This is a genomic window from Streptomyces sp. NPDC054883, assembly GCF_053610645.1.
This window is the reverse complement of the sequence record NZ_JBSGYT010000026.1, coordinates 55,403-99,474: the sequence shown is the minus strand read 5'-3', so window position 1 is coordinate 99,474 and position 44,072 is coordinate 55,403. Positions and strand designations below refer to the sequence as shown.

The 44,072-nt window shown below is 71.8% G+C and carries 49 protein-coding genes; 29 read left to right on the top strand and 20 right to left on the bottom strand.

Features of this window, described 5'->3' with window-relative positions; genetic code table 11:
• Nucleotides 1-660: 660 nt before the first annotated feature.
• A complete protein-coding gene (locus ACWGH1_RS20450; RefSeq protein WP_453355504.1) occupies nucleotides 661-1,320 on the top strand; it encodes a hypothetical protein in 660 nt (219 codons plus the stop codon).
• On the opposite strand, the gene ACWGH1_RS20445 is transcribed toward ACWGH1_RS20450, so the two are convergent.
• Complete coding sequence (locus ACWGH1_RS20445) at nucleotides 1,294-2,070, bottom strand: hypothetical protein (protein ID WP_453355505.1); 777 nt, start codon at nucleotides 2,068-2,070, stop codon at nucleotides 1,294-1,296. The genes ACWGH1_RS20450 and ACWGH1_RS20445 overlap by 27 nt on opposite strands.
• 377 nt (nucleotides 2,071-2,447) lie before the next feature.
• Here ACWGH1_RS20445 and ACWGH1_RS20440 point away from each other — a divergent pair, with 377 nt between their 5' ends.
• On the top strand, nucleotides 2,448-3,125 hold the full coding sequence (locus tag ACWGH1_RS20440) for a helix-turn-helix transcriptional regulator (RefSeq protein WP_453355506.1): 678 nt from the start codon (nucleotides 2,448-2,450) through the stop codon (nucleotides 3,123-3,125).
• 32 nt (nucleotides 3,126-3,157) lie between these two features.
• On the top strand, nucleotides 3,158-3,712 hold the full coding sequence (locus ACWGH1_RS20435) for a DUF3291 domain-containing protein (RefSeq protein ID WP_453355507.1): 555 nt from the start codon (nucleotides 3,158-3,160) through the stop codon (nucleotides 3,710-3,712).
• 41 nt (nucleotides 3,713-3,753) lie between these two features.
• Here ACWGH1_RS20435 and ACWGH1_RS20430 read toward each other — a convergent pair whose 3' ends face one another.
• The 4 genes from ACWGH1_RS20430 to ACWGH1_RS20415 form a co-directional block, all read right to left on the bottom strand.
• Nucleotides 3,754-4,287 carry a GNAT family N-acetyltransferase gene (locus ACWGH1_RS20430; protein ID WP_453408879.1) on the bottom strand — a complete coding sequence of 178 codons (534 nt, stop codon included), beginning with the start codon at nucleotides 4,285-4,287 and terminating at the stop codon, nucleotides 3,754-3,756.
• 63 nt (nucleotides 4,288-4,350) lie between these two features.
• Nucleotides 4,351-4,725: a DUF3618 domain-containing protein gene (locus ACWGH1_RS20425; RefSeq protein WP_453355509.1), complete on the bottom strand. Its 375-nt coding sequence runs from the start codon at nucleotides 4,723-4,725 to the stop codon at nucleotides 4,351-4,353.
• Complete coding sequence (locus ACWGH1_RS20420) at nucleotides 4,722-5,135, bottom strand: phage holin family protein (protein ID WP_453355510.1); 414 nt, start codon at nucleotides 5,133-5,135, stop codon at nucleotides 4,722-4,724. The genes ACWGH1_RS20425 and ACWGH1_RS20420 overlap by 4 nt, the downstream gene beginning before the upstream one ends.
• 50 nt (nucleotides 5,136-5,185) lie before the next feature.
• Nucleotides 5,186-5,635 (bottom strand): hypothetical protein, encoded by a 450-nt coding sequence (locus ACWGH1_RS20415; protein WP_453355511.1) that lies wholly within the window; start codon nucleotides 5,633-5,635, stop codon nucleotides 5,186-5,188.
• Nucleotides 5,636-5,824: 189 nt separating this feature from the next.
• Here ACWGH1_RS20415 and ACWGH1_RS20410 point away from each other — a divergent pair, with 189 nt between their 5' ends.
• A complete protein-coding gene (locus tag ACWGH1_RS20410; protein ID WP_453408878.1) occupies nucleotides 5,825-5,998 on the top strand; it encodes a CsbD family protein in 174 nt (57 codons plus the stop codon).
• Nucleotides 5,999-6,052: 54 nt separating this feature from the next.
• Here the strand turns inward: ACWGH1_RS20410 and ACWGH1_RS20405 are convergent, their stop codons facing one another.
• Both ACWGH1_RS20405 and ACWGH1_RS20400 read right to left on the bottom strand, forming a co-directional pair.
• Complete coding sequence (locus ACWGH1_RS20405; protein ID WP_453357804.1) at nucleotides 6,053-7,129, bottom strand: SRPBCC family protein; 1,077 nt, start codon at nucleotides 7,127-7,129, stop codon at nucleotides 6,053-6,055.
• Between the two features lie 3 nt (nucleotides 7,130-7,132).
• Nucleotides 7,133-8,182 (bottom strand): histone protein, encoded by a 1,050-nt coding sequence (locus ACWGH1_RS20400; protein ID WP_453408877.1) that lies wholly within the window; start codon nucleotides 8,180-8,182, stop codon nucleotides 7,133-7,135.
• 187 nt (nucleotides 8,183-8,369) lie between these two features.
• Between ACWGH1_RS20400 and ACWGH1_RS20395 the strand changes: the two genes are divergently transcribed.
• From ACWGH1_RS20395 to ACWGH1_RS20360, 8 genes are all read left to right on the top strand, one after another.
• Entirely contained in the window at nucleotides 8,370-8,744 is a 375-nt protein-coding gene (locus ACWGH1_RS20395) for a gas vesicle protein GvpO (RefSeq protein ID WP_453408876.1), read from the top strand.
• Nucleotides 8,745-8,771: 27 nt separating this feature from the next.
• Nucleotides 8,772-9,236, top strand: coding sequence for a gas vesicle structural protein GvpA (locus tag ACWGH1_RS20390; protein ID WP_453354822.1), 465 nt, complete (start codon nucleotides 8,772-8,774; stop codon nucleotides 9,234-9,236).
• Between the two features lie 3 nt (nucleotides 9,237-9,239).
• Nucleotides 9,240-9,959, top strand: a complete 720-nt coding sequence (locus ACWGH1_RS20385) for a GvpL/GvpF family gas vesicle protein (protein ID WP_453354821.1) — start codon at nucleotides 9,240-9,242, stop codon at nucleotides 9,957-9,959.
• 34 nt (nucleotides 9,960-9,993) lie between these two features.
• Nucleotides 9,994-10,242, top strand: coding sequence for a gas vesicle protein GvpG (locus ACWGH1_RS20380; RefSeq protein ID WP_453354820.1), 249 nt, complete (start codon nucleotides 9,994-9,996; stop codon nucleotides 10,240-10,242).
• A 21-nt stretch (nucleotides 10,243-10,263) separates the two neighbouring features.
• Nucleotides 10,264-10,674, top strand: a complete 411-nt coding sequence (locus ACWGH1_RS20375) for a gas vesicle protein (RefSeq protein ID WP_453354819.1) — start codon at nucleotides 10,264-10,266, stop codon at nucleotides 10,672-10,674.
• A complete protein-coding gene (locus ACWGH1_RS20370) occupies nucleotides 10,671-11,525 on the top strand; it encodes a GvpL/GvpF family gas vesicle protein (protein ID WP_453354818.1) in 855 nt (284 codons plus the stop codon). Before ACWGH1_RS20375 ends, ACWGH1_RS20370 begins: the two co-directional genes overlap by 4 nt.
• On the top strand, nucleotides 11,522-11,746 hold the full coding sequence (locus ACWGH1_RS20365; protein ID WP_453354817.1) for a gas vesicle protein: 225 nt from the start codon (nucleotides 11,522-11,524) through the stop codon (nucleotides 11,744-11,746). The genes ACWGH1_RS20370 and ACWGH1_RS20365 overlap by 4 nt, the downstream gene beginning before the upstream one ends.
• 64 nt (nucleotides 11,747-11,810) lie before the next feature.
• On the top strand, nucleotides 11,811-12,152 hold the full coding sequence (locus ACWGH1_RS20360) for a gas vesicle protein K (protein WP_453354824.1): 342 nt from the start codon (nucleotides 11,811-11,813) through the stop codon (nucleotides 12,150-12,152).
• A gap of 331 nt (nucleotides 12,153-12,483) precedes the next feature.
• On the opposite strand, the gene ACWGH1_RS20355 is transcribed toward ACWGH1_RS20360, so the two are convergent.
• The gene (locus ACWGH1_RS20355; RefSeq protein ID WP_453354816.1) at nucleotides 12,484-12,657 is read right to left on the bottom strand and encodes a hypothetical protein; all 174 of its coding nucleotides are present in this window, start codon (nucleotides 12,655-12,657) and stop codon (nucleotides 12,484-12,486) included.
• A 129-nt stretch (nucleotides 12,658-12,786) separates the two neighbouring features.
• Here ACWGH1_RS20355 and ACWGH1_RS20350 point away from each other — a divergent pair, with 129 nt between their 5' ends.
• Nucleotides 12,787-14,127 carry a geranylgeranyl reductase family protein gene (locus ACWGH1_RS20350; protein WP_453354815.1) on the top strand — a complete coding sequence of 447 codons (1,341 nt, stop codon included), beginning with the start codon at nucleotides 12,787-12,789 and terminating at the stop codon, nucleotides 14,125-14,127.
• Between the two features lie 174 nt (nucleotides 14,128-14,301).
• Entirely contained in the window at nucleotides 14,302-15,192 is an 891-nt protein-coding gene (locus ACWGH1_RS20345) for an SDR family NAD(P)-dependent oxidoreductase (RefSeq protein WP_453354814.1), read from the top strand.
• A gap of 101 nt (nucleotides 15,193-15,293) precedes the next feature.
• Here the strand turns inward: ACWGH1_RS20345 and ACWGH1_RS20340 are convergent, their stop codons facing one another.
• The 4 genes from ACWGH1_RS20340 to bla form a co-directional block, all read right to left on the bottom strand.
• A complete protein-coding gene (locus ACWGH1_RS20340; RefSeq protein WP_453354813.1) occupies nucleotides 15,294-15,902 on the bottom strand; it encodes a DJ-1/PfpI family protein in 609 nt (202 codons plus the stop codon).
• A gap of 175 nt (nucleotides 15,903-16,077) precedes the next feature.
• On the bottom strand, nucleotides 16,078-16,266 hold the full coding sequence (locus ACWGH1_RS20335) for a hypothetical protein (RefSeq protein WP_453354671.1): 189 nt from the start codon (nucleotides 16,264-16,266) through the stop codon (nucleotides 16,078-16,080).
• 246 nt (nucleotides 16,267-16,512) lie between these two features.
• Nucleotides 16,513-17,169 (bottom strand): maleylpyruvate isomerase N-terminal domain-containing protein, encoded by a 657-nt coding sequence (locus ACWGH1_RS20330; protein ID WP_453354670.1) that lies wholly within the window; start codon nucleotides 17,167-17,169, stop codon nucleotides 16,513-16,515.
• Nucleotides 17,170-17,251: 82 nt separating this feature from the next.
• Nucleotides 17,252-18,136 carry a class A beta-lactamase gene (bla, locus tag ACWGH1_RS20325; protein ID WP_453354669.1) on the bottom strand — a complete coding sequence of 295 codons (885 nt, stop codon included), beginning with the start codon at nucleotides 18,134-18,136 and terminating at the stop codon, nucleotides 17,252-17,254.
• 190 nt (nucleotides 18,137-18,326) lie between these two features.
• Between bla and ACWGH1_RS20320 the strand changes: the two genes are divergently transcribed.
• Nucleotides 18,327-18,938 carry an HdeD family acid-resistance protein gene (locus ACWGH1_RS20320; protein WP_453354668.1) on the top strand — a complete coding sequence of 204 codons (612 nt, stop codon included), beginning with the start codon at nucleotides 18,327-18,329 and terminating at the stop codon, nucleotides 18,936-18,938.
• A gap of 57 nt (nucleotides 18,939-18,995) precedes the next feature.
• On the opposite strand, the gene ACWGH1_RS20315 is transcribed toward ACWGH1_RS20320, so the two are convergent.
• From ACWGH1_RS20315 to ACWGH1_RS20305, 3 genes are all read right to left on the bottom strand, one after another.
• The gene (locus tag ACWGH1_RS20315) at nucleotides 18,996-19,433 is read right to left on the bottom strand and encodes an acyl-CoA thioesterase (protein WP_453354667.1); all 438 of its coding nucleotides are present in this window, start codon (nucleotides 19,431-19,433) and stop codon (nucleotides 18,996-18,998) included.
• Nucleotides 19,434-19,507: 74 nt separating this feature from the next.
• On the bottom strand, nucleotides 19,508-20,701 hold the full coding sequence (locus ACWGH1_RS20310) for a macrolide family glycosyltransferase (protein ID WP_453354666.1): 1,194 nt from the start codon (nucleotides 20,699-20,701) through the stop codon (nucleotides 19,508-19,510).
• A 93-nt stretch (nucleotides 20,702-20,794) separates the two neighbouring features.
• Entirely contained in the window at nucleotides 20,795-21,037 is a 243-nt protein-coding gene (locus tag ACWGH1_RS20305) for a hypothetical protein (RefSeq protein ID WP_453354665.1), read from the bottom strand.
• A gap of 150 nt (nucleotides 21,038-21,187) precedes the next feature.
• Between ACWGH1_RS20305 and ACWGH1_RS20300 the strand changes: the two genes are divergently transcribed.
• From ACWGH1_RS20300 to ACWGH1_RS20265, 8 genes are all read left to right on the top strand, one after another.
• Entirely contained in the window at nucleotides 21,188-21,754 is a 567-nt protein-coding gene (locus tag ACWGH1_RS20300) for a hypothetical protein (RefSeq protein WP_453354664.1), read from the top strand.
• 298 nt (nucleotides 21,755-22,052) lie between these two features.
• On the top strand, nucleotides 22,053-22,979 hold the full coding sequence (locus tag ACWGH1_RS20295; protein WP_453354663.1) for an aldose 1-epimerase family protein: 927 nt from the start codon (nucleotides 22,053-22,055) through the stop codon (nucleotides 22,977-22,979).
• Between the two features lie 32 nt (nucleotides 22,980-23,011).
• Entirely contained in the window at nucleotides 23,012-23,926 is a 915-nt protein-coding gene (locus tag ACWGH1_RS20290) for a cyclase family protein (protein ID WP_453354662.1), read from the top strand.
• A 145-nt stretch (nucleotides 23,927-24,071) separates the two neighbouring features.
• A complete protein-coding gene (locus ACWGH1_RS20285; RefSeq protein WP_453408875.1) occupies nucleotides 24,072-25,652 on the top strand; it encodes a GMC oxidoreductase in 1,581 nt (526 codons plus the stop codon).
• A gap of 160 nt (nucleotides 25,653-25,812) precedes the next feature.
• Entirely contained in the window at nucleotides 25,813-26,652 is an 840-nt protein-coding gene (locus ACWGH1_RS20280; protein WP_453356584.1) for an SDR family oxidoreductase, read from the top strand.
• 39 nt (nucleotides 26,653-26,691) lie between these two features.
• Complete coding sequence (locus ACWGH1_RS20275) at nucleotides 26,692-28,173, top strand: cytochrome ubiquinol oxidase subunit I (RefSeq protein ID WP_453408874.1); 1,482 nt, start codon at nucleotides 26,692-26,694, stop codon at nucleotides 28,171-28,173.
• Entirely contained in the window at nucleotides 28,173-29,225 is a 1,053-nt protein-coding gene (locus ACWGH1_RS20270; protein ID WP_453354992.1) for a cytochrome d ubiquinol oxidase subunit II, read from the top strand. The genes ACWGH1_RS20275 and ACWGH1_RS20270 overlap by 1 nt, the downstream gene beginning before the upstream one ends.
• A 113-nt stretch (nucleotides 29,226-29,338) precedes the next feature.
• Complete coding sequence (locus tag ACWGH1_RS20265) at nucleotides 29,339-31,132, top strand: cation:proton antiporter (protein WP_453354991.1); 1,794 nt, start codon at nucleotides 29,339-29,341, stop codon at nucleotides 31,130-31,132.
• Between the two features lie 6 nt (nucleotides 31,133-31,138).
• On the opposite strand, the gene ACWGH1_RS20260 is transcribed toward ACWGH1_RS20265, so the two are convergent.
• A complete protein-coding gene (locus tag ACWGH1_RS20260; RefSeq protein WP_453408873.1) occupies nucleotides 31,139-32,980 on the bottom strand; it encodes a glycoside hydrolase family 15 protein in 1,842 nt (613 codons plus the stop codon).
• 201 nt (nucleotides 32,981-33,181) lie between these two features.
• Here ACWGH1_RS20260 and ACWGH1_RS20255 point away from each other — a divergent pair, with 201 nt between their 5' ends.
• The 3 genes from ACWGH1_RS20255 to ACWGH1_RS20245 all read left to right on the top strand — a co-directional run bounded on the left by ACWGH1_RS20255 (nucleotide 33,182) and on the right by ACWGH1_RS20245 (nucleotide 35,347).
• Nucleotides 33,182-33,304, top strand: coding sequence for a hypothetical protein (locus tag ACWGH1_RS20255; RefSeq protein WP_453354989.1), 123 nt, complete (start codon nucleotides 33,182-33,184; stop codon nucleotides 33,302-33,304).
• 11 nt (nucleotides 33,305-33,315) lie between these two features.
• Entirely contained in the window at nucleotides 33,316-34,020 is a 705-nt protein-coding gene (locus tag ACWGH1_RS20250) for a DUF2254 family protein (RefSeq protein WP_453354988.1), read from the top strand.
• Nucleotides 34,021-34,261: 241 nt separating this feature from the next.
• A complete protein-coding gene (locus ACWGH1_RS20245; protein WP_453408872.1) occupies nucleotides 34,262-35,347 on the top strand; it encodes a CorA family divalent cation transporter in 1,086 nt (361 codons plus the stop codon).
• Between the two features lie 332 nt (nucleotides 35,348-35,679).
• Here the strand turns inward: ACWGH1_RS20245 and ACWGH1_RS20240 are convergent, their stop codons facing one another.
• Nucleotides 35,680-37,011: a YhgE/Pip family protein gene (locus tag ACWGH1_RS20240; RefSeq protein ID WP_453357353.1), complete on the bottom strand. Its 1,332-nt coding sequence runs from the start codon at nucleotides 37,009-37,011 to the stop codon at nucleotides 35,680-35,682.
• Nucleotides 37,012-37,147: 136 nt separating this feature from the next.
• Here ACWGH1_RS20240 and ACWGH1_RS20235 point away from each other — a divergent pair, with 136 nt between their 5' ends.
• Nucleotides 37,148-37,801 (top strand): MerR family transcriptional regulator, encoded by a 654-nt coding sequence (locus ACWGH1_RS20235; protein ID WP_453357354.1) that lies wholly within the window; start codon nucleotides 37,148-37,150, stop codon nucleotides 37,799-37,801.
• A 77-nt stretch (nucleotides 37,802-37,878) separates the two neighbouring features.
• On the opposite strand, the gene ACWGH1_RS20230 is transcribed toward ACWGH1_RS20235, so the two are convergent.
• Together ACWGH1_RS20230 and ACWGH1_RS20225 are read right to left on the bottom strand one after the other, a co-directional pair.
• Nucleotides 37,879-38,631 (bottom strand): maleylpyruvate isomerase family mycothiol-dependent enzyme, encoded by a 753-nt coding sequence (locus tag ACWGH1_RS20230; protein WP_453408871.1) that lies wholly within the window; start codon nucleotides 38,629-38,631, stop codon nucleotides 37,879-37,881.
• A gap of 126 nt (nucleotides 38,632-38,757) precedes the next feature.
• Complete coding sequence (locus ACWGH1_RS20225; RefSeq protein ID WP_453408870.1) at nucleotides 38,758-39,345, bottom strand: TetR/AcrR family transcriptional regulator; 588 nt, start codon at nucleotides 39,343-39,345, stop codon at nucleotides 38,758-38,760.
• A gap of 166 nt (nucleotides 39,346-39,511) precedes the next feature.
• Here ACWGH1_RS20225 and ACWGH1_RS20220 point away from each other — a divergent pair, with 166 nt between their 5' ends.
• Complete coding sequence (locus ACWGH1_RS20220) at nucleotides 39,512-40,477, top strand: alpha/beta hydrolase family protein (RefSeq protein WP_453356188.1); 966 nt, start codon at nucleotides 39,512-39,514, stop codon at nucleotides 40,475-40,477.
• A gap of 44 nt (nucleotides 40,478-40,521) precedes the next feature.
• On the opposite strand, the gene ACWGH1_RS20215 is transcribed toward ACWGH1_RS20220, so the two are convergent.
• Nucleotides 40,522-42,948 carry a helix-turn-helix domain-containing protein gene (locus tag ACWGH1_RS20215; RefSeq protein ID WP_453356187.1) on the bottom strand — a complete coding sequence of 809 codons (2,427 nt, stop codon included), beginning with the start codon at nucleotides 42,946-42,948 and terminating at the stop codon, nucleotides 40,522-40,524.
• 202 nt (nucleotides 42,949-43,150) lie between these two features.
• On the opposite strand from ACWGH1_RS20215, the gene ACWGH1_RS20210 reads away from it, so the two are divergent.
• Complete coding sequence (locus tag ACWGH1_RS20210; protein ID WP_453356186.1) at nucleotides 43,151-43,927, top strand: PE-PPE domain-containing protein; 777 nt, start codon at nucleotides 43,151-43,153, stop codon at nucleotides 43,925-43,927.
• Nucleotides 43,928-44,072 lie beyond the last annotated feature (145 nt).

Here is a 44,072-nt window from a genome sequence, read left to right as displayed (position 1 = left end):
CCCCTCTTCCGAAGAGGGCGCGGCAGGCCACCGCCCTGCGTGTGGGTGCGGGTCCACGAGGCGAGTGCGGCTTCCGCCGGGCTCGCCGAACCGCACGGCGCCCCCGGGGGCTTGCGGCACGGCCCGGGCCCTGCCGCGGAGGCGGCGAATCAAGGCCGCCGCTGTCGGCCCACGTCCGCGACCACGCCTTCACCGACCGTCCCTGGCCGGCGGCCGACCGGGTCCTGGCCCCCTTGCAACAGCCGACGGAACTCCAGGCGGTGGCGGACGGACGCCTCGCTCCTGCCGGAGGAACGCCCGGTCCAGGGCGAGCTGGTGGCGTTCCTGGACGCCGAACCACCGCCCCGTGTACGCGGGCACCACGGCGGCGCCGGCACGACGACAACGGCGACCGGGGCCGGCGCGCCCGGGGTGGTGGCGCCCCAGCGGGCGGACCAGCCGTACGTCGCCAGCCGGGTCGCCGCCCCGGCACCGGCGCGGCACACGAGGGCCCCGTCCCGGCCTTCGGCGTGTTCCGCCCGACGGGGCGGCGGTGGCGGCGAGACTGCTGCTCGACGCCGACCGCCCGGGCGACAACCCCACCCGGGGCGGCTCGGCGGGACACTGAACCTCGACTCCGCGGCACTTCCGCCCGGCCCGGCCGGCTACGAACGCGAGGCGGTGGGGCAACAGTCCGTCGAGCTCGGCTGGTCCTTCTCCGGCCCGTGCATCGCAACGCTGCTCGGCGCAGGCCCTGTTTGCCCCGGCCCCGCCGGACGCACCGCCGCCGGCGAAACCGTGACGGATAATGCCGCTGCGGACATATCCGGAGAGGGACAGGGACTCGATTCCGTCTGGCTGGAACTCGACAACAATATGTGCGGCCTGGTGTGGACCCCCAATGCCGCTCTGGTGGCCGAGCGGTTCGTCGGGGCCGGCTGGAGTTCCAGGCCGTCTTCGTGGGATGCGTATGAGGTCGAGACCGACTGGTGCCGTATGGAGGCCGACCCGATCGCGGGCGGCACGCTCCTGAACGGGGTCCTCGATCCGGAACGGTTCGAGGATCTGGCGGCGCTCCTGGCCCGGTTCGGTATGCGGTTCGGCCTTGAGCTTTGCGACCAGGACGGGGAACTGCTGCGTGAAGTCACGGCGATTCCCCCGTTGTCGCCTCAAGGCGCACTCCGTCGGCCTCCCGGCCGCCTACGCGCTCGGCTCGCGTTCTGGTCAAGACGAGGCGATAGGTGGGCCCCTATTCCGGTCCGGGCGATGCCTCCGGGATGGGAACGGGTGTGGTGCCGGCCGGGACTGCCGCGTCTACGGCCCGAGCTGACAGCTGCGTGAGCCGGTTCGCGGCCCAGGCATCGAGCCGGTCGCAGGCCCGTGCGGGTCGGGGTCATGCGCCGCGTGGGCAGTCGGGCATGCGCACGGTACGGATACGTGCGTCGGGCCCGAAGGCCGACGTCTGGGATCACGGCTGACCCGGATTGCCGCCGGACCAGTACAAGGCGGTGTCGATGTCGCGTGGGTCCAGCCTCCGGAGGGTGCCGTGCTGTGTTCGAGGAGGTCGTCGAGGAGTTGCAGGTAGCGGCCGTAGCGTCCCGGCGCCCGGGTGAGGGTGGGACCAAGGGCGTCCAGGGCTTGTTGGACACGGCGGTCGTAGACGGCCATCCGCGTGGGTGCCGCTGCGGTCAGGACGGCTGAGGCAAGGGCGTCGCCGGTGGCGAAGCCGGGCAGCGCCGTGATGATGCGACGTCCTGCGCGGGCCGCCTCACCGCGGGCAAGCGCGGTGTTGCGGACCGCGGCGACGGCTCGCTCGGTGATGGCTCGCACCTGGCTGTCGGGCTCGGACATGAGCGCCGATGCCCACCGCGTCCGTGCGGAGAGCCGTTTCCAGACGACCAGCGCCGCGATGTCGGCCTTGCCGAGACTGCCCGCACGATCGGCTCGCCGCGCCACTTCGTGGAAGGTCTCGTCGTAGTGGGGCGGGACGTGGGCCAAGTAGCCGGCGCGGGCGGCGACGAGCGCCTCCCACACCGGGCCGAAGCGGGCAGCGGACTCCTCGTCCGCCGTCGCACCCGAGGTCGTCTTCATGCGCACATCATGCCGTTGGAGCCGAGCAAGTGGGGCGTATCCCGGTACACCGCCGCCCGGACCCGCAGCGGCAGGCCGCAGAGCCGGGCGCCCCGCTCTCCGGCCGGGCGGCCCTCTGTTTTCCCCGATCGCAGCGGCGCCGCGGGCGGCACGGTGACGGGTCCGCAGGTCATCGCAGGTCTGCCGTCCGCAGTGAGGCCCGTGGCGCAGGGCATGTTCCTCAGCGACAGCCCGGTCGCCGGGATCACCGTCGGCGGCCTCGCGAAGCCGCGCCCCGAACCGTTTGCGGACGACGAGCATCGGGTCTTGGCCGTGCCGGCCTGCGGGTCGCGGTCCGTGCTTCTAATGCCAACCCGGGTTGTTCCTAGAATGGCCGAGTGGAAGACATCGATGCGATCGCGGCGTTGCAGGATCCGGTACGGCGCCGACTGTACGAGTACGTAGTGGCGCAGGGCAGCGAGGTCGGCCGCAATGAGGCCGCCGAGGCGGCCGGTGTCGCGCGGACGCTCGCCGCGCACCATCTGGACAAGCTGGTGGAGGCCGGGCTGCTGGAGAGCGGCAGCCGTCGCCTGACGGGCCGCTCGGGGCCGGGGGCGGGGCGTCCCGCCAAGGTGTACACGCGGGCGCGGGCCGAGCGGGCGGTGTCGCTGCCCGCCCGCGACTACCGCACCGCAGCCGAGCTGCTGGCAGAGGCCGCGGAACACGCCGGGCTCGACGCCGGCCTCTGCGCGGCCGCCCGACGCCGGGGCGTGGCCCTGCGCGGTTCGGCGGAGTCTTGTGGAGGCCTCGAAGAGGCGGTGGAGATGCTGGCCGCCCGCGGCTACGAGCCGTACCTGGAAGGCTCCGACGGTGCCGACGGGGCGGCTGCGCGAGTCGTCCGCATGCGCAACTGCCCTTTCCACGCCGTCGCCGAACGCTTCCCGCCGCTGGTGTGCGGCATGAACCTGGCACTGCTGGAAGGGCTGTTCGGTACGGACGGCCCCGTCCGCCCCCGCATGGACGCCCGCCCGGGGGAGTGCTGTGTGGTGCTGACTTCTAAAAACAATCATCATTGACATAGAAAAGCGGGCCGTGTTGAGATGTGGCCATGACCGCATCCGTACCCGCCGCCCACCTCGCCCAACTCAACCTCGCCACGCTCCGGTACCCCCTCGACGACCCCCGCATGGCGCCGTTCGTCGAGATGCTCGACCCGGTCAACACCTCCGCCGACAGCACGCCCGGATTCGTGTGGCGGCTGGTGGAGGAGGGAGCGTCCGACGCCACCGAGCTGCGCCCGGCGGGCGAGGACGTCATCGTCAACCTGACGGTGTGGGAGACCCGGCAGGCCCTGTGGGACTTCACGTACCGCAGTGGGCACTTGGAGGTGATGCGGCGGCGCCGCGAGTGGTTCGACCGGCACGTCGAGGCGGACCTGGTGCTCTGGTGGGTTCCCGCCGGATGCCTCCCCACGGTCGGCGAGGCCCTGGCACGGCTGGCGGACCTTCGGGCGCACGGGCCGTCGCCGCGCGCGTTCACCTTCGCCTCCTCCTACACCGCCGCCGAGGCCGCCCGGCACCTTGCGACGTCGCCGCCGACGCAGCCCGGGCCGCCCGTCCCGAGCTCGCGGCCGACGCCGATCGGGGACGCGGCAGCGGTGTAGGAGCCCGGGCCGGTTGGGCCGTGGTGCCCCGACAGGTCCCGTCACATGGGGAACGAGAGCAGACGGACCGCTCCGGCCGGCCAGTCCGCCCCCTCGTGCAGGGGTGTGACCATGGTCCGCAGGGGCATCAGCACGGGGCCTTCACGCTGCTCGACACTGACGTCCTGGTCCAGCGCCCGCCAGCCGAGCCGCTCGTAGAGGGGGACGAGCGGCTCCCGGCAGAAAAGGAGCGCGTGACCAGGTCCCAGCCGCCGGGCATGGTCCAGCGCGGCCGTGATGACCCGCCGCGCCAGTCCGAGGCCCCGGACGTCCGGCGCGACGGCCACTCCGCCGACGCCCACCACTTCGGTGGCGGCACCGCCGATGGATATCCGCAGCCTGAGCAGGCCGGCGTGTGCCACGAGGCGGCCGCCGAGCCTGATGCCGAAATGCTCGTCTTTGGGCAACCAAGTGAGGCCGGTGCAGGCGACGCCGAACGGGTCGGCGCCGTCGCCCAGGATTTGCCTCTGCTCGGTCTCCGTGTACCGCGTGAGTCGAACGGCGGTCGGCGGTGCGGGTGAAGGGTGATCAGTCATACCCGCATGATCCTTCGCGCGTCGGCTCCTGGCCAACGCCCAGTGGGTTGACCGCGCCCGCGTTTACCGGCTGCGCCGACCGTGACGCAGTAGCAGGAAGAGCGCCAGGGCCGCGCCGGCCGCCAGCACCGGGGTGCGGTTCGCCCGGACCAAGGCGGCCGCCTGGCGTCCCCTGTCGAGGATCGGCTGAGGGGTCTTGTGCGCCACCAGCTGCGCGGCATGCTCGGCCTTCGAGCGGATCTGTCCGGAGACCAAAGCGGCCTTCTCCGCCGCCTGTTCCTTCGCCGCGGCCGTCTTCTCCTTGGCGCGTGCCGGGACGTCGGCCTTGGCCGCCAACGCCTCTACGGTCTGGCCCAGTTCGTCGCGCGTGTGCTCGATCTGCTCACGCAGTTCCTCGGGCGTGGGCGTGCCGATATCGGTACGGGACTCGTCAGTCATCGATGTGCCTTCTCCCTGATCTCGGCCACGTCGGCCTTGACGCTGTCGATGCTCTGCTCGGGCGCCGGCGCGCCGGCCTTCGTGATCTGCTTCTTCCCCGATACCGCCGTCAACGCGGCGACCGCGCCCAGCACCGCCGTGACGATGAGGGCTGCGGCCCAGACCGGCAGTACCAGCGAGAGTGCGGCGATACACGTCGCCACCAGGGCCTGGGCGGCCAGGATGCCGATCAGCCCCGCTGCGCCGAAGAGGCCGCCGCCCTTGCCGAAGCGCTTGCCCTTCTGTGTCATCTCCGTCCGGGCCAGCTGCACCTCCTCGCGGACCAGCTCCGAGAGCTGCTGGGACGCGCGGGAGACCAGCACGCCCACCGAATCGTCGGTGGTGCGGGCCTGTCGCTCTACCGTGGTCATTGCGAAGTCACCGTGCCTTCCTTCGTCCGTCGTGCGCCGGTCAGCGGCGCCTATCGCCCGAGCGCGGCCCGCCGCAGGCGCGAGGCGTCCCGCTCCCGTCCGGCCGTCCCCTCCCGAATGGCCTGTGCCCGGTCCATCTGTCCCCAGCCCGTGCCGCTCTCGGCGTTGACCTCTTCCCGTGCGTCCCGGAGGCCGTAGTGGGCGAACAGCTGCTGTTCCTCGGCGACGGACAGCACGCTTCCGCAGTCCAGTGCCGCGCACGGGGCCTGCTCGATCACGGACACCGGGTACGGGACCACCAGGTGCTCCTCCTCCAGCGACGCGTGACGCAGCGGAACGAACACGCCGCCCAGCCCCGATGCGCGGTCCACGACCCGGGCCCATTCCGGCCTCCCGGTGGTGTCGTCCACCAGTACGTACTCCACCGCACCGACTCGCTGACCCTGCTCCGTGTGCGCCGCGCGGCCGGCCAGTGCCGACATCTGTTCCTGAGTGATCACCGCTGCTCCTCGCCTGTCTGCCGCGCCCCTGTAGTCCACGCGCCTACCCACGAGGCGTCGGCTGAAAAGGGCGGAAGCGGTGTATCGCGGCAGCTCTTTTCTCCGTTTTGTACATTATGCGTATTGATGTTCGTGAGGGGTACAGGATCAGCGAGCCCGCGTTGCCCCTGCGGCGTGGAGGTGAAGGGCATGGGTGCAGGCAAGAAGGCCAAGAACGTCGCGAAGACGACCAAAGGCAAGGTGAAGGAAACCACGGGCAAGGCTGTGGGAAACGAAAGCCTGGAGGCGAAGGGGCGGGGTGAGCAGGCGCTCGGTGACGCCAAGCAGGCCGGTCAGAAGGCCAAGGACGTGCTCAAGCACTGACGCGTTTGCGAACGAGGGCCGGCGGACACGCTCCGCCGGCCCTCACGCGCGGTCTCACCTGGCGCGTGAACGCCGCCGCCGGGGCGGGGAGGTCTCGTACTCCTCCTCCTGGTCTTCCTCCTCCCCGGGTTCACCCTCGTCTTCCTCTTCGCCTTCTTCGTCTTCCTCTTCGTTCTCGTCGGCGTACTCCGCGTTCTCGTCCTCCCCGTCCTCTTCCTCCGGGTATTCCTCCCCGTCCTGCTCGGCTCCCTCGTCCTCGTCCGCGTACTCGTCCTCCTCCTCGCCTTCGCTCTCGGCTTCCTCCTCCTCGAGGGCTTCCTCGTGGGTCCGGACGACCTCGCCGTCCCGGATCTCACCGCGCCAGCCTTCTGGTTCATCGGTGGTGAGCATGGTGTGGCGCAGGAAGTTCTTGAGGTCCAGGCGCAGACGTCGCCCCTGGGCCCGCCACAAGTTGCCGGTCTTCTCGAACAGGCCGGAGGGGTAGTACTCGACGACGATGACGATGCGGGTCAGTGACGGGGCGAGCTCGTGGAAGGTGACACAGCCCCGTGTGGTGCCCTTGGCGCCCTGGGAGGTCCACACGATGCGTTCGTCCGGTATCTGTTCCTGGACCGTCGCCTTCCAGCTCCGCGTGGAGGGGCCGACCTTGACCTTCCAGTCGCTGTTGGTGTCGTCGTCGCGGGAGACGTCACGGACGCCTTTGGCGAACCCGCTGAAGTCTTCGTACTGGGTCCAGAAGTCGTAGACCGTGCGCAGCGGCAGGCCGACGTCGAGTGCCTCCACGATGTTGACGATCTTGCCGCCGCCGCTCTTGCGGCCGCGGCCCTTGCCGCCGCCGCCGAACGCCTGGGAGACGGTGTCGCCCACCTTGTCCTTGAGGTCTCCGAGTTTCTGGCCGGCGATGGCTTTGAGGGGGGAGTCGCCCTGCAGGAGCCGTCCGCCGATGCCGGCGACGTCCGAGAGGGAACCGCCGTTGTCGGCGACGTCGTAGAGCTGGTCGGTGAGGTCGGAGAGTTTGTCGGTGGCCTTGTCAGCGAGCTGGTCGGCCTGGGCGCCGAGGTACCCGGTCACTTCCTTCAGCAGCTGGTCCAGCCCGGAGGGCTGTGACGAGGCGCGGTCTGAGGTTGCCATGGCCTACCTCCGAGGGGCCGTCTTGCGGGCCGTGGTCTTCTTGGCTGCCGTCTTCCGGGCCGGGCTGCGGCCGGTGGTCTTCTTGGCAGTGGCCTTCGTGGCGGCGCTCTTGCGCCCGGGGCTCTGAGCCGTGGTCCTCTTGCGCGGCGCGCCGCCGGCCTTCTTCGCGGCCTGCTTCGAGGGCGCGGTCCTCGGGGCGGAGCTCTTCTTGGCGGGCGCCGTCCTCGAATCGGGCCTGCTGCCGGCGGTCTTCTTGGCCGTCGTCCTCGTCGCCGTGGCCTTCTTGGCCGTGGTCTTCTTCGCCGGTGCGGAACTCTTCCCCGGGGCCTTCTTCGCGGGGGCGGGGGGCGCCTTCTTCGCCGGCGCCCGCTCGGCGGGTGCGGCCTTCTTTGCTGCCGGTGCCGCCTTCTTCGCGGGGGCGTCCTTCGCCGGGGCGGGACGCCGTCCCGCCTTGCGGGCGGGGGCGGCGGTCTTGCCGGTCCGGGCGCGGGCCGAGGTACGGGGCCGGCGCGGCGGCGGGGGAGGCTCTTCTTCCTCTTCTTCCTCTTCTTCCTCCTCCTCGGGCTCCTCTTCCTCCTCGGTCCCTTCCCCTTCTTCTTCGGCCTCCGCTTCCGGTTCCTCCCCGCCGTACTCCTCGTCCTCCTGCTCCTCCTCGTCCTCGTACGGTTCCTCGTCCTCGTAGCGCTCCTCGTCCTCCTCTTCGCCCCGGTCCTCGTCGTCCCGGCTGCGGCCGGTGTCACCGCGCGAGAGTTCGCGCGTGCGCTCGTGGAGGGAGCCCGCGAGGTCGGCGAGCTTGCGGTTGGCCGCGGCGGTCAGCGCCTGGCGGCCGGCGTCGAGGGCCTCACCGCGCAACTGCTCGCCGAGATCGGCGAACTGCGGCATCTCCTTGAGCCGGGAGGCACCCTCCTTGAGCAGCTGCCCCGGCTCGAGCCCGAAACGGCGGCCCGCGAGGTAGGTGGCCATGGTGAACGCCAGGCGGCCCTTCTTCGCCCGGCCGAGTACGTATCCCCCAGCCACAGCGGCTGCGAGCGCGATCTTGGTGGTGTCCTCCATGATCATCCCCTACCAGGGCGCAGACGGACTTGGCGGTCGCCCGCGGGCAGCGCACCGCAACGCTCGCGTTGCCCGTCGAAGAGAAAAGGGGCGGTCCTGGGAAAGCTCCTGCCCCTGAGGCGAGACTTATGCCTGAATATGGTGACATTCTAGTTTCTGTGAGGCCGTCTCCCCAAGGGAGTGGTATATGGCCGCAGCGGAACCTGCACGTCCCCGGCGGGCATCAAGGCACGCCGCTGGTGATGGCGGAGCGCAGGACGGAAAGGTGCCCAGGCGGCCCGCGCCCCGGCGCCGGTCCGGTACGCCGGGCGCGGCGGCGGCGATGCGCGCCGCGGCCGAGCAGCTCGCGGAACTCCTGGGCCGGTTCCCCGACTCCGTCTCTTCGCTCAAGCCGACCGACGACGGCTGGGAGGCGCAGGTGGAGGTGGTGGAGCTGGAACGCATCCCGGACACCACCAGCGTGATGGCCAGCTACCGGGTCGCGCTGGACGAGGAGGGCGAGCTGATCTCCTACGAACGCACCCGCCGCTACAGCCGCGGCATGATCGACCGGCAGACCTGAGCAGGGCGGCCGGCGGAAGGAGGCGCCATGACCATGGTGCCGCAGGGCGGCGGCCCCGTCGCGCGGGGGCAAGGGGGCGGTACGAGCAGCCTCTACGACGTCCTGGAGCTCATCCTCGACCGCGGGCTGGTCATCGACGTCTTCGTCCGCGTCTCGCTGGTGGGCATCGAACTCATTAAGATCGACGCGCGCATCGTGGTGGCGAGCGTCGACACCTACCTCCGCTTCGCGGAGGCCTGCAACCGGCTCGACCTCGAAGCCGGCCGCAAGGCCCCGGCCCAGCTCCCGGAGGTCATGGGCAACATGCTTGAGGGCGGGGCCCGCGGGAAGACCAAGGGAGCCCTCGGCGGAGCCGCGGAAGCCGTGAGTGATGCCCTGACCGGCAAAAACGCCAAGTCCGGCGAGCCGGAAGAAGAGGAAGAGGCGGAGGAAGAGGCGCCCAGGCGGCGTCGGCCCGCTGCCCGGCGTCCCGTACGGCGGGAGAGGGAGTAAGCGATGCCGCTCTACGTGTACTCGATCACCGCCAAGGACCACCCGCGCCGCCTGGACGGACTGAGCGGCGTCGGCTCCGAGCCCACAGGACTGCGGACGGTGACCGCCGGGCCCCTGTGCGCGGTGGTCAGCGACGTCGCCGAGGAGGTCCGGCCCAAGCGCCGGGACCTCACCGCGCACCAGGAGGTCCAGGAGCGGCTGATGTCCGACGGCGTCGTCCTGCCGCTGCAGTTCGGCTACATCGCCGCGGACGACCTCGCGGTCCGCGAGGCCCTGGAGACCAACGCCGAGAGCTACCTCGCCGCCCTCGAACGCCTCGAGGGCTGCGCCGAGTACCACGTGCGGGCCTCGCGGACCGAGGAGGCACCGTTGCTGCAGCAGATCCTGGCGGACCTGCCCGAGGCGAGGGAGCTCAACGACCGGATCCGCGGCGGAGACCGCGATCCGGGCCTGCCGCTCGCCCTGGGAGAACTCGTGGCCCGCGAGGTGCAGGCCCGGCAGGAGACCTTCGCGGCCGGCCTGATCGAGGCGCTCGTCCCCTTCGCCCGCGAGCACCTCACCCGGCCACCCGCGGCGGGCGAACTGCTCAACCTCTCCCTCCTCGTGCCGGAAGAGCAGCAGGACGGCCTCCAAGCGGCGCAGGCCGACCTGGCCCGCCAAGTGGGCAGTGATGTCGAACTGCGGTTCTCCGGCCCCCTGCCGCCCTACAGCTTCGTCCAGTGACCGCACCGCCACCCGGATCGGAGGGAGGAGGACCATGGGACTTGTGACCAGCCTGCTGACGCTGCCCCTGGCACCGGTGCGTGCCGTCACCTGGGTCGCCCAGCGCGTCGTGGACAAGGCCGAAGAGGAGTACTACGACCCCGCGCCGATCTGGCGCCGGCTCGCCGAGCTGGAGCAGCAACTGCTGCGCGGAGAGATCGATCAGGACAGCTTCGACCGTCAGGAGGACGAACTCCTCGACCGGCTGGAAGAGATCTCCGCGTTCCGGCACCAACTGCCCTGAGCACGAAGCGGGAGTGCCACCGTGACCGAACCCCTGCCCGGCCGACCCGGATCCTTCGCCTCCCGCGCCCCGATGCCGTACGGGCAGAGTTCCTCCAGCCTCGCCGACATCCTCGAACGGGTGCTGGACAAGGGCATCGTCATCGCCGGCGACATCCGCATCAACCTCCTCGACATCGAGCTGTTGACCATCAAACTCCGGATCCTGATCGCCTCCGTGGACAAGGCCAAGGAGATGGGCATCGACTGGTGGGAGCACGACCCCTCACTGTCGTCCCGGCACACCGGCAGCCCGCTGGAGCAGGAGAACCGGCGCCTGCGCGCCGAGCTGGAGGCCCTGCGGCGCGAGCGGGTCGACGGGCCCCGACCCCCGGACGGCGCCGCGGCAGCCGACGGACCGACGGCCAGCACGACACGGGAGCGCCCGCAGTGACCACGGAACCCGCCACCCTCACCTACGTCTATGCCGTGGCCCGGCAGACGGAGCCGCTGCGGGAGCTCCTCGCGGACCTGCGCGGCATCGGCGGAGCGCCCGTAGGGCTCCTGGCCGCCACCGGTACCTCCGAGCCCGGCCCGGCCCCCCTCGCCCTGGTCGTGAGCCCGGTACCCCACCGCGACTTCAACGAGACGGCCCTCAAAGAGCACTTCGAGGACCTGGAGTGGCTCGAAGGCGTCGCCCGCGCCCACCACGAAGTGGTGCAGGCCGCCGCCGCCCACGGCACGGTCCTGCCACTGCGCATGGCCACCGTCTACCAGGACGATAGCCGGGCCGTCCGGGTCCTCGCCGAACAGCACCACGCCTTCGCCCGGCGGCTGGCCCAGCTCGACGCCCACACCGAATACGGCGTCAAGATCTACCTCACCCCCTCCGCCCCGCCCACCGGCGCGGCCGCCCCCGAAACAGCGGCCGACGCCGCCCCGACCACGCCGGGCAAGGCCTACCTCCAGCGCCGCAGGGTGCAGCACCACGCCCGGGAAACCGTCTACCGGCAGGCGCAGCAGGCCGCCGGGACCCTCGAAGCGATCGCCGCCCGCTACACCCCCCACCGCGTACGCCACGCCCCGCAGAGCGGCGCCCTCACCGGTCCGGAGGAGAACGTCCTCAACGACGCCTACCTCGTCCCCGACGCCCGGGCCGGCCAGTTCCGGTCCGCCGTCGCGCAGGCGGCCCGGGACTTTCCCGACGTCCGGATCGAAGTCACGGGTCCCTGGGCCCCGTACTCCTTCGCCACGGCACCGGAGGAGGACCCGGGCCGGGGTGACGTCCCGGGACGGGCGCCATGACCCCCGCCGAGCCCCGCGAACCGCTCCCCGGCCGTCAGATCGCCCTGGTCGACCTCCTCGACCGGCTGCTCAGCGGGGGAGTGGTAGTGGCCGGCGACCTCGTCCTGTCCATCGCGGACATCGACCTCGTCCGCATATCACTGCGCGCCCTCATCGTGTCCGTCAGTTCCCAGCCGGCCCCCTCCGAGGCGCAGCAGCCCCGGGCAGGCCCACGTGGGTGACGAGCAGCCACGAGAGCAGCGACGCCCGGCCACCGACCCGGTCCTGCGTGACGTGGGCGAGACCATGTCGCACGCGTTCAGGCTGGTCCGGACGCCCCCCGCGCCGCACGGCGGCAGACCGCCCGGCCCCGCCCGCCGTATCCACGCGGACCCGGACACCGTCGGGGAGGACCTCCTCAAACTGGTGCTCACCCTCATCGAGCTCCTGCGCCAGCTCATCGAACGCCAGGCCCTGCGCCGCGTCGACGCCGGCGACCTCACCGACGAGCAGGAAGAGGAACTCGGAGCGACCCTCCTGGCCCTCCACGACAGCCTGGCCGACCTGTGCGCCGAGCACGGCTACTCACTGGAGGACCTCAATCTCGACCTCGGACCGCTCGGCACCCTGCTCCCGCCCCGCGACTGAGAGTGCACGACCCGCAGCGCTACTTCCTCGTCTACGGCACGCCCATGGGCCGTCTCCTTCCGGACCCGGCTGCACGGCGTCCTGTCGCCGGAACTCGGCGGGCACTTCACCAGCATGGGCTTCGATCCCGCCGTGCTCTACCGGACCGAGCTGGACTTGTTGTCCGCGCGCTGACCCAGGTCACCGAACAGCAGGTCCGGCCCACTCGTCTGCGCTCGTCATCGCACCTTTCAGAAGGCCTCGTGCCCGCTGCGGACCGCCGTCGGCGCGAGACCCGCTCGCGCGCCAGAGGGGCGGCGCACACCCGCGCGGCATAGCCGGCCGGAGCAGGTCAGCGTTTGAAGGCGTCCTTCCCCTTCTCCTTCACCTGCCGGGCCTTGCCGCGGGCCTCCAACGCGGCGCCCTTGGCCGCAGTGGTCTTCTTGCCCATCGCACGCGCTGCCTTTCTCACGAACTTGCCGATCACCTGCTCGGCCTTGGCCTTGATCTTCTCGCGGACGCTCATGTCGGTTCCTTCCTGCCCCATCTGCGCCCTACCCGGAGCCGGAGGCGAACAGGCACCGGTCCGGCAGCCGCGGGCGGTTTCGGCCCTGCTTCCCGGACCGGCACGCGCGGAACGCGGCATAGTGACGGAGTGACCGCTGAACGTGACGACGCGCCCGACGACCGCCCCTCCGATGGCAGCCGCTCTCCGGTACCGGACGGCGCAGGTGATGAAGAGGCACAGGTCATCGTGGTGGGGGCCGGCCCGGCCGGATCCGCCGCCGCCGTGCACCTGGCGCGGGCGGGCGTGGACGTGCTGCTGCTGGAGAAGAGCGGCTTCCCCCGCGAGAAGGTGTGCGGCGACGGACTGACGCCGCGCGGGGTGGCCCAACTGGTGCGGATGGGAGTGGACATCAACGCACCGGGCTGGATGCGCAACCGCGGGATGCGGTGGGTATGCGAAGACCGCCGGGCGGAGCTGGACTGGCCGCGGCTAGGCAGCCTTCCCGACTTCGGGCTCACCCGGAGCCGGCACGACTTCGACGACCTGCTCGCCGCGCACGCCGCCGCGTCAGGGGCCCGCCTGCGCACCCACGTGAAGGTCACGGCCCCCTTGACCGACCGGGCGGGGAACATCACAGGGGTGACCGCCTCACGCGGTCCGGGCTCGGAGCCCGTGCGCTACCGGGCCCCGCTCGTCGTAGCGGCCGACGGCGCCTCGGCGCGGACCGCGCTGGCCCTGGGGCTCGAACGGGACACGGCCCGGCCGGTCGCGGCAGCGGCCCGGCGCTACTACCGCAGCCCGGCCCGCACCAACGACCCCTACTTGGAGCTGTGGGCGGACCTGCGCTGTCCGCGCACCGGACTGGACCTGCCCGGGTACGGCTGGGTGTTCCCGCTCGGGGACGGGCGGATCAACGTCGGCCTCGGCGCCCTCCCGCAGCGGCGACGGCGGCCGGTCGAACTGCGGGCGGCCCTGGAGCACTGGCTGCCCCGGCTGCCCGAGGAGTGGGGGGTACGGGAGGAGAACGCGGACTCGCCGCTGCGCAGCGCGCCGCTGCCGATGGGACTGAACCGCAGACCCCAGTACCGTCGGGGCCTGCTCCTGGTCGGAGACAGCGCGGGCATGGTCAGCCCGTGGAGCGGCGAGGGCATCGCCCAGGCGATGGAGGCCGCGGAAGTGGCCGCGCAGACCATCGCCCTGGCCTTGGCCCGGCCCGCCGGACCGCGGCGGGAACACGCGCTGCACCAGTACCCGGCCGAGATCCACCGCCGCTGGGGGCGCTACTACCGGCTGGGCAACCTCGCCGGGAACCTCGTACTCGCCCGGTACGGCTACCGGCCGGTCCTCCACCCGCGCGTGATGGCCTCGCCCCCGCTGCTGCGCACCTTGGCCCGCCTCCTCACCCACGTCACCGACGAACCGTCCCACGACACCATCGACGCCGTCCTCCACGCACTGCTGCGCCTGATGCCGTCCGCGCGGCGCTGAGACCACGGCACGGCTCGGGCGTCGCCGGCCCGCAACCGCGGCTTTCCAGCCATGGCCTGACAGTCCATCGGCGCACAACGCCCCCCCGGGGTAAGCGGATGGTTAATCCGTATCCATGCTACGGTCGGGCCGACCGGATGGGCTATCCGCATGTGTGCGGGGAGTGGGACGAGCATGAAGAAGACAGCAGTGGTCACCGCCGGAACGGCGGGCATCGGTCTGGAAACGGCGCTGGGGCTGGCCGCCGCCGGATTCGAGGTCACCGTGGTCGCACGCAACGCCGACCGGGGTGCCCGGGCGGTCGAGCGGATCGACGCGGCGGCACCGGCGCACGCCGCCCGGTTCCTGGCCGCCGACCTCTCCTCGCTCGACGAGGTCCGCGCGCTCGGCGGCCGCATCGCCGCCGACCACGCCGCTTCGGGCGATCGGCTGACGGTGCTGGTCAACAACGTCGGGGCGATGTTCGCCGACCGGCGCGACCTCGACGGCGTCGAGGCCTCCTTCGTCGTCAACCACCTCTCGCCCTACCTGCTCACCGAACTGCTGCTGCCCACGCTCATATCCGGGGTGCCGAGCAGGATCGTGAACGTGACCTCGGGCGCGGTCGGGGTCGCGAAGCGGGTGTTCGACGCGGCCGAACCGCCCGGTGGCTACTACGGTTTCCACTGGTACGGCCGCGCCAAGCTGGCCAACCTCGCCTACACGCTGGATCTGGCCGCGCGGCTGGACGGAACGGGCGTCTCGGTCTTCGCGGCCGATCCCGGGGGCGCCGCCACCGACATGACCAACGGGACACTGGTCGACCCGAAGATCGTCTCTCCCGGCTTGCGGCTGATGTGGCCCCTGGTGCGCCGCAGGTTCGAACGGTCGACCTCGGGTCCGGCGTCCCTGGCGGCGAAGCCCTCGATCGTCGCCGCCACCGGCACCGCGCTGGACGGCCGGACCGGCCTCGTCATCGGCGCCGCGGCGCGTCCGGTGGCACCGTTCCGCGCGGCGACCGACCCGCGGATGTCCGAGGCCGTACGCCGGCTCAGCGAACGGCACGCACCGCTCGCGGCGGCCTGACGCGCCACCGAGGCCGGGTTCCGCGCAGACGCGCCGCTCCGCCCGCACGGTTGTTCTCCAGGGCGGGCCGACTTCCGTGGAGCGGGGCGTCAGCGTGGGTGTCAGCGCAGTGCGGCCGTACCCGTCCGGACGGCGCGCAGGGCGCGTTCGACGGTCTCCCGGTCTTCGCCGACCGGAGCCACGTAGCCGAGGACGTCGCGCGCGGCGTCCTCCCCGAGCGTGCGGGCGATCACCCACGCGGCGAGGTACTGGGACGCCAGGCAGCCGCCCGCCGTGGCGATGTTCCCCTCGGCGTGGAAGGGTGCGTCCAGCACGGTGACCGCGCGGGCTTCGGCGAAGGGCCGGCTCGTGGGGTCCGTGCAGACTGGCATGCCGTTCAGCAGCCCGAGCCGGTCGAGCACCAGCGCGCCGGAGCACTGGGATCCGATCAGCTGGCGCGCGGGGTCGAGCCGCAGCCGGGAGACCAGCCGGTCGTCGGCGATCACCTCGCGCGCCTTCACTCCGCTGCCGATCAGCACCACGTCGGCCTCCGTCACGAACTCCATCGGACGCTGCCCGGTCACCTCGACGCCGTTCATCGAGGTGACCACCGGGGCCGGCGTCGTGATGAAGGCCTCCAGGCCGTCCTTGCGGCACCGGTTGATCAACGCGGAAGCGATGAAGCTGTCGAGCTCGTTGAACCCGTCGAAGGTGACCACGGCTACCTGCATCACAACTCCCTCACGCGCGGCGACAGATCACCGGTCAGTCTCGCCGGTGCGGCGTTGCGGGACGAGATCCAATCAGCGGCCGGTGGCCTGCCCGCCCCGGCTCCCCACTCCCGACGCGGCAGGGCCCGCACCCCTTGCGACGTGCGAGGGGTGCGGGCCCGGTGCCGTGGGGCTGCTAGGTCCTGTCGTCCATCTCGTCCTGGATGTCGTCGAAGGAACGCTGGCCCTGCTGGCGGCTCTGCTCCGCGCGCTCCCGGAGGCGGTCCTGCTCGCTCCGGCCCCGCTGGGCCGCTTCGCCCGGCTTGCCCTGCAGCTTTTCCTTGGCCTTCTGGGCCTTCTCCTGCATTTCGTCCTTGATGCCCATGAGGGGGTGCTCCTCGTCGTGGGGTGGGGTGATCCTCGACGAGCCTGGCACGAGGATTGGCCCGGCGCCCGGTCGCGCTGGGCCGGGCGGGTGAGACCGGCCGGGCTCGGCCCCGCCCGGCCGGGCCGTCGAACGCGGCATCGAGCGCGTGGAGGCCCGGCCGGCCGGCTGACGGACCACCGCCCCCACCCTCGGCATCGACCCGACGGCCCCGGAGCTCTGAGCCCTCCGTCGTGGCAGGTACGCCTATGCCCGGGGTGTGCCGTCCCAGCGCCAGGTGGTGAGACGAGGACGTCCGGGTAGTTCGGCGCGTCCAGTGGCCCACAGGAGGGTGGGCCAGCCGGCCGTGGATGACGGTGCGTCCGGAAACAGCCGGGCGAGCACCCGAGAGCACAGATCGGCAGGCGGGCTCCATCCGAGACCCAGCCCTTGTGCCAGGTCGTGCGTGTGCACCAGGGTCTCCACGATCCCCATCGCGGCGAAGCCCTCGGGGTCCGAGACGCCGAAGACGTGGTGGGCGCGGGTCTGCGGAGGCGTCGTGCGCACCATGGCGACCAGCAGTGCGCCGCTCGATTCCAGGACCTGCAGCAGGCCGGCGGGCCCCGCCTTGCGGTTGACGTGAATGGCGTTCGCCGGGCCGCCGGGCCGTCGGCTCTCCCACAGGAAGGGCACCTCGCCATCCAAGGGCGGTGTTCTGGGGCCCAGTTGCGCGGCGTAAGCGAAGAGGTCGTCGCTGAGGTGCTCGACGGTTTCCCAGCAGTCCCATTCCAGCGAACCGGCCTTGCCTTCCCAAGCGGCCGGGGGCGCCTCGCGAAGGACTGCCACGGCAAGCTGCACGGCAAGGTCGAGGTCATCCGCGGTGACGGGGGGCTGGGAGAGGCCGGCATCGGCTGATCGGGACATGGCAGGACCGTACCGCGACCGGAAGGAACCACCACTCCGATTGATCACCGGCCCGGCAACCGGCCGGGGTTCGGTCCCAGCACTACGCGATGGTGGCGACGACCACCGCTGCGGCTCGGGCGATGAGCTCGTTGTCGTAGGCGGCGTTACGGATGCCCCGAGTGGAGAGGATGGCGAGGATGAGGGGAGCGCCCCCGGGCGGACAGGCGATGGCGATGTCGTTGCGCGTGCCGTAGTCGGCGGAGCCGGTCTTGTCGCCCACCCGCCAGTGCACGGGGACACCGGCGCGGATGAGCTCATCGCCGGTGGTGTTGCGCCGCAGCCAGTCGGTCAGCAGCGCCTTCTTCCCGGCGTCCAGCACGTCGCCGAGGGTGTAGGCGCGCAGGCCGGCGGCCAGGGTGCGGGGTGTGCTGGTGTCGCGGGGGTCGCCGGGGACGGCTCCGTTGAGTGCGGTCTCGTAGCGGTCGGCCCGGGTGGTGGTGTCGCCTAGACGGGCCAGCGCGGCCTGGAAGCCCTTCGGGCCGCCGAGTTCGTCGAACAACAGGTTCCCGGCGGTGTTGTCGCTGTAGCGGATCGCGGCGTCGCACAGCGCGCGCAGCGTCATGCCGCTCTCCACGTGCTGTTCGGTCACGGGGGAGTACGTGACCAGGTCGCCGTGGGTGTAGTGGACGACCTTCTCCAGCCCTGCCAGGGTGTTCTTCTCCAGTACCGCGCCCGCCGCCAGAGCCTTGTAGGTGGAGGCGTAGGGGAACCGCTCGTCCGCCCGGTGCGCGACGGTCCTCCCGCTGCCGGTGTCCACCGCGTAGACCCCCAGCCGGGCGTCGAACTCGCGCTCCAGTTCGGCGAATGCGTCCGTTGGCGACGGAGGGGCAGGCGCAGGGGCGGGCGCAGGCGCGGACGCTCCGAGGAGGGGGAGGGCCGCAAGTCCGGTCAGGGCGGTGAGTGAAGCACGGCGAGTGAGAGCCATCAAGACATCCTGTTCGTGTGCGAGCTCGTAGGCGGTGCGGCGCTCCTCGCCGCTGTCCTCCATTGCAACAGGTGCCCCTGCCGGATCTGCAAGCCCCACAGTGGGGGACTAAACTTGACGTAAAGGGCAGATGAGGCATGTCCGGCGGTTCCGAGGTGGCCCCGCGGGCCGTTCGGCCGGCCCAGGAGGCATGATGACCCCTGATGCGGCACCGCAGTACAGGCACAACGAACCCGAAGACGTCCTCAAGCAGCTCGGAAGCTCGTGGCACTGGGCACTCGGCTTCGCCCTCGCGACCCTGATCCCGGGCATCCTGGTGCTCGTCTGGCCCCACGAGACGCTGCACGTCCTGGCCGTGATCATCGGAATCCAACTGCTGGTCGCGGGTGGCTTCCGTTTCGTCACGGCCTTCTCGCACAGCAGCGACCGGGGCGGCAGCAGACTGGCCAGCGTCCTGATCGCCATCCTGGCGTTCCTGGCGGGCGTCCTCGTGCTGCGGCATCCCATGCAGACGATCGGCGCCCTGTCCCTTGTCGTCGGGGTCTTCTGGTTGCTGACGGGAGTGCTCAGGGCGTACGTCGCGATCGCCGACAGCGCGCTCGTGCATCGCGGTCTGCTCTTCGGCCTCGGCGTGCTCGGCGCCGTGGCCGGAATCTTCGTCCTCTGCTTCCCCGTGGACTCCGCGGTCGCCCTGACGCGGCTGCTGGGACTGTGGCTCGTCCTGCTCGGCGTGTTCGAACTGGTCATGGCCTTCGCCCTGCGCTCCGCCACCCGCCGGATCACGGCCACACCTCCGGGGTGACGCGGCCGTCGCCGACGGGCGGCCCCGGCGGGCCGCCCGTCCGTGTTCCCGTCCCGCTCAGGCCCTAGATCCCGCCAGGTCGCGGACCGCGCTCCGGTCGGAGGCCAGCAGGTAGCGGGAGTACTGAGCGCGCTCCTGCGGGGTGATGGGGGCCCGGTTCCCGGTGGAGTCGAAACGGATGACCCGTGTTCGCACGGTGGCGTGGGCGCCGTGTTCGGAAGTGATGCGGGTGACGAGCGACAGGCTGGCCCGGCCGACCTTTTCGGCTTGCAGACAGAGTTCGACCTCGGCCGTCGTCCAGGGCAGCGGCATGGTGAACCCAGCCTGTACCTCCGCGACACCCCAGAAGCTCTGGACGCCGTGTTCCTCTTGCAGGGCCCGCGCCAGCTCGACGGCGGTGTCCTCGGCATACCGGATCATCGACAGGTTGTGCACATTGCCGTAGACGTCGGCGTCGCTCATCCTGATGCGCCGACGGGTCTTGAAGGATTCCATGATGTCCTGTTCGTGAAAGGTCCCCGCGGAGGGGACCCGCGTACGTCTCGTGCCCGTTCCAGCGATCCCCCGGGTCAGCCGGTCATCGGCGTGTCGGCCAGGACCTTCTCCACCACGTCGGCCGCGGCCGCCGCTCCGCCCGCCGCGCTGATCTCCTGCCGGAGCCGCGCCACCGCCGCGGTGACCTGCGCGTCACCCATGACGGTGCGCACCGCCTCGCGCAGCGCCGCCGCGGTCGCCTGCTCCCGTGGCAGGTGGCGGCCCAGGCCCAGCCGGTCGACCTGCTCGGCGTTCACCCGCTGTTCGGCCATCTGCGGCACCACGACCACGGGCACTCCCAGCGAGAAGGCCTCCATCAGGCTGCCCATGCCGCCGTGGGTGACGAACACCGACGCGGCGGCCAGGACATCGAGCTGCGGGACGCTCGCGTGGACCTCGAAGCCCTCGCCCACCGGGCCGAAACCGGCTGCGGCCACCTCGGGTCCGACGCTCATCACCACGTGCCATCCCAGACCCGAGAACGCTTCCGCACACGACCGGTAGAAGTCCGGGCGGCAGTTGAACTGCGAACCGAGCGACACGTAGAGCACTGGCTCATCACCGGCCGGCCTCTGCCAACGCCCCTGGAAGGACCGGTCACCGATCGCCGGGCCCACCCAATGCGCCTCGCCCGCCTGCACCGTCTGCGCCCGCCGCTGGAACGACCGCGGCAAGAACGCGATCGTCCGCGGCGGCGCCAGCGTCAAGGCGTGAACTCCGCCCGGCACACCGAACTCCTCCAGTGCACCCGCGAGTTCGGGGAAGCCCGGGATCTGCGCGATGTCCTCCAGCCCGAAGAACTCCCGCACCACGCCGTCGTACGGGACGTGCGTCGGCGAGAGCTGGACGGCGGGCACCCCCCAGCGCGCCGCGAGCAGCGGCCCCGCCCATGCGTACACGTCCGACAGCACCACGTCCGGCACGTCCGTGCCGAACGCGGCCTCCAGCTGCGGCAGCGCGGCCACGTTCACGACCACCGCCCGGGTCACCCCCACGGCCATGTCCTCGGGTGCCTCACCCGCCGGGGCCGCCTCGTACACGACCGGGCGCGCGCCCACCGCCCGTACCTCTTCGGCGAACTCCGCGGTCACCGCGTAACTCACCCGGTGGCCGCGGCCGACCAGCTCCCGCACCACCGCCAGCGTCGGCATCACGTGCCCCGGCATCGGTACGTTGAACACGGCCACGTGACGCGCCCGCTGCGCACCGCCGACCACCACATCCAGCATGACCACCACTCCAGACTCCGCCGGGCGGCACTGCCGCCACCCGAGATCGATGCCCTTTTCCCAACGCCGGACCCGGCGCCAGGACACCGCCCGCTACCCGTTTTCACCTTCTCGGGACTTGGGGAAGGCGGCGCGCAGGGCGGAGCTGCGGGCCCGTACCCACATGAACGCGTTCACCAGATGACCGCTGCTCGACACCGCGATGACCGCCATGAGGGCGGCGGTGCCGAGCACGCCGTACACCAGGACGCCGGTCCTCACCGTGTCGAAGGCCCTTCGGACGCGCGGGTTGTCGAGGAGTGCCGCGTCGATCGGCGTGTGCGCGTTGGTTTCCATGCTTTCGACGCTAAGCAGCGCTCGGCCGGGGCGGTATCGGCCTGGACGCACGGGTGGGTGGGGCTGGGCCCACTCCCCGGCCGGCCACGGCTGTGGCAGTCTCCGCCGGGTGCACGGTGGGAGCACCGGACGGAAGGCGGGGGAAGGGCCATGAGACTGCTGGGCAAGTGGTTGGCGGAGGTCGGCGTGGGTTTCGTGCGGGCGTGTGTCGTGCTGGCCGTCAGCTTGCCGGTCCCGGCCGTACGGGCCGCCGCCGTGGCGTGGGGGATCCGGTGGGGCGCCGGAAACCCCTGGTCCTGGGCAGCGCCGTCGGCACTGGTGTGCGTGGGCACGCTCGGCCTGGGCCGTCCGGTCTGCCGGACGGCCCGCTTCCTTGTCGCACGGTGGACCACCACCGTCATCCCCGCCGGTTACCGGCAGGCCGGGCCTGTCACGAGGATGGCCACCGAGTACTGGTGGAACGGCCATTCGTACGCGCGCAGCCGTCGGGACGCCCTCATGGACCAGAAGTGGCGGGTCCGGTGGAGCGACCCCGCCAACTGGCGCGACCTGCGCTTCACGGGCATCGCGCCCCTCACCGCGGGGATCGTCGCGGCCCTCCCGCCCGCCGGATCGGCCGCCGCGGTCATCGCGTTCGGCCGGCCGGAGCCCGCCGCGCGCCTCGCCGTGACGGTCGAACTCGAGCAAGCGCCGCAACGGGGCTGCCGGCCCACCTGAACCGAGCAGTACGCGTTGCTCGTCGTCACCGATGACGGCAGCCAGGACGTCGCCCACCTCCGCGGCAGTACCCGCCTCCTGCTCAACGGCCTCTCCACGGTGGTCGAACCGCACCGCTACAAGCACCTGTCCTAGCGACGGGGGCGGGCGGCCCGCAGCCGTACGGCCCGTACGCGACGGCACCGGCGGGTGTGCGGCGGTCCGGTGTTCCGGTGGACGGCGTCGCGACGGTTTCCGAAGTGCGCCGCGGACCGCGTGCGCCGAAAGTGGAAGAACCTGGCCGACCGAGGAGCCGAACATGCCCCCCACAGCGTCCGGAGAACAGTGGCGGCTGCGCCGCGGCGCCCAGACGGCGGTGGTGGTGGAACTCGGCGGTGCGCTGCGCAGCTACGAGGTGGGCGGCCGGCCGCTGCTCGACGGGTTCGCCGCCCACGAGCCGATCACCGGAGGACGGGGCCAGCTCCTCGTGCCCTGGCCGAACCGGGTGGCAGCCGGGCGCTACCGCTTCGGCGGCGCCGACCTGCAGCTCCCGCTGACCGAGCCGGAGAACGGCAACGCGATCCACGGGCTCCTCAGGTGGGTACCGTGGCGGCTGCTCGACCGCGCCGAGGACGCGGTCACGGTGGGCACCACCCTCTTCCCGCAGCCCGGGTACCCGTACCGGCTGGAAGTGGCCGCCGGGTACCGGCTCGGCCGCGACGGGCTCGAAACCACCGTCACCACCACCAACGCGGGTGACACGGCCGCGCCCTACGGCGTGGGCCAGCACCCCTACCTGACCGTCGGCACCGACGTCGTGGACACCGCCCTGCTGACCGTGCCGGCCCGCATCCGCCTGCGTACCGACGCGCACGGCCTGCCGGCCGGCGAGGAACCGGTCGACGGCACGGAGTACGACTTCCGCGAGGCCCGGCCCATCGGCGCGGTGCGGCTGGACACCGCGTACACGGGCCTCGACCGGGACCCCGCCGGCCACGTCGCGGTCCGACTGGCGCACCCATCGGCGCGGCGCGGCATCGACGTACGGCTCCCCGAAGGCGTCCGTTACGTACAGCTGTACACCGGGGACACGCTGGGGGAGCCCGGGCGGCGCAGGCGCGGCGTCGCCATCGAGCCGATGTCCTGCCCGGCCGACGCCTTCCGCAGCGGCACGGCGCTCACGGTCCTGGAACCGGGGGACACCCACGTCTTCCGTTGGGGCCTGGCCCCGTGGGGCTCGTGGTGAGCCCGGACAGCGGGCCGCAGGTGCCGGGGCCCATGACCGGTGCGGCCTTCCGCGCGTTGTACGAGGAGCTGCGGCAGCGGAGCCCGCGCGCCCCCGACGACCGGCGCGGCACTCTCGGCCACCTGACGCCCGAGCGCGTCGCGGCCGCCGCCGGCCAGGTCCGCTCCGGGCTCACGGTGTCGTTGGCCGCGCCCATCGAAACGCTGCCCGGGCCGGACAATCCCGACCCCGCGCACCACACGATGCTCGCCCCCGCCACCGGTGAGAGCACCGCCGAGGGGCTGCACTTCGCGCGCGACCGGTTCGCCATGAACGTACACGGCGACGCGGACAGTCACCTCGACGCGCTGTGCCACGTGCTCTTCGACGGGGAGCTCTACAACGGCGTGCCGGCCGGCAGTGTGACGCCCGAGGGCGCCCGCGCCCTCTCCGTCGAGGTCTTCCGGGACGGCGTCGTCGGCCGGGGCGTGCTCCTGGACGTACCGCGGCTACGGGGCGTGCCGTGGCTGGAGCCCGGCGAACACGTGTACGCCGCTGAGCTGGCCGCGGCGGAGGCCGCCCAGGGGGTCCGGGTCGGACCGGGGGACATGCTGTTCGTGCGGGTGGGGCACCGCCCACGGCGGGAGGAGCGCGGGGCGTGGGACGCGGCCCGCGCCCGGGCCGGACTCCACCCCACGGCCGTCCGGTTCCTGGCCGAGCGGCAGGTCTGCGTACTGGGATCGGACGGCAACAACGACACGGCCCCCAGCGCCGTGGCCGGGACGGACTTCCCCGTGCACGTGCTGGCCGTGCACGCCATGGGACTGCCGCTGATGGACTACCTGCAGTTCGAGGAGCTGACCCGGGCGTGTGCCCGGGCCGGCCGGTGGTCCTTCCTGTGCGCGGTCGCGCCGCTCAGGCTCCCGGCGGCCACCGGCTCCCCGGTGAACCCGATCGCGGTCCTGTGACGGCCGTGCGGTAGCCCGCCCCGGTCGCCGCCCGCGGCACCGAGCGATACGTTCGAAGGACGGGGGTGGCTGCCGCACCCCGGCGGCGCGCAGCGGGAGGCCGGCCGGAAGGGCGCGGCCCACGAGCGCAAGGACGGTGGTCGCCGTGGGCGACTCCCCGCACTACGACGTCGTCGTCATCGGTTCCGGCGCCGGCGGCGGTACGCTCGCCCACCGGCTGGCCCCGTCCGGCAAGCGGGTCCTCATCCTCGAACGCGGCGACTACCTCCCCCGCGAGCGGGACAACTGGGACTCCACCGCCGTGTTCGTGAAGGCCAAGTACCGCGCCCCGGAGTTCTGGCTGGACCAGCACGGCAATGAGTTCCCGCCCGAGGTGAACTACTACGTCGGCGGGAACACCAAGTTCTACGGCGCCGCCCTCTTCCGGCTGCGGCCCGAGGACTTCGGCGAGCTGCGCCACCACGGCGGGCTGTCGCCGGCCTGGCCGATCCGCTACGAGGACCTGGAGCCGTACTACACCGAGGCCGAGCACCTCTACAAGGTGCACGGCCGCCACGGGGAGGACCCGTGGGAGGGCCCGTACAGCGCCCAGTACGCCCACCCCCCGGTCGAACACGAGCCGCGGATCCAGCAGCTGAGCGACGACCTGGAGAAACGGGGCCTGCACCCCTTCCACCTGCCCGTCGGCGTCGACCTGCTCCAGGACGAGAACGGGCGGGCGGCCAGTTCCAGCGTCTGCATCCGCTGCGACCGGGTGGACGGATTCCCCTGCCTGGTGCGCGGCAAGTCCGACGCCCAGGTGATCTGCGTGGAGCCGGCGCTGCGGCACCCCAACGTCGAAATGGTCACCAACGCCCGGGTGGTCCGGCTGGAGACCGACCCGACCGGACGCAGTGTCACCGGGGTCCTGACCCGCGGCGAGGACGGCGGCGAAGCGTCCTACTCGGCGGACATCGTGGTCGTCGCCTGCGGGGCGGTCAACTCGGCGGCCCTGCTGCTGGCCTCGGCCGACGACCGCCACCCCCGCGGCCTGGCGAACAGCTCCGACGTGGTCGGCCGCCACTACATGCGGCACAACAACCTCGCCCTGATGGCCGTTTCGAAGGAACCCAACCCCACCAGGTTCCAGAAGACCCTGGCCCTGCACGACTGGTACCTCGGCGCCGACGACTGGGACTACCCGCTGGGCGGCATCCAGATGCTCGGCAAGTCCGACGCCGAGCAGATCCACGGCGAGGCCCCCCGCTGGGCGGGCGCCGTCACTCCCGACATGCCCTTCGAGGTACTGGCCCACCACGCCGTCGACTTCTGGCTGTGCGGCGAGGACCTTCCCCAGCCCGGCAACCGGGTCACCCTCGACGGCGACGGCACCATCCGTCTCGCGCTCGACGAGAGCAACAACACCGAGGGGCTCAAGCGGCTGCGGCACAAGCTCCAGGGCATGCTCGGCCGGCTGGGCATGCACGAACACCGGCTCCTGTCGCACAGCATCTACCTCCACAAGGGCATGCCGATCGGTGCCACGGCCCATCAGGCCGGCACCGTCAGGTTCGGCGACGACCCGGCCACCTCCGCCCTCGACGTGCACTGCAAGGCCCACGACCTGGACAACCTGTACGTGGTCGACACGAGCTTCTTCCCGAGCATCGGGGCGGTCAACCCGTCCCTCACCGCGATCGCGAACGCCCTGCGGGTGGGTGACCACCTCCTGGAACGGCTCGGCTGACCCCGCGGATTGCCCCGACCGGGCGTTGCTGCTCCACCGGGCGGCCCAAAGGCGCCTCGCCCGGACCGCCGATCGGCGCGGCGGGTGCTTCCGTGTCGTCCGAACCCTGTCGGGCCGCGGTCGGGCGGTCCGGACCGGGTAGTCGAGGAGGCAGTCGATCGTGAGTTCCACCGAGGGCGCACCGCAGGGAGTGATCCCCACCCGCCTGCTCAAGGGCCAGAAGGCGCTGGTCACCGGCGCCAACAGCGGAATCGGCATGGCAACCGCCATCGGCCTCGGCCGGGCCGGCGCCGACGTGGTCGTGAACTACGTGGCCGGCGCGGACGAGGCCGAGAAGGTGGTCGAGGAGATCGCCTCGTTCGGCGTGCGCGCCGCCGCGTACGAGGCGGACGTGTCCCAGGAGGACCAGGTCGTGGCGATGATGGACCGGATGGTCCAGGAGTTCGGCACGATCGACATCCTGGTCGCCAACGCGGGGCTGCAGCGCGACGCCCCGTTCCAGGAGATGACGCTCGCCCAGTGGCAGAAGGTGCTGGACGTCAACCTCACGGGCCAGTTCCTGTGCGCGCGGGAAGCGACGAAGGAGTTCCTGCGGCGCGGCGTCGTCCCGGAGGTGTCCCGGGCGGCCGGCAAGATCATCTGCATGAGCTCCGTGCACCAGGTCATTCCCTGGGCGGGGCACGCGAACTACGCCTCCTCCAAGGGCGGCGTGCAGATGCTGATGGAGACCCTGGCCCAGGAACTCGCGCCCAAGAAGATCCGCGTGAACGCGATCGCGCCCGGAGCCATCAAGACGCCGATCAACCGGAGCGCCTGGGAGACGCCGGAGGCCCGCAAGGACCTGCTCCGGCTGATCCCGTACGAGCGCATCGGCGAGCCCGAGGACATCGCGCACGCGGCCGTGGCGCTCGCCTCGGACCTCATGGACTACGTCGTGGGGACCACACTCTTCGTGGACGGCGGGATGACCCTCTTCCCCGGGTTCGCCACCGGCGGCTGAGCCTCCTCCCACCCGACCTTCCGAGCGGCAAAGGAACGTATGCACACCACGGTGCATCTGCTGGCGGACGGCCCCGCCCAACTGCTCCCGGCCAGGGAGCTCATGGCCTTCACCCTCGGCTCCCACATCGTCCTGGTACCGATGGGAGTGGCGCTGCCGCTCATCACCCTCGTCATGCACTACCGCGGCCTGCGCCGGGGCGACGCCACGGCCCTGCTGCTGGCCCGGCGCTGGTCGGCGGTGATGGCCGTGCAGTTCGCGATCGGCGTCGTCACCGGCACCGTGCTGTCGTTCGAGTTCGGCCTGCTCTGGCCGGGGCTGATGGGCCGGTGGGGCGACGTCTTCGGCATCGGGTTCGGCGTCGAGGCCTGGGCGTTCTTCCTCGAAGCGGTGCTCATCGCCATCTACCTGTACGGCTGGCGCAGACTGAACCCCCGCACCCACTTCCTGCTCGGGCTCCCGCTGCCGGCCACCGCACTGCTCGGGGCCTTCGGCATCCTGGCCGCCAACTCGTGGATGAACACCCCCCAGGGGTTCACGCTCGACGCCCAGGGCAAGCCGGTGGACGTCGACGTGTGGAAGGCCCTCTTCACCCCGATGTTCGGCCCCCAGTACTGGCACTTCGTGGTCGCGATGCTGGTGACGGCGGGCTACGTGGTGGCCGGCGTCTACGCCGTCGGATGGCTGCGCGGCCGCCGTGACCACTATCACCGGCTCGGCTTCGCGGTCCCCTTCACCCTCGCCGCCGTGACCACTCCGGTGCAGTTCTTCCTGGGGGACTCGATCGCCCGGCAGGTCTTCCACAAGCAGCCCGTGAAGTTCGCGGCCATGGAGATCGTCTGGAACACCGACACGCACGTTCCGGAATACCTGTTCGGCCGGCTCCACCCGGACGGCACCATCTCCGGCGGCATCAAGATCCCCCAGTTCGACTCCATCCTGGCCGGGTTCAGCCGGGACACCCAGGTCACCGGGTTGACCTCGGTACCGGCGGCCGACCGGCCGAACGCCACCCAGGCCACCATCGCCCACTGGGCCTTCGACCTCATGGTCGGGATCGGCAGCCTCCTCGTACTGCTCGCCCTGGTGTACGGGCTGGTCTGGCTCCGCCACCGCCGGCTGCCCCGCTCCAAGTGGTTCTATGCCGGCGCCGCCTGCGCCGGCGCGGCCTCCGTGGTCGCCGTCGAAGCGGGCTGGGTCACGGCCGAAGTGGGCCGCCAGCCCTGGATCGTGTACGAGAACATGCGCGTCGCCGAGGCCGTCACGTCGACCCGCTCCGCCAGCCTCTGGACCATGTTCGGCCTGGTGATCGTCCTGTATGCGTGCGTTTTCGCGGCGTTCCTCGTCGTCCTGCTGAGGATGCGCGACCGCTGGCGCCTGGCCGACGAAACGACGGACGAGCGGCCGCTGGAGGCACCGGAGTCCGCCACCCCCTACGGGCCGCGCCCTGCGGCCCCGGCCGGCGGCGCCCGGTCCCCGGGGGACGGGGGCGCCGGGTCGCCGGGGGGCGGTGAACGGTGATGGCGGACGTCGTCGCCTTCGTGCTGCTGCTCGCCGTGGTCGCGTACGCCTGCGCGGGCGGAACCGACTACGGGGCCGGCTTCTGGGACCTCACCGCCGGCGGAGCCGAGCGCGGCAAACGCCCCAGATGGCTGATCGACCACGCCATGGCACCCGTGTGGGAGGTCAACAACGTCTGGCTGGTCTTCGTGCTGATCATCATGTGGACCGGGTTCCCGGTGCTGTTCCAGACCGTGTTCACCGCGTTGTGGCTCCCGCTCGCCCTGGCCGCCCTCGGCATGGTCCTGCGCGGCGCCGGATTCGCCCTGCGCAAACCCTCCCGCCGGCTGGCCCGGCGGCGCCTGTACGGCGCCGTCTTCGCCATCGCCTCCCTGCTCACCCCGTTCTTCCTCGGGGCCGCCGTCGGCGCCATCGCCTCCGGCCGGATCGCGCCGGGCACCGAGGCCTCGGCGGACGCGTGGGCGGGCCCCGCGTCCCTCCTGTTCGGACTCCTCACCATCGCGACGACCGCACTGCTCGGCGCCGTGTTCCTGAGCGCCGACGCCACCCGCTTCGACACACCCGACCTCGTCGGCTACTTCCGGCTGCGCGCCCTCGTCGCTCTCGTCGCGGTCGCCATGACGGCCGTCGGCGTACTCCTCGTCACCCGGACCGAAGCCCCCCACGTCTGGCACGGACTCACCCACGGCGCGGGACTCGCCCTCGTGATCGTGTCCGCGGCGTTCTTCGTCGCCACCGGGCTGCTCGTACAGCGGGGCAGGGTCCACTGGGCCCGGTTCAGCTGCGTCGGCACCGTCGGCGCGGCCGTCTTCGCCTGGGGGCTGGCCCAGCGCCCCTACCTCATCCCCACGTCCCTGTCTGTGGCGGACGCCGCGGGCGATCCGCAGACCCTGACCTGGCTGCTGGTGGTCAGCCTCGTGGCCCTGGTGCTCGTCGCCCCGGCCGTCTTCTTCCTCTACTGGATGGACACGCACGGCGAGCTGGAGTCCCTGGCCGAATCCGACCTGCGGCGGACCGGCCCGGCGCGGGGCGACGCCGCCGACGGCGACTGACCTCACGGCGCCCAACGGTGGCCGCTCGGGCGGATCCGCCGACGGCATCGCTGGCCGCCCGCGCAACCCCGTCGAGTCCCCGTCGCGCCCGTGGGGCGAGGAAGGAACCCGCTGTGAGCGAGGACGACATCCTCCTCGGCATCGCCCTGGTCGTGGCCCTGGCCACCGCCTGCCAGATCCTCGCCGGCAAGATGCGCGTCCCCGCCCTGATCCTGCTGCTGCCGGCCGGCTTCGCCGCGGGCGCCCTCACCGACGTCATCCACCCGGACCAGCTGGTCGGGGAGGACTTCTCGGCCCTGGTGTCCCTGTCCGTGGCGGTGATCCTCTACGACGCCGGTCTCGGCCTGGACCTGCGCAACCTCACCGGCCAGACCCGCGCGGTCGTGGGCAGGCTGCTGCTCTTCGGCGTGGGCTTCACCTTCTTCGCCGTGTGCGCCGTCGGGCCGGCCCTGTTCGGCATGTCGCTCAGGGTGGCGGCGATGGTGGGCATGATCCTCGTCGTATCGGGGCCCACGGTGGTGGGGCCGCTGCTCCACTACGTGCGGCCGACGGACAAGGTACGGCGCCTGCTGATCTGGGAAGGGACACTGACCGACCCGATCGGTGCCATTCTGGGAGCCGTCGTCTTCCACGCCGTCGCCACCACCAGCCGCGTCGACCTCGGGCGTGGCTACCAGATCGGCCAGTTCCTCATCAGCATGGCCGTCGGCCTGGCCGGCGGCGCCGTGGGGTTCGCGCTGCTGTGGCTGACCCTGCGCGTGCTCCGGCTCGGCGAGGCGCTCGGCACGCTGGCGCAGCTGGCCACGGTGATCGCCGTATCGGCAGGATGCGACATCGTCCGTGACGACACCGGGCTCATCGCCGCGATCGTCACCGGGATGGCCGCGGCCAACATGCGGGGCTTCGGCATGCCCGCCCGCCGGCCCTTCTTCGAGACCCTGGTCCAGCTGATCATCGGGCTGCTGTTCATCTCGATCTCCGCGAGCGTCACCCCGGCCTCCCTGAAGCCCGTGCTCCTTCCCACGCTCGTCCTCGTCGCGGTCCTCGTCCTCGTGGTGCGGCCGCTGGTGGCCCTCGCCGCCACTTGGGGCAAGGACATGACCCGCGGGGAACGGGCCTTCACGGGATGGATGGCCCCGCGCGGCATCGTCGCCGCCTCCACCGCGGCCGCCTTCGCCGCGTCCCTCGTCGAACTGGGGCTGCGCGGCGCCCCGAAGATCCTGCCCGTCACCTTCCTGGTGATCGTCTCGACGGTCGTGCTGTACGCCCTGACCGCCGCCCCGGTGGCCCGGGGCCTCGGTGTCGCCAGGCCGAACCGCAGCCGGCCCCTGCTGGTGGGCGGGGCACCGTGGGCGGTCGCACTGGCAAGCGCCCTGCGGTCGACGGGACTCGACGTGCAGATGTGGGCAGGGCTGGACGAGGAGCGTGAACGGATCAAGGACGCCGGGATCCAACTGGCCCGTGGCGACCTGCTGGCGACGGCCACCAACCCGAGGGCGCGGCTGGAAGGGGTCAATGCGGTGTTCCTGCTGACGGACGACGACGACTTCAACGCGCTCGCCTCGGTGCTGGTCGAAGACAACGTCGAGGGGCCCGTCTACCGGGTGGGACCGCCGCACGAGAGCCACGGCGTCGTCGCGCCCTACACGGGCGGCGCCGTCCTGTTCGGCGGTTCACTCGTCCGGCACGTCCTCGCGGCGCGGTACGAACAAGGCGCCCGGTTCCTCGTACAGCCGGCGTCCCGTCCGCTCCCCCCGGAACACGAACCGCTGTTCGTGGTCCGGGACGACGGCCGGCTGGAGCCGTTCGACGGCACCCGGGCCGTGGTCCCGCAAGCGGGTGACCTGATCGTGCTGCTCGGCCCGGCACCGCCCGGAGCTCCTCCCGCCGCGGGGGAGACGGCTTAGGGGCCCCTAGTCCTGCTGCATGCGGTTCAAGGTGTCGTCCAGTGTGATGGCCGCGTCGATGAGCGCCAGGTGGGTGAACGCCTGCGGGAAGTTGCCGAGCTGCCGTCCCGTCAGCCCGATCTCTTCCGAGTACAGGCCGAGGTGGTTGGCGTACGTCATCATCTTCTCCAGTACGAGCCTGGCCTGATCGGTCCGCCCGGCCCGGGCGAGGGCGTCGACGTACATGAAGGTGCACAGCGAGAAGGTCCCTTCGGAGCCGCGCAGGCCGTCGGGCGACGCTTCGGGGTTGTAGCGGTAGACCAGGCTGTCGGTGACCAGCTCCCGGTCCATGGCGTCCAGGGTCGAGGTCCACATCGGGTCGTCGGGGGTGATGAAACCCACCGTCGGCATGCGCAGCAGCGACGAGTCGAGCACGTCGCTCCCGTAGTGCTGGACGAACGCCTTGCGCGCCGGGTCCCAGCCCTTGGCCAGGATCTGCTCGTAGATGCCGTCGCGCTCGGCGGCCCAGCGGCCGCTCTCCGCCGGCCGGCCGTGGGCGACCGAGAGCCGCAGCGCGCGGTCGAACGCGACCCAGGACATCACGCGGCCGTAGGTGAAGTGCTGGCGTCCGCCGCGGGTCTCCCACAGCCCTTCACCGGCCTGGTCCCAGTGGTCCACCAGCCATTCGAGCAGGGCGCGCAGCGACGCCCAGCCCTGGATGTCGAGGTGGATGCCGTGCTGGTGGGCGAAGGACATGCTGTCCAGTGCCTCGCCGTAGATGTCCAGCTGCAACTGGGTCGCCGCGCCGTTGCCGATGCGCACCGGCGAGGATCCCTGGTACCCCTCCCAGTGCTCCAGGGTCTCTTCGTAGAGGTCGGAGGAACCGTCCACCCGGTACATGATGTTCAGCGGCCCGGTGTCGGTGTCGCGGCCGGCCTTCTCCTTCACGCGGTCACTCAGCCAGCCGATGAACGCCCTCGCCTCGTCCGTGAACCCCAGCCCCAGCAGGGCGTACACGGAGAAGGACGCGTCCCGGATCCAGGTGAACCGGTAGTCCCAGTTCCGCTCACCGCCCAGCTGCTCCGGCAGGCCCGCCGTGGGGGCCGCCACCAGGGCGCCGCTGGGTGCGTACGTCATCAGCTTCAGCGTCACGGCCGAGCGCTCCACCGTCTCGCGCCACCGGCCCGTGTACCGGGACTGGCGCAGCCACGACCGCCAGTAGCCCCTGGTCTCGGCGAAGAGCTCCTGGAACTCGGTGACGCGGATCTCGCGCGGCGGGCCCGCCGCGGCCGACTCCATCACCAGGCCCCGCTGCTGGCCGGCTTCGAGTGCGAGCTCGACCCGCAGGTCGTGATCTCCGGTGAGACCGTGCACCCGTCGTTCGTCCTCCGGTTCCCGCACCACGCTGAGGGTGAGTTCCAGGCCGTCCGAGGTGAATACGGCCCCGTTCTCGGTGATCTGCAGCGAGTGGGTCTTGCGGCCGTAGTCGAACCGGGGGGCGATCTCGACCTGGAACGTCATGCTGCCGCGTACGCATCGGAGCATGCGGACCAGGCGGTGGCGGTCGGTGGCCGTTCCCCCCGTCACCGGCATGAAGTCGACGACTTCGCCCGCACCGGACTCGGTCATGAAGCGCGTCACGAGAATCGCGGTGTCGGGCAGATACAACTGCTTGGTGGTATAGGCGTCTTCCGCGGGTCGGACCGAGAAATGGCCGCCCTTCTCCCAGTCGAGAAGGGCCCCGAAGACGCTGGGGGAGTCGAAACGCGGACAGCAGAACCAGTCGATCGTTCCGTCCGTGGTCACCAGGGCCGCGGTCTGCAGATCACCGATCAGGCCATGGTCTTCGATCAGTGGATAGTCAGCCATGGGAGAACCCCTTCGGACGCCACCCAGTCAGCTTAAGTGCGGAATTCCGCACGAGCCCGTCGAACGGGCTCCTCCTGCGGGCGCCGGTAGGCGGCTCTACCATGGGCCACGCATGAACTGGACGGTCGGGACCGCTTCGGACTGCCGAATCTCGGTGTCCTCGTCATCCAGCAGGCGACGGGCACGTCGTCGCCGCGCTACATGCCCCTTTGGTACCGCGACCGACTGCAGAAGGCAGTGCCGGCCACGTTCACGGGCACCTTCGCGTACGCCTTCTCCCTGCTGCGCAAGATCGAATCGGACTCCGTTCCGGACCTGGGGTGACCCTGTCCGGCGTGGCCGTCTCGGTCAGCCTCATGCTCCTGCTCATCTACCTCAACCGGTTCACCCACAACCTGCGGCCCGTGGCCATCGCCGACCTGGTGGGGCGGCGCGAGAAGGTGGTGAGCACCGGAGCGGAGCACATCCGCCGCTCCGCGGCGCCCGACGGGGCCGCGCCGCCGCCGGCCGGACCGGTGAGCCGCATCCGGTGCGAACGGGGCGGCGTATTCCAGGCGTTCGACGCGGCAGGACTGATCGCCGCAGCCGTCCGCCACGACTGCGTCCTCGTACTGGCCCACCAGGTCGGTGACTTCGTACCGTCCGGCACCACCCTCGTGGAGGCCCACGGCCGGGCGCGGCCCGACCACCGGCGCGTGACGGGACTCGTCGCCCCCGGCTCCGCGGCCGGTACGTGCTCGTCGATGCCCAGGGCCGGCCGCGGCTGGTGGTGCCGGGGCGCGGCTGGGAGGACTACCTGCAACTGGCCGTCACCGAGACCCGCGAGTACGGGGTCACCTCCTACCAGCTGTGCAGGCGGCTGCGCGCGATGCTGGAGGACCTGCTCGAAACCCGGCCGGCCGAACGTCTGCCGGCGGTACGCGCGGAACTCACCCTCCGACGAGTCCGTCCGGCGGACGTTCACCGACCCCGCCCGCCGTGCCCGGGCGCAGACGGCCGACCGGCAGGCCATCGGGGGCGGCCGGCATCCGGGGCCCTGACTCCTGCGCGAGTGCGACGCCCGCGTCCCGCCCGCGCGGGAACCGGGTGATGTCGTCAGCGGGTCCGCGAGCCCGGCGGCCGCCGCCGCCACCCGCGCGACCTGCGGTGGTAGCGTGCCGGACGTTGCGCCTCAGGGGCTGAGGTGTCTCGCGTTGCTCGCGGAGCACGGCCGGGCGGAGCAAGCGGGAAGCCGGGGCGTCCCGCTTCCCGGCGGCACATTGTCATCCTGGGTGAGGCGCGATGATCGTATCGGTGGTGTCGGTGCCGGAAGGCGTCGCCACTCGCACGGAGCTGTCCGAGGCCCGGGAGCGTCTGGCGAGCCCTGACCTCGTGATCGTGGACATCGACCAGGGCGAGAACCCCCCGCCCGATGAGCCCGGGCAGCCCCTGTCCCGCCGGCTCGGACTGACCGGTCAGGGCTGGGAGTGGCTCGGCAGACGGCACGAGCCCGTACGGGCCGAATACCACGAGGGCGCCGTCGGGTGCGTCGTGCCGGTGGTCGAGGGCACGGGCATCACCCACCTCCACATCCTCGCCAGCGACCAGCACCTCATCACCATTCACCAGGGGCCCGTGGAACTGATCGAGTCCTTCTTCGAGCGCCTGCCCCAGGACCGGCCCACGGACGGGGCGCTCATGGCGTTCCTCTTCATGCACGGAGTGATGGAGGGATTTCGCCGCACCGCCGCCCGGACACTGCTGGAGGTGGAGGATCTCGAGGAGGAGATGTTCGAGGGGCGGCAGCCGGAGCACGTGCACCGCCTGGCGCGCCTGCGACGGCGCGCCGCACAGCTGCACCGCGCGTTCCTTCCCTACGCCGCGGTCGCCCAGGAGTTCCTGACGCACCGCAGGATGGCCAACCGCGAGATCTCCGAGGAATGGCGGGCGCTCAACCTCAAGCACGAGCGCACCGTGCAGTTGGTGATGATGGAGATCGATTCCCTGCGGGACGAGACCCGGCGGGCCGCGGACACCTACGCCTCGCTCGTCGCCGACCAGCAGAACCTCGTGATCAACAAACTCGCCATCGCCTCGGTGATCTTCCTGCCGCTGTCGTTCCTGACCGGGTTCTTCGGCATGAACTTCACCTACCTGACCAACGCCCTGACGAGCGAGTGGTCCTTCGTGACGCTGGGCGTCTGCATGCAGGTGTGCGCCCTGCTCGTGGCGATCTACTTCGTGCTGTACCGCACGCACTGGCGCCAGCTCCGCGACGGCCCGCCGCGCGCGCTCGACGCGGACGCCGACTTCCCGGACCGGCCGGAGCGCCCGACGCGCCGGCTGGGCCGCATCCCGAGAAGACCGTCCGGCCGCCCCTCCCGCTGACCCACCCGAGCCCCCGTCGCCGCCGCCCCGCCCCGCAGCGCTCGCGTGCTGAACTGAGGCGCCTGCGGCCCGATCGGTCACCGGCCGATGGTGTTCATCAGGATGATCGCCATGAGATCGGCGAGGATGACGGCGACGACGCCGACGATCGCGGCCCAGGCCCTCTGCGACTCGTCCAAGTTCATGCGTCGCCTCCGGCTCGGGTGTGCGGTGGCCGGTCTGCGGACGCGGGCACACCGGCCTTCCGCCATGATGGCCCCGCACCGCTGCGCGCACATCTCGGAGCCGGGCGCCGTACGGCCGCCACGGCATCCCGTGGCGGCCCGGTCGGATCAGGCCGTGGCGGGCGCCGCCGCCTCGGCCGGCTCCGTGGGCTCGGGGGTCCCGGTGCCGGGCAGGGGGACGCGGTGCAGCCCCCTGCGGTCGTAGAGGCGGGTCACGGCGAAGCCGAAGACCAGGGCGGCCACCAGGGCGACACCCATCGCGGCCCACGCCCGGCTCAGGCCGGCGTCGGCCTGGGCTCCGTAATAGAGCAACGAGCGCAGCCCCTCGGTGATCTGGCGCAGCGGCTCGAACTCGGAGAGGGCGCGGAAGAACCCGGGCAGCGCCTGTACGGGCACGGTGGCGCCGGAGGAGGGGACGGCCATCGCGACGAAGACGATGGTGGCCAGCAGCATGCCGGGGGTGCCGAAGGCGGCGAACAGGGCCAGGCTGCCGATGCCGACGACCCCGATGGTGGCGACCGAGTAGAGCCACAGCAGGCCGAGGTGGGAGGCGTCCATGTCGAGGATGCCGACGGTGGCGACCTCGACCAGGGTGCCCATGACCACTGACAGTCCGAGCATGAGCGCCATGCCGATGGCCAGGGTGCGGACGCGACTGGTGTGCTGGACGGGTTCCCGCTTGCGGATCGGCCCGAAATCGGTGTGCAGGTAGCCGAGGGCGGTGTCGACCTGGGAGTTGACGACGTTGGCGCCGAGCATGCCGCAGACGACGAGGACCAGCGCGTAGTAGAAGGCGCTCAGGCCCATGGCGCTGCGGGAGCCGAGCGGGTGGCCGTCGGCGACGTTCACGGTCACCGGGTCGGCCAGCTTGAGCTGGGCGGCCGTCGGGAGCGGCGCCTTCTGGGCCGCGGCCTGCTTGAGCAGTTCCTGGCCGAGCTGGGCGGAGGCGGCGTGGGCGGCCTTCTGGGCGGCCTGGGAGGACATGGAGGAGCCGATGCTGCCGGCCGACTGGTTGGTCAGCACGGTCAGGGTCGGCGGCGCCGGCCGGCCCTGGGGCGCGGGCTGCGGAGCGGTGAGCGCGGTCACCGTGGCGGAGAAGTCCTTCGGGATGACGAGGGCGCCGAAGACCTTGCCCCGGCCCAGCCGCTTGTCGGCCTCCGCGCGGCTGACGACCTGCCAGTCGATGCTCTTCTCGCCCTTGGCGGCCTGCTGGATCCCCGCGACGACCTGCTCGCCGAGGTTGATGCGGCGGCCGCCCGCGTCGGCGCCGCTGTCGGTGTTGACCAGGGCCACGGGCAGATCTCGCAGGTTGCCCCTGGGGTTGACGTTGCCGCCCACGTAGAGCAGGGCGAACAACATCGAGACCACTGCGGCGATGAGTCCCGTCCCGATCCACAACTGGGGTCGGCGGAGCACGGAGGGGGGAGTGGGATGAGGCATCGATTCTCCGGTGCAGGCTGCGTTCCTGAACTGGATACTTATGGTATCCAGTACTGGATAGTGGCAGTATCTTGTTGTGGTGTCCAATCGCGAGCGCGATCGCGGATCCGGACCGAGGGACCAGCAGGGAAGCCGTATGAAGATCTCGGAGCTCAGCCGGCGGACCGGTGTGCCGGTCGCCAGCATCAAGTACTTCCTGCGGCAGGGCCTGCTGCCCGCGGGGCGGGCGACCGCCGCGACCCTGGCCGAGTACGGGGAGGAGCACGTGCAGCGGCTGCGGCTGATCAAGGCGCTGACCACGCTCGGCGGCCTGTCCATCGCCGCCACCCGCGAGGTGCTCGGGGCGGTGGACCAGGCCGACAGTTCCGAGGGCGCCCTCGGGGCGGTCAGCTACGCCCTCCCGGTGCCGGTGGCGGCGCAGCGGGCCGCGGGACACGAGGAGGAGGCGGTGGCCGAAGCGGCCGCCGGGGCCGAGGTGGCGGAGCTGCTCGCGGCCCTGGACTGGCAGGCGCCGGGCACGTCACCGCACGTACAGGGGCTGACGGCGGCGCTGAAGGAGCTGCGGCGACTGGACGCGCAGTACGGGCCCGGCGAGCTGGCCGCCTACGCGCGGCTCGCCGAGTCGGTGGCCCGGCTTGACCTGGGGCGCGCGGCCGGCCTCGACGACCCGGTGGAGCTGGCCGAGCGGGCGGTCATCGTCTTCGCGATCTGCGCCCCGGTGTTCGAGCTGCTGCGCCGGCTCGCCCAGGAGGACCAGGTCCGGCGCCGCGCCGCTGCCGCGGACCAGTAGTACGTGCGCACCCGCCCGGCCGGCCGCGTGCGCGCGTACCGGGTACCGACCGCCTCGCGGTGGCCGGTGGCCCGGGCCTAGAAGGCGGAGTGGGTGAACCAGTGGGTGTGCAGGTCCGGGTCGCCGGACAGCTGGAAGGCGCCGCTGCGGTGGTCGAGGCGGCCGTACAGGAGCAGCAGCAGGTCGGCGGCCGTTCCGCGGACCGTGGCATCGGCCGGGCCGGGCTCGGCCAGCAGGGCGAAGCCGTCGGGGCGCAGGCCGACCAGCCAGTCGCCGTCGCCGTCCGTGCAGGTGAAGCGGATCGTCCGGTCCGGGGCGCGCAGCTGGGTGGTCAGCGGCGCGAAGGGGGATGCGAACGGCAGGTTGGTGAGGAACTCGTCGATGCCGTCGGCCGCCGGTTCGCGGTCGATGTGCGGTGCGAGCCCGAGTGCGAGCTGGGCGTCGGCTCGGTGGACCAGGGTCTCGAACAGCATGCGCCGGACCCAGAACCGGGCGTGCTGGTCGACGCCCCAGGCCCACATCGGCGCGTCCAGGTCGGTGGCGGCGAACACCTCGGCGGCCTCGCTCGCGCTCTCGGCCAGCCAGCCGGGGAGCCCGTCCGGCTGCGCCGGCAGGCGGAGGTCCACCTCACGGCTGGCCGGCGGCTGCTGGATCCGGCGGCGGAGCAGCTCGGTGAACCAGCGGTGCACGCTGCCGACGTGCTGCGTGAGGTCCGCGAGGGTCCAGCCGGGGCAGGTCGGCACCGGGGTGGAGAGGTCGGCCGCCGCGACCGTGGCGACGAACTCGGCGGTCTCGGCTGCGACGGCGGCGCCGTGCTGGGCGGGGTTCATGTCCGACCCTTCCTCCGGTGGTGCCCAGGCGGGCGCGCGATGCTTAAGGACCTGGATAGTTTACGTCATGAAGTGATGTGCTCGTTCTGCGAGCGCCCGTCGTGCAATGGCCGCCGAGCCCGTCCGCTACTTGGACGCCAGTCCCCGCAGCAGTAGTTCGACCAGTCGTCGGGGGTCGTACCGGGGATCGCCGTCCCGCCCGATGCAGAGGTTGCCGATGCCGCGCATCAGTTCGTACGCCTGCGTACCGGCCCTGATCTCACCGGCGTCCACCGCGGCGTCGAGCAACTGGCCGCAGACGGGCACGAGGCGGTCGAGGAAGTACGTGTGCAGCGCGGCGAATCCGCTGCTGTCGGACTGCATCGCGTTGGCGAGTCCGTGCTTGGTGACCAGGAAGTCGACGAAGAGGTCGACCCATTGCCGCAGCGCTTCCAGCGGAGGCGCGGCGCTGCCCAGCAGGGCCGGGCCGGCCTCCGCGCAGGCGTCGACCTGGTGGCGGTAGACGGCGACGACCAGATCCGCCCGGTTCGGGAAGTGCCGGTAGATCGTGCCCAGCCCGACGCCGGCCCTCGCCGCGATCTCGCGGATCGGCGCGTCGATCCCGGAGGCGACGAACACCGCGGCGGCGGCGTCGAGCAGCGTCTGCCGGTTGCGCAGCGCGTCGGCCCGCTTGCCCCGGGCCGACGGCCCTCCTGACTCCCTCGCTGTGGGCACCACGCTCTCCTCCGGCCGTCGTTGACAAAGCGGAACAGTGTTCCGTAACTTTAACGGAACAACGTTCCGCTTCGATTCTAGCCGAAGCGCGCCACCCAACCGCCTCATGCGCCGCCGGCCACAGCAAGAAACCGGCAGCAGGGGCCACGGAAGGGAAATATGCGTCATGAGTGACTCGATCCACACCACCGCCACCGCCACCGCCACCGCATCCACCCCCGTCCTCTCGGTCGGCCCGGTCACCCTGCGGGCCCCCGGCCGGGCCGTGGACCTCCAGGTGCGCACCTCCATGCCCGTCACCGGGAGCGACCTGCCCGTCATCCTCCTCTCGCACGGACAGGGTTTCTCGAACAACCTCTCCTCCTTGAACGGATACGCCCCCCTCGTCAACTCCTGGGCGGCGCAGGGCTTCGTGGTGATCCAGCCCACCCACCTCAGCTCGACCACCCTGAACCTCGGCCCGGACACCCCCGGGGCGCCGTTGTTCTGGCGTTCGCGGGCCGAGGACATGAAGCTCGTCCTCGACCGGCTCGACCTGATCGAAGCCGCCGTGCCGCAGCTCTCCGGCCGACTGGACCGCAGCAAGATCGCCGTTGCCGGGCACTCCATGGGCGGGCACACCGCGAGCCTGCTCCTGGGCGCCAGGCTCACCGATCCGCACGACGGAACGGAAGTGAACCTGACCGAACCCCGGATCCGGGCCGGCGTGCTGCTCGCCGCGCCCGGCAGCGGGGGCGGCTCCCTCACGGAATTCGTGGCGGAGAACTATCCGTTCCTCTCGACCACGGACTTCTCCACGATGACGACACCCGCGCTCGTGGTCGCGGGCGACAAGGACTCCTCCACCCATCTGACGGTCCGCGGCCCGGCCTGGCACACCGATCCGTACGCCCTCGCCCCGGCCCCCAAGTCCCTGCTCACCCTGTTCGACGCGGAGCACGGGCTCGGCGGGATCTCCGGATACGACGTCGCCGAGACCACGGACGAGAACCCCGCCCGGGTAGCCGCGGTCGGGCAGCTCACCGGTGCCTACCTCCGCACCGCGCTCCATGCCGGGGACTCCTCCTGGCAGGCAGCGCGTGCCGCGCTGACGGCCGGCTCCGACCCGCTCGGACGGGTCGAGTCCAAGTAGGCGGACCGGGCCCGCCGTGACACGGCCGCGCGGCCGGGCGGTCCTCAGTCGGCGGACGCCGTGGCCAGGTGGCGTTGGAGGCGTGCGTGGCGGAACTGGTAGACGGCGCCGACCTGGCGCAGGACACCGCGGCGGTAGGCGTCGTCGAGGAAGGCGACGACCGCCCAGGGGAGGCGGCCGGTGAGGGGCAGCCAGATACGGGCGAGGAGCACCCACTGACCCCATGCCGTGAACGCCAGTGCGTACGAGAGCGCGCCCGCCAGGCCGCCGACGGCGCCGAGCGCGAGGCCGTCGGCCATGGGCCACGTGAGGGGACCGAGGACTCCCTGCAGGAGTTCGGTGATCAGCCGGCCGCCGAAAGCGATCACCAAGGTGAGCATGGGCACCAGGAACAGGGTCTGGCGCACCACGATGCTGCGGTTGACGGCCAGCAGGTCCACCGGGGTGGCGGCGGAGCCGAGATCGAGGGGGACCTCCAGGGTCGCGACGAGCCCGAGCACCAGGCCTCCCGCCAACCCGAAAACGAGCCCGTACACCAACGAGTTGACGAGCGTCGCCTCCATCACCACGGCGTTGACCGTCAAACGGCCGTTGGTCAGGAGGGCTCCGGTGGTGAAGCCGAGCCCGCAGCCGACGCCCATGACGAAGCCGCCCAGCAGTCCGGCCGAGAACAGCGTGGCGAACCTGCGCGCGGCCGGGCCGTCGGCGGCTCCAGACCGGCGGCCGCGGCCGGGCAGGCGCATCCGTACCCGGGACGGCTCGAAGGCCCTGATCCGGAACGCGCACAGGAGTCCGTAGACCAGTCCGAAGGCGAGCCCGACGGCAGGGCCGAACAGCAGCGCGTCCAGCAGGCCCGCGCCCAGCGCGAACGCGGCACTGTGACCGGCGGCCAGGTTCTTGGCCGGGAAGACCAGCCAGTCGGCGATACCGGTGACCAGCGAGCAGGCGAGGACGACGGCCACGACCCGCGAGGACAGCCGCAGGGAGTCGCGCAGCTGCCACCACGCCAGGTCCTGGCGTTCGCGCTGCCCCGGCCGGTCCAGGTGCCCCGCGAGGTGGCCCAGGTAGTGCCGGGCGCGGTGCGGGTCCCAGGTACGGGGCCGGTACGGGGGGCGCCCACCGGGCGCGGTGACGGGGCGGCGGCGGTACACGGTCGGCACGAAGCCGGCCAGCAGATGGTCCTCCACGGACTCCGTGGTCGGGAAACGGGCCGTGTCCAGCAGCACGGCCGGGTCCCGGGCCGGGGTGTCGCTGTAGACGGTCCGGGCGAGCAGGACCATCAGCGGAGTGCTCAGCACCTTCCCGAGGTTGGCGCCGGCCCCCTCGTCCGGGGCGGTGCGCAGCCGTTCCAGGACGGGATCCCACACGGTGGGGGCCCGTCCGTCCCGGTCCGCCGGAGCGGTCGGGCGCGCGGTGCGGGGCAGGTAGTGCACCAGGTCGCGGGTGGTCAGGTCCAGGAGCTCGATGCCGGCGGCCTTGCGGAGCACCTCGACCGCCACGGCCTCGCCGAACTCCTGCGTACGGCTGCTCAGGACGAGGGGCAGTGAGCTCGTGTTCAGTTCCCGCAGGGCCGTGCCGAGGAGGCCGGTGGCCATCTCGTCCAACCCGTCGAGCACCGGCAGGATCCACCCGGCGTCCACGAGGGCGGCGGCCAGTGTCGAGCCGCCGGGGGCGCGCGCGTCGAGGTTCGGGTGATCGCGCAGCAGACGGGAGATCAGCCAGTCGCGCAGCGTGGTGAGGGTCGGATCCCAGGACCCGATGCCGAAGACCACCGGCACGGGCTCGTCCTCGGAGCGCTTGACCAGATAGTCGAGGACGAACCGCAGGACGAGGACGGTCTTGCCGGAGCCGGCCCGGCCGAGCACCAGCAGCCGTCCCGAGCGCACCCGCCGGTAGACGTCGGCGATGTCCACCGGGCCGCCGTCGAGGGACAGCGGGCCGGAGACGGTCCCGAGCGGGGTGCCGCGGATGCTCTCCCCGTGGTCCAACAGCTCCTGCGGCGCCGGGCGCCAGCGCACGGGCAGCGGGAACGGGTCGTGGATGCGGCGCTGCTCCTCCTCACGGATGCAGCGGCCGTACACATCGAGGGCCAGCGAATCGGCGGCCTCGGCCAGGGGCCCGTGCGACGGCGGCAGTGTGCCGGGCCGGGCCGGACGGGCCGGTACGGGCTCGGGGCCGATCGTTGGCCGGGGTTCTGGAATCTGCGTCGCGAGGGGGTCCTCGGCGGCACTGCCGGTGCCCCGGTGGGCGGCCAGCAGCTCCGTCCAGACGCCGTCGCGGTCGCGCCGCAACGCGTCGGCCAGCGCGTGCGCGACCTGTTTCACCGTTCCCAACCGGGCATCGGTGGGTTTGCCGGTCTCCAGCCGGTGGATGGTGCGCACCCCCAGCCGGGACCGCTCGGCCAACTGCTCCTGGGTCATCCCCGCCTCGAGCCGCAACCCGCGGAGCAACGCGCCGAACCGGTTGGTCACTTGCCTGCCTCTCACCCGCCCGTGGTCCTGCCATCCGTGACCGATGCCCCGTCAAATGCCGGGCGGAACCCCGTACGCCGGTGACCGGCCATATATGGCCGGTCGCTGACATGGTCCGCCGACCAGCACGAACACCAAGATGGGCACCGGCCGCCGCATCCGGTGCGGCGGTGTCCGGCCCGACCGAGGAGATGACCGCCAGATGCCCACCACGAAGCCGAGCAGGCTCGCCCGCCGACTCAAGTCCGTGATCGCCTCGACGGCACTGCTGTTGGCCGCAGCCGCCGTCGTGCCGCCCGCCGCACACGCCGACCCGGTGCACCACTACTACATCGAGATCGGCGGCACCGGCGCGGCCGCGGACGCGCCCCAGTGCACCAGCAGCTTCACGGCCGCGAACGAGCACCTGGACGGCGGCATCGCGGTTCCCGTCTGCTACGTGGCCAGCGGCGGCCCGTTCGTCGGGAGCCACAACGAACAGCCGGCCCCCTGGGGCACCCCGAGCTTCGGCGACAGCGTGAACCAGGGCTACTGGAACGCCCTGGCCGCACTGGAGAGCACCTACCGCGCCGACCCCGCGGCGCACTTCACCATCGCGGGTTACTCCCAGGGCGCCTGGGTCGGCGACCTGCTGCTCCAGACGATCGCCAACAACGGCACCGAAGTGCCCCGTTCGCAGGTCGACGGCATGCTCTACTCCGACCCGATGCAGCCCGGCACCGGATTCTGGCACCTCGTCCCCCAGGGAGTCCTGATCCCGTTCGTGGCCTATTCGCCCGGCACCGGACCGGAGGAGTTCCCCGGCGTCCCGGTCCAGCGCTTCTGCATCCAGACCGACGGCGTCTGTGACGCGACGTCCCTGGACTCCTTCTCGGGCTTCCTGCAACAGCACCCGCGCTACTTCCAGCCCGGCAGCATCATCGAGACGACCCTCGCCAAGCACGGCGGCAACGGGACCGTCTGGTACCCGGCGGCGTAACCCGGAGAGATCCGGCCCGAAGCAGACGTCGCGGCCCGCCCGGGGGGACGGGCCGCGGCGTCGCACCGGTTTCCGGCCCGACACCGCGCCGGGTCGGGGGCTGCTTCGCGAGGAACGCCTCGACCGCGATGCCGTGGTCCGCGGA

What these genes read in the sequence shown, in the direction of transcription:
- ACWGH1_RS20290 (WP_453354662.1), top strand. Translation starts at nt 23,012, where the DNA reads ATGACCGGTGCGGCCTTCCGCGCGTTGTACGAGGAGCTGCGGCAGCGG.
- ACWGH1_RS20435 (WP_453355507.1), top strand. Translation starts at nt 3,158, where the DNA reads ATGACCGCATCCGTACCCGCCGCCCACCTCGCCCAACTCAACCTCGCC.
- ACWGH1_RS20355 (WP_453354816.1), bottom strand. Translation starts at nt 12,657, where the DNA reads ATGAGCGTCCGCGAGAAGATCAAGGCCAAGGCCGAGCAGGTGATCGGC.
- ACWGH1_RS20385 (WP_453354821.1), top strand. Translation starts at nt 9,240, where the DNA reads ATGCCGCTCTACGTGTACTCGATCACCGCCAAGGACCACCCGCGCCGC.
- ACWGH1_RS20240 (WP_453357353.1), bottom strand. Translation starts at nt 37,011, where the DNA reads ATGCCTCATCCCACTCCCCCCTCCGTGCTCCGCCGACCCCAGTTGTGG.
- ACWGH1_RS20295 (WP_453354663.1), top strand. Translation starts at nt 22,053, where the DNA reads ATGCCCCCCACAGCGTCCGGAGAACAGTGGCGGCTGCGCCGCGGCGCC.
- ACWGH1_RS20260 (WP_453408873.1), bottom strand. Translation starts at nt 32,980, where the DNA reads ATGGCTGACTATCCACTGATCGAAGACCATGGCCTGATCGGTGATCTG.
- ACWGH1_RS20420 (WP_453355510.1), bottom strand. Translation starts at nt 5,135, where the DNA reads ATGACCACGGTAGAGCGACAGGCCCGCACCACCGACGATTCGGTGGGC.
- ACWGH1_RS20210 (WP_453356186.1), top strand. Translation starts at nt 43,151, where the DNA reads ATGCCCACCACGAAGCCGAGCAGGCTCGCCCGCCGACTCAAGTCCGTG.
- ACWGH1_RS20405 (WP_453357804.1), bottom strand. Translation starts at nt 7,129, where the DNA reads ATGGCAACCTCAGACCGCGCCTCGTCACAGCCCTCCGGGCTGGACCAG.
- ACWGH1_RS20270 (WP_453354992.1), top strand. Translation starts at nt 28,173, where the DNA reads ATGGCGGACGTCGTCGCCTTCGTGCTGCTGCTCGCCGTGGTCGCGTAC.
- ACWGH1_RS20410 (WP_453408878.1), top strand. Translation starts at nt 5,825, where the DNA reads ATGGGTGCAGGCAAGAAGGCCAAGAACGTCGCGAAGACGACCAAAGGC.
- ACWGH1_RS20320 (WP_453354668.1), top strand. Translation starts at nt 18,327, where the DNA reads ATGATGACCCCTGATGCGGCACCGCAGTACAGGCACAACGAACCCGAA.
- ACWGH1_RS20395 (WP_453408876.1), top strand. Translation starts at nt 8,370, where the DNA reads ATGGCCGCAGCGGAACCTGCACGTCCCCGGCGGGCATCAAGGCACGCC.
- ACWGH1_RS20345 (WP_453354814.1), top strand. Translation starts at nt 14,302, where the DNA reads ATGAAGAAGACAGCAGTGGTCACCGCCGGAACGGCGGGCATCGGTCTG.
- ACWGH1_RS20380 (WP_453354820.1), top strand. Translation starts at nt 9,994, where the DNA reads ATGGGACTTGTGACCAGCCTGCTGACGCTGCCCCTGGCACCGGTGCGT.
- ACWGH1_RS20330 (WP_453354670.1), bottom strand. Translation starts at nt 17,169, where the DNA reads ATGTCCCGATCAGCCGATGCCGGCCTCTCCCAGCCCCCCGTCACCGCG.
- ACWGH1_RS20360 (WP_453354824.1), top strand. Translation starts at nt 11,811, where the DNA reads ATGTCGCACGCGTTCAGGCTGGTCCGGACGCCCCCCGCGCCGCACGGC.
- ACWGH1_RS20425 (WP_453355509.1), bottom strand. Translation starts at nt 4,725, where the DNA reads ATGACTGACGAGTCCCGTACCGATATCGGCACGCCCACGCCCGAGGAA.
- ACWGH1_RS20430 (WP_453408879.1), bottom strand. Translation starts at nt 4,287, where the DNA reads ATGACTGATCACCCTTCACCCGCACCGCCGACCGCCGTTCGACTCACG.
- ACWGH1_RS20255 (WP_453354989.1), top strand. Translation starts at nt 33,182, where the DNA reads ATGCCCCTTTGGTACCGCGACCGACTGCAGAAGGCAGTGCCGGCCACG.
- ACWGH1_RS20365 (WP_453354817.1), top strand. Translation starts at nt 11,522, where the DNA reads ATGACCCCCGCCGAGCCCCGCGAACCGCTCCCCGGCCGTCAGATCGCC.
- ACWGH1_RS20305 (WP_453354665.1), bottom strand. Translation starts at nt 21,037, where the DNA reads ATGGAAACCAACGCGCACACGCCGATCGACGCGGCACTCCTCGACAAC.
- ACWGH1_RS20220 (WP_453356188.1), top strand. Translation starts at nt 39,512, where the DNA reads ATGAGTGACTCGATCCACACCACCGCCACCGCCACCGCCACCGCATCC.
- ACWGH1_RS20245 (WP_453408872.1), top strand. Translation starts at nt 34,262, where the DNA reads ATGATCGTATCGGTGGTGTCGGTGCCGGAAGGCGTCGCCACTCGCACG.
- ACWGH1_RS20300 (WP_453354664.1), top strand. Translation starts at nt 21,188, where the DNA reads ATGAGACTGCTGGGCAAGTGGTTGGCGGAGGTCGGCGTGGGTTTCGTG.
- ACWGH1_RS20400 (WP_453408877.1), bottom strand. Translation starts at nt 8,182, where the DNA reads ATGGAGGACACCACCAAGATCGCGCTCGCAGCCGCTGTGGCTGGGGGA.
- ACWGH1_RS20445 (WP_453355505.1), bottom strand. Translation starts at nt 2,070, where the DNA reads ATGAAGACGACCTCGGGTGCGACGGCGGACGAGGAGTCCGCTGCCCGC.
- ACWGH1_RS20310 (WP_453354666.1), bottom strand. Translation starts at nt 20,701, where the DNA reads ATGCTGGATGTGGTGGTCGGCGGTGCGCAGCGGGCGCGTCACGTGGCC.
- ACWGH1_RS20235 (WP_453357354.1), top strand. Translation starts at nt 37,148, where the DNA reads ATGAAGATCTCGGAGCTCAGCCGGCGGACCGGTGTGCCGGTCGCCAGC.
- ACWGH1_RS20335 (WP_453354671.1), bottom strand. Translation starts at nt 16,266, where the DNA reads ATGGGCATCAAGGACGAAATGCAGGAGAAGGCCCAGAAGGCCAAGGAA.
- bla (WP_453354669.1), bottom strand. Translation starts at nt 18,136, where the DNA reads ATGGCTCTCACTCGCCGTGCTTCACTCACCGCCCTGACCGGACTTGCG.
- ACWGH1_RS20315 (WP_453354667.1), bottom strand. Translation starts at nt 19,433, where the DNA reads ATGGAATCCTTCAAGACCCGTCGGCGCATCAGGATGAGCGACGCCGAC.
- ACWGH1_RS20275 (WP_453408874.1), top strand. Translation starts at nt 26,692, where the DNA reads ATGCACACCACGGTGCATCTGCTGGCGGACGGCCCCGCCCAACTGCTC.
- ACWGH1_RS20230 (WP_453408871.1), bottom strand. Translation starts at nt 38,631, where the DNA reads ATGAACCCCGCCCAGCACGGCGCCGCCGTCGCAGCCGAGACCGCCGAG.
- ACWGH1_RS20340 (WP_453354813.1), bottom strand. Translation starts at nt 15,902, where the DNA reads ATGCAGGTAGCCGTGGTCACCTTCGACGGGTTCAACGAGCTCGACAGC.
- ACWGH1_RS20390 (WP_453354822.1), top strand. Translation starts at nt 8,772, where the DNA reads ATGACCATGGTGCCGCAGGGCGGCGGCCCCGTCGCGCGGGGGCAAGGG.